Source organism: Haloferax sp. ATCC BAA-644 (genome assembly GCF_000336975.1).
Lineage (GTDB): Archaea > Halobacteriota > Halobacteria > Halobacteriales > Haloferacaceae > Haloferax > Haloferax volcanii.
Genome location: NZ_AOLF01000022.1, coordinates 111,647 through 167,964, shown reverse-complemented (window position 1 = coordinate 167,964; position 56,318 = coordinate 111,647). Strand labels below are relative to the sequence as shown.

Below are 56,318 nucleotides of genomic sequence, written 5' to 3'. Positions count from 1 at the left end.
GTCGACCGTCTCCGCGCTCCGCGACGGCGACCTCGACGTGGCACTCGAAACCGACCGCACCGACGAGTTCGGACAGGTCGTCCGCGGCATCGACAACCTCCGGGACGACCTCCGCGACCAGCGCGCCGACGCCCGCGCTTACAGCGAGGCGATGACCCGCGCGGCCGACGGCGACCTGCGCGTCCGCCTCCCGACCGATTCCGAGAGCCGCGACATGGCGACCGTCGCCGCCGCGTACAACGAGATGATGGACGACATCGAACGGACCGTCGGCACGGTCAAGACCTTCGGCGAGGACGTGGCGACGCTCGCCGACCGCGTGGCCGACCGTGCCGACGACGTGTCCGCCGCGAGCGAGGAGGTGTCGGCGTCGGTCCAGCAGATTTCCGAGGGCGCGAGCGAGCAGACCGATAGCCTCGTCGCCGCCGCCGACGAGATAAACGACCTCTCCGCGTCCATCCAGCAGATCGCCTCGTCGGCCGACGAGCTCGTCCGGCTCACCGAGGAGGCCGAGGCGCGCTCGCTCGACGGGCAGACCGCCGCCACCGACGCCCTCGACGACATCGACGCCGTGCGCGCCGAGACGGAGGCGACCGTCGACGAGGTCCGCGAACTCGACGACCGCCTCGCTCAAATCGAGGACATCGTCGGGGTCATCACCGACATCGCGGAGCAGACCGACATCCTCGCGCTCAACGCCAACATCGAGGCCGCCCGCGCGGGCGAGGCCGGCGAGGGGTTCGCCGTCGTCTCCAACGAGGTCAAACAGCTCGCACAGGAGACGAAATCCTCGGCGGGCGACATCGAGTCGCTCGTCACCGAAATCGAGGCCCAGCGCGACGCCGTCGTCTCCCGCATCGAGCGCATGCGGGCGCAGGTCGAAGAGAGCGCCACCTCGGTCGACGAGGCGCTTTCCTCGTTCGACGGCATCGTCGAGCGCGTCGAGGAGACGACCGCGAGCGTCCACGAGATTTCCGACGCCACGGGCAGTCAGGCCGACTCCTCCCAAGAGGTGCTCTCGATGACCGACGAAATCGCGGGCATCTCCGAGGAAACCGCCGCCGAGGCCGAGAACGTCTCCGCGACCGCACAAGAACAGAGCGCCGCGCTCGTCGACGTCAACGGGGACGTGCGCGAACTCTCGTCGCACATGAGTCACCTCGACGACCTCCTCGACGCGTTCGAGGTCGACGACGGCGGCGACGTGGCCGCGACCGTCGACGACGTGCTCGGCGGCGAGGCGGACGCGGAGGCGGCCACCGACTCGGACCGGGCCCGCACCGCATCCGAGCCGCGCCCCGAGCGAGAACCTTCGCCCGCGGACGACTGAGATGCGCGTCGACGACATCATGACCGAGGAGGTGGCGACCGTCGAACTGGGGTCGAGCGTCGCGGACTGCGCGAAGACCATGCTCCGCGAGGGCGCGGGGAGCGTCGTCGTGATGGCCAACGGCGGTCCCGCGGGTATCGTCACCGAATCGGACGCGCTCCGCGCCGGCGTGGCGAGCGGGAAACCGCTTTCGGCGGTCCCGACCCGCGCGGTCATGTCGAGCCCAATCAAGTGGATTCGACCGGACTCCACGACGCGCGTGGCCGCCGAGAAGATGCGCGAAACGCGGGTGAAAAAGCTCGTCGTCGTCGACGGCTCGGAGATGGTCGGCATCGTGACCGCCACGGACATCGCCTTCCACCTCTCGGACGTGGCCCGCGGCGTCGGCCAGATGATAGAACTCAAGGACAAGTGGGAGTCGGACCGCCGGTTCCGCTGACCGTCGCTGGCCGCTGTCCCGCGGTGACTGGTAGCATCGAACAGTTACCGGCGAAGCGTTGATTACGCCGTCTCGCATCTAGTCACGTCGAGTGTACGACCGTCTCGCGTCGATTCGTCCCCGCGTCAGGTCCGGCCTCGAACGAGCGTTCGCGGCGGACCACACACCTCACGAGGTGGCCGCCAGCTTCGCGTTCGGCGTCTTCTTCGTGGCCATGCCGACCGCAGGGACCGCCCTCGCGCTGTTCGCCCTCGTCGGCTACTTCGTCGAGCGGGCGAGCCGACTCGCGCTCGTCGCCACGCTCGTCGTGTTCAACCCGCCCGTCAAGTGGGCGGTCTACGGCGCGAGCTTCTGGCTCGGCTCGCATCTGCTCGGGCCGGTCTCGGGGGCCTCGGTCGCAGACGTGTCGCTCAGTTCCGGCGTCGACATCCTGTTCCGACAGCTCGTCGGCAACACGATTCTCGCCGCCGTCCTCGCCGTCGTCGGCTACGCGGTGACGCTCCAACTGGCGCGTCTGCACCACCGGCGACAGCGGTCGGCGTCGCCGGCGGGAGCCGCCGAGAGTCGAAGCGACGACGCCCGACCCGACGTGCCGTCGTGACTACCGCTGTGATTGTTCCTCTCTGCCCTCCTCGAACGCCCGGAGCGACTGGATGAGCTTGTAGCCGAGATAGACGAGCGCGAGCGGGATGAGGAGCAATAACGCCAAGATAACGAGTTCGGGGCCGCCGGGAATTTGCAGGAGGGCCATGGACGGGATTCGCGGGCGGACGGCATAGTGGTTGGGTGGTGCGGGAGGCTGTCTGTTCGGCTGGATGCCGTGGTGGGCTGTGTCGGGTGGCACGCTCGCTCCGCTCGCGTGAACCTCACTCGCTCACTGCGTCCGCTCGCTGTTCAAATCTGCCCGGAACCACGTACACGACGCCGACGCGAGAGACACAGAGGTCTCTCGCGGCCGTGGCGTCGGAGAGAAATGGGTTGGGGCAGATTTGAACTTTGGTCACTCCGCTTACTCTGTTCGCGTCGCTCCCGAGTTCAAACAACCCCAAGAAGTTCGCTCGTCTCGAACGGACACTCACACGCGAGACTCCGCCTCGGTGTTCGTTGAGTTCTCGAAGAAGCGAAATGGGTTGGGGCAGATTTGAACTGCCGGCCTCCTCCATGTCAAGGAGGTGTCATAACCAGACTAGACCACCAACCCGGTGTGTTGCGAACATCGCCGAACGCCGAAACCCGGGAAGAGGAGTGGGTTGGGGCAGATTTGAACTGCCGGCCTCCTCCATGTCAAGGAGGTGTCATAACCAGACTAGACCACCAACCCGGTTACGGTGCTTCCCGCGTCCGTTCGGACGTATCTCTCCGTTGTCCGGGGTTACAATTTAAGCTTTCGAATCGGACTACGTGCGGCGATTCGGGTCACAGCGCGGTCCCGTCGTCCGAGGCGGTCGATTCGCCCCGCGCGCCGACCGTCCGATGCCGGCGATTTTCGCCAGCCCGACACGCTTAAGCCAATGTACGAATTTGTACATCGTAACCCGAAGAAGTACATCGGTGATTACCAATGCAGGATTATATCGAACGTGTGACCGGCGGTGCGGACCTGACTGTCGAGGAGGCGCGCGACGCCGCGCGGGCGGTCTTCGAGGACGCGACCGAGGCGCAAATCGGCGCGCTCCTCGCCGCGCTCCGGGCGAAAGGCGAGACAGAGGCCGAAATCGCGGGGTTCGCGCAGGGGATGCGCGACGCCGCCCTGACCATCGAGCCCGACCGCGGCCCGCTCGTCGACACCTGCGGCACCGGCGGCGACGACTACAACACCATCAACGTCTCGACCACGAGCGCGCTCGTCGCGGCCGGCGCGGGCGCGGCGGTGGCCAAGCACGGCAACTACTCCGTCTCTTCGTCTTCTGGGAGCGCCGACGTGCTGGAGGTCGCCGGCGTGAACGTCGAGGCCGAACCCGAGTCCGTCGAGGCCTGTATCGAGGACAGCGGCGTCGGCTTCATGCTCGCGCCCGTGTTCCACCCCGCGATGAAGGCCGTCATCGGCCCGCGGAAGGAACTCGGCATGCGGACGGTCTTCAACGTCCTCGGCCCGCTGACGAACCCCGCCGGGGCCGACGCGCAGGTCCTCGGCGTCTACGACGCCGACCTCGTCCCCGTCATCGCCGAGTCGCTGTCGCATATGCCCGTCGAGCGCGCCCTCGTCGTCCACGGCTCCGGCATGGACGAAATCGCGCTCCACGACGCGACCACGGTCGCCGAAATCGACGGCGACGAAATCACCGAGTACACCCTCACGCCCGCCGATCTCGGCCTCGAACGGGCCCCCATCGAGGCGGTCGCCGGCGGCACGCCGCAGGAGAACGCCGACGACCTCGAAGGCATCCTCACCGGCGACGTGACCGGACCCAAGCGCGACCTCATCCTCGCCAACGCCGGCGCGGCAATCTACGTCGCCGGCCTCGCGGACTCGCTGGCGGAGGGCGTCGAGGTCGCCCGCGACGCCATCGACTCCGGCGCCGCGAAAGCCAAACTCGACGCGCTTCGGGAGGCGTGAGATGACCCGCGTCAAAGTGTGCGGCGTCACCGACGAAACCGACCTCGCCGCCGTCGACGCGGCCGGTGCCGACGCGGTCGGTGCCATCTGCGACGTGCCCGTGGACACGCCCCGCGAGATTTCCCGCGAGCGCGCCCGCGAACTGTTCGCCGCCGCGCCGCCGTTCCTCACGACCACCCTCGTGACGATGCCCGACTCCATCGACCACGCCCGCGACCTCGCCCGCGAGGTCGGCCCCGACGTGCTCCAACTCCACGGCGACTTCGCGGCCGACGACCTCGACTCGCTCCGCGCGACGGGCGTCGGCGTCGTCCCGGTCGTCGATGCAACCGACCTCGACCGCGCACGCGACCTCGCGCCCGTCGTGGATGCCATCCTCGTCGACACGCCCTCCGACTCGGGCGCGGGCGGCACCGGCGAGACCCACGACTGGGACGCCTCGCGCGACCTCGTCGCGGCGGTCGACGCGCCCGTGATTCTCGCGGGCGGTCTGACGCCAGACAACGTCGTCGAGGCGGTTCGAACCGTCGAACCTTACGGCGTCGACGTCGCGAGCGGCGTCGAGGCCTCCGGCGGCGTCAAGGACCACGACGCGGTTCGCGCCTTCGTCGCCGCGGCCAAAGCGGCCCGCGGAGTGTCCGACGACCACGAGGAGGTCGTCGCGTGACGGCCCCCGACACCGACCGCGAGGAGTTCGTCGAGCTCGTCGGCGACGCGGACGGACCGGTCGTGACCCACCTCGTGACCGACCTCGACGTGTCCGTCGACCCGCTGGCCGCGTACACGACGCTCGCGGACCGCAGCGACTACGGCTTCCTCTTGGAGAGCGCCGAGAAGGTCTCCTCCAGCAACCCGCAGGGCGCGTTCTCCGCGCCCGCGACGGCCGCCGACTCCCACGCGCGCTTCTCGTTCGTCGGCTACGACCCAGAAGCGGTCGTGACGGTCGGCCCCGACGGCGTCGACGTGACCGACCTCGGCGGCCCCGCCGCGGAGTTCGTCGGCGCGGGCGACGGCGACGTGCTCGACTCCCTGCGCGGCGCGCTCCCCGACCTCCCGCGGGTCAACTTCCCCGAGACGGACCGCCAGACGCTCACCGGCGGACTGGTCGGCTTCCTCGCCTACGAGGCCGTCTACGACCTCTGGCTCGACGAAGTCGGTCGCGAGCGCCCCGACACGGACGACCCGGACGCCGAGTTCGTCCTCACGACCCGGACCCTCTCGTTCGACCACCGCGAGGACGCCGTCCGCCTCGTCTGTACTCCCGTCGTCTCGCCCGACGACGACCCCGGCGAGGTGTACGACGGCGTCGTCGCCGAAGCCGAGCGCGTCGCGGAAAAGCTCCGCGCGGCGGACGACCCCGCCCCCGGCGGCTTCGAGCGGACCGGCGAGGACGCCGGCTCCCGCGAGGACTACGAGGCCGCGGTCAGACAGACGAAAGAACACGTCCGCGACGGCGACATCTATCAGGGCGTCATCTCGCGCACGCGGAAGCTCCGCGGACAGGTCGACCCCGTCGGCCTGTACGCCTCGCTCCGCGAGGTGAACCCCTCGCCGTACATGTACCTGCTCCGGCACGGCGACCGGCGCGTCGTCGGCGCGAGCCCCGAAACGCTCGTCTCGGTCAGGGGCGACCGCGTCGTCGTCAACCCCATTGCGGGGACGTGCCAGCGCGGGTCCGGCCCGGTCGAGGACCGCCGCCTCGCCGGCGAACTCCTCGCGGACGGGAAGGAGCGCGCAGAGCACACGATGCTCGTCGACCTCGGCCGCAACGACGTGCGCCGGGTCTCGACGCCCGGGAGCGTCCGCGTCGAGGACTTCATGAGCATCATCAAGTACAGCCACGTCCAGCACATCGAATCGACCGTCTCGGGGACGCTCGACCCCGACGCCGACGCCTTCGACGCCACGCGAGCGACGTTCCCCGCGGGGACGCTCACCGGCGCGCCAAAGGTCCGCGCGATGGAGATTATCGACGACCTCGAAGCCGAGTCCCGGGGCGTCTACGGCGGCGGCGTCGGCTACTACTCGTGGACCGGCGACGCCGACATGGCCATCGTCATCCGAACCGCGACGGTCGAATCCGACGGCTCGGAAGACACCATCACCGTCCGCGCGGGTGCCGGCATCGTCGCAGACTCCGACCCGACCGCGGAGTACGAGGAGACGGAACAGAAGATGGGCGGGGTGCTCGACGCCGTCCGCCGCATCGAGTACGGGACCGAGGAGGCGTCGCAATGACGGCGATTCGGCTCGTCGTCGTCGACAACTTCGATTCGTTCACGTACAACCTCGTGGAGTACTTCTCCGAGCAGACCGTCGAGGGCGAACCGCTCGACATCGAGGTGCGCAAGAACACCGCGTCGCTCGACGAGATACGCGACCTCGACCCCGACGCCATCGTCGTCTCGCCGGGGCCGGGCCACCCGAAGAACGACCGCGACGTGGGCGTGACCAACGACGTTCTCACGGAGCTGTCGACCGATATTCCGACGCTCGGCGTCTGTCTCGGCCTCGAAGCCGCGGTGTACGCTTACGGCGGGACCATCGGCCACGCGCCGGAGCCGATTCACGGGAAGGCGTTCCCCGTCGACCACGACGGCGAGGGCGTCTTCGCCGGCCTCGAAGACGGCTTCCCGGCCGGACGCTACCACTCGCTCGTCGCCACGGACGTCCCCGACTGCTTCGACGTCTCGGCGACGACCGACCACGACGGCGAGGCGCTCGTGATGGGCGTCCGCCACCGCGAGCACCCCATCGAGTGCGTCCAGTTCCACCCCGAGAGCGTGCTCACGGGGTCGGGACACGGCGTCGTCAGAAACTTCCTCACGGCGGTCGCCGGCTTCGACGTGGCCTGAGTCGGGTCGGGTCGGGTCAGACGCGCCGAGCGAGGCGTGCGCCGCGCCCGCGACCACTCCGTGTCGGCCGCGGCGACGGTCGCACGCTCGGATTACAGGACGTTGATGCCGAAAAACGAGAGCAACAGCAGCGCGCCCACGACGATGGCGGCGATAGTGACCAGTCGCCACGCGATTTTGAGGAACAGCCGGCCGACGAGGATGACGACGGCGACGGCCGCGAGCACCACGAGCATCTGACCGAGCGGCCCGGACAGCAGGCCGCCGAGCTGTAACGGGGTGAGCGCGAGGGGAGTCAGTACCATACCCCGATATGACACCCGTAGAGCGGATAAGCTTGTGGGCGGTCTCGTCGCGCGGTTCCGGTGTGATTTTCCCGCCGAAACGACCGATTTCGGCACCCCTGAGCGACTGCGAAATTCGAACATACGAATTCTGATAGTTGTGTGGCTGTCGACTGTCCGGGATTCCTTTATATCCTCTCCGGTGATGCGGGACAGTTCACCATGTGACGGTTTCAGACGCCCTGGCTCCCCCCTCACGTTCTACTGGATATCACCGCTACGTCTTGCGATTTTTGGCGTCACAATTTCACTTCCACTCCGCTCTACCTACGGTTATGTGGTGTCCGTCCGTCCTATGAATCCGTGCAGTTCGGACCCGGTCGTCGGCCGTCGTCGTAATTGAACTAATTATGATACGTTCGGCGGTCGAACCTCCGAGTTCGAAGCCCTTAACCAACCACGCAACACACACCAATATCGTTACCAATGAGCGGAATTTTCGGACACTATCGACGCGACCTCGCTCGAACGCGGCTCGGGCGGGAGGGACAGTAAGATGAGCGACGCGAACCTCTCGACGGACGAACTCGTGCTGCCGGTCAAGCGGACCGAAGGCGAGACCCTCGAAGCGCGGATGACGGGCAACGCCTACAACAACATTCTCCCCGCCCGCTACCTCCGCAAGGACGCCGACGGCGACCTCGTCGAGACGCAGGAGGACCTGTTCCCCCGCGTCGCGAAGAACATCGCGCTCGCGGAAGCCGTCTTCGAGGCCGAAAAACGCGACATCGAACTCACGGTCACGCCCGACCTCATCAAGCCGGACCACCCGCGCCGCGACGAACTCGCCGCGGAGGTCTTCGGCAAGGGCGTCACGGCCGACGACGACGAGGCCGAGACGACGCTTTCGGTCTACAACGTCAACAAGTTCGCCTACGACACCCTCGTCCCCGAACTCCCCGCGGAAGTACGCGAGGTCGTCGTCGAGAAGCGCGAGACGTTCGAGGAGCTGATGGAACAGCTCTCCTTCATGCCGAACTCGCCGACGCTCATGAACGCCGGCGACGAACTCCAACAGCTCTCGGCCTGTTTCGTCGACTCACCCGCCGACGACATCACGGACATCCACCAGACGGCCAAGGAGGCCGCCGAGGTGTTCCAGTCCGGCGGCGGCATGGGCTACGCCTTCTGGAAGCTCCGCCCCTACGGCGACGCGGTCGGTTCGACCGGCGGCATCGCCTCCGGCCCCATCACGTTCATGCGGACGTTCGACCAGATGTGCGAGACCATCGCGCAGGGCGGCGCGCGCCGCGGCGCACAGATGGGCGTCATGCGCGTCAGCCACCCCGACGTCATCCAGTTCCTCCACGCGAAGAACAAGGACGTGTCGCTCGCGCACACGCTCCGCCTGAACGACCCCGACGACTTCACTCACACCAAGTTCGTCGACGCGCTCGACGAGGCGCGCGAACTCATCGACGAGGACGGCCGCGTCCCCAAGCACCTCCGTAACGCCGTCGAGGGCCACCTCTCGAACTTCAACATCTCCGTCGGCATCACCGACGGCTTCATGGAGGCGCTGTACAACGACGAGGAGTTCGTCTTCACGAACCCCCGCACCGAAGAGCCGCACGTCGCCACGCCGCAGACGAAGGAAATCTACGACATGTTCGGTCTCGGCGAGTACGTCGAGGTCGGCGAGGTGCTTTCGGTCCCCGCGAAGGAACTCTGGGACCAGATTATCGAGGGCGCGTGGGAGAACGGCGAACCCGGCGTCGTCTACCTCGAACGCGCGAACAAGCAACACTCCTTCGACGTCGAGAAACACCCCGACCACCAGATTCTCGCCACCAACCCCTGCGGCGAACAGCCGCTGGAGGAGTACGAGGCGTGTAACCTCGGTCACATCAACCTCTCGACGCTCGTCGCGGAGGATTCGCCCGACTGGCGCGTCTGGTACGACGCCCACGGCGACGAGTACGACTCCCTCGAGGCCGCGACGGAGGCGTTCCTCGAAGACGCCGTCGACTGGGAGGAGTTCAACCACCGCATCGAAAGCGGCACGCGCTTCCTCGAAAACGTCGTCACGATGTCGGACTTCCCGGTCGAGAAAATCGAGGAGAAGGTCCGCGAACTCCGCAAAATCGGGCTCGGAATCATGGGCCTCGCTCAGCTGTACATCCAGCTCGGCGTCCGCTACGGCTCCGACGAGGGCAACGAAATCGCCCAGCAGCTCATGACCCACATCAACCACGGGTCCAAGCGGGCGTCCCACGAACTCGCCGAAGAACGCGGCCCGTTCGAAGCGTGGGAGGACTCGAAGTACGCGAACCCGACCGAGTACCGCGAGTGGTTCGAACACCACACCGGCGAGTCGGCAGATGACTGGGAAGACGGCTACCCCATCCGCAACCACAACACGACGACCATCGCCCCGACGGGCACCACGTCGATGGTGTCGAACACCACCGGCGGCTGTGAGCCCATCTACAACGTCGCCTACTACAAGAACGTCTCCGACGACGTGCAGGGCGACGAGATGCTCGTCGAGTTCGACGACTACTTCCTCCGCGTGCTGGAGGCCAACGACATCGACGTCGAGGCCGTAAAGGAGGAGGCACAGGAGCAGATGGCGAGCAACCAGTTCGACGGCCTCTCCTCGCTGTCGACGGTTCCGGACGCTATCTCCGAACTGTTCGTCGTGACCTCGGACCTCGCGGGTATCGAGCACGCGGGCGTCCAGTGCGCCCTCCAGAGCGGCGTCGACTCCGCCATCTCGAAGACCTGTAACTTCCCGAACAGCGCCTCGAAAGAGGACATGGACGAGGTCTACCGCTACATCTACGACCACGGCGGCAAGGGCGTCACCGTCTACCGCGACGGCACCCGCTCGAAGCAGGTGCTCACCACGCGCGCGAAGAACACCGAGTTCTCCGACGACGAGGAGGCCGCCGAGGCCATCGTCTCGCAGATTCGCGACGTGTTCGGCGACGTGGAGGCGTTCCTCGACTCCGAGGAGGTCTCGGACCTCATCGGCAGCGAACTCGAACTCGCCTTCGCCGACTCCCCGAGCGATGTCGGCAAGAAGCGCCCCCGTCCGGACGTGCTGTACGGCGTCACCCAGCGCATCGACACCGGCTACGGGAAGCTCTACGTCAACATCAACGAGGACGAACACGGCGAGCCGTTCGAGCTGTTCGCCAACATCGGTAACTCCGGCGGCTTCACCGCCTCCTTCACCGAGGCGCTCGCCAAGACCGTCTCGACGTCGCTCCGCTCGGGCGTCGACCCCGAGGAGATTGCCAACGAGCTGAAGGGCATCCGAAGCCCGAAGGTCGCCTGGGACAAAGGAGAGCAGATTAACTCCATCCCGGACGCCATCGGCACCGCGATGCGCCGGTATCTCGACGGCGACATCGACAAGGGCTACCCGCAACAGCAGAACCTGACCGAGGTCGAAGCCGAGGCCGCCGCGGCCGAGGACGCCAACGCGGACACCGACGGCGGCGTCGCCGTCGACGACGGCTCCGACAACGACGCCGTCGCGGACCTGCTCGCGGCGGGCGAGAGCCCCGAGTGTCCCGAGTGCGGCGAGATGGACCTCTACTACTCCGAAGGCTGTAAGACCTGCCAGAACTGCGGCTGGTCCGAGTGCTGAACGCGAGGGAGTAACTCCGCCGCCGTCGCGGTCTCGTCCCGCTCGTTCCGTTTTTTCGTTTGTGCTCTCCGCTCCGCGAGTTCGTACTATCCCGTCTCTCGTCGCCGTGTTCGACGTGTCGTGAACGGGGACAGCCGCGGTCGTGACCGACCGGTCAGAACGACGACGAACACCGGGATAGAAAAGAAATCCCCGAGAACGTGTCAGATGTTCTTTAACGTTCTCTCTCGAAGGGTATGGTTAGAGACTTAAACACAATATAAACACTATATTAATGCTCAAATCGGAGGGCGAAATTGACCATTAATCTGGTACGTAGATTTAAGTTATCCCGGGGATACGGGTCGGGTGGACACACCGCGACGGGTGCCGGGCAGGGATGCTGGTCGCGCAGCGACGACCGCGCCACCGGCGTCTTCGGCGAGCGATACCGTCCGGGTGTCGGACATAACGCATGCAACTCAAACATCTCTTCACGGAAGACCGTGCAGTCAGTCCCGTCATCGGGGTTATCCTGATGGTGGCGATTACAGTGATTCTCGCGGCCGTCATCGGGACGTTCGTCCTCGGCCTCGGCGACCAAGTCAGCGAAACGTCGCCGCAGGCGAGCTTTAGCTTCGATTACGACGGCACCGACAACCTGACCATCACCCACGAGAGCGGCGAACAGATTGCCGCGAACCAGGTGACAGTGACTGGTGACTTCGACGACTCTGGTAGTAACTGGACCGCTCTCGGCGGCTCCGATCCGATCACTGCAGGAGGCTCCGCCGTTGCAAACAAATCTGGTGGATTCGCTGACGGCGATACCGTTCGCGTCGTCTGGAACTCGCAGAGCGGCAGTACGTCCTCCACGCTCCAGCAGTGGACCTACAACGGATAGATGAATTGCAAACACCTCCTCTCCGAGGACGACGCGGTGTCGCCGGTCATCGGCGTCATCCTCATGGTCGCAATCACGGTGATTCTCGCGGCTGTCATCGGGACGTTCGTCCTCGGCCTCGGCGACCAGGTCGGCGACACTGCCCCGCAGGCGAGCTTCGGCTTCGACTACAACGGCACCGCCCTCACGGTTACCCACGAGAGCGGTTCGTCCATTGACGCCGGGCAGGTCAACATCACCTCTTCGGTTGCCCTGAACGACTCCACGGGAACTGAACTCGCCGGGTCGAGCGGGACGACCGGCACTTGGGAGTCGATATCTTCGGATTCGGAGACGGAAATCACCGCCGGGAGCCAAGTGACGGTTGTCGAGCAGAACGCCGACGACCTCTCGACCGCGACTGTTCGAGTCATCTGGACCTCCGAGAGTGGCAGTAACTCCGCCACCCTCCAGAGCTGGTCCGGCCCCGACGCCTGAACGCGACACAGCCTTCGCGGCATCGTTTTCCTCCGACTGTCCGACCCGCCGAGCCGCGGCTGACTCGACTCCTGCGGCGCGTGTCCGGCCGCGTCGCTGACACCCGATCAGACGGACAAACGACGCCGTCGCGAGAACAGGCGATTCTTCGCCGTTACAACGGGGAACGCGCCGGTCTCAGACCGGGCGGCCGTCCTCGGACGTGCCGACCATCCACGTTCCGAGGGTGAGCGCGCCGGCACCGACGACGAGTGCGTAGGACATCACCTGCGCGGAGTTCGGCAGCATTCCCGGCAGCATAGCGAGCGTCCCGACGATCATCAGCACCATCCCGATGACGGCTTTCTTCGAACTGAGCAGTCCCATGTCGGTCTCTCCGGAAGCGTCCGATATGGAACTTGCGCTTTTGATTCGCCGGGTTACTCGTAGTCCCGTTCGCCAGCAGGAACGACCACGTCGAGCCAGTTCTCCTCCGGCGGAAGCGGACATTCGAAGGCCTCGGTGAACGCGCAAAACGGGTTGTACGCGAGGTTGAAGTCGACGACGACCTCCTCCAACTCGTCGAGGGGCGCGTCGGGCGTGAGTTCCATGTACCGACCGCCGTTGTAGGTCTGCTGTCCCGTCGTCTTGTCGCGGAAGGGGACGAACAGCGTCGGCGAGTCGTCGTGTTCCTGACGATACGCGCCGAGGGTGAGGTCGGTGTCGCGGAGTGCGAAGCGGAACGTGGCGACGCGGAGATACCGGACCTCGCCGTCGGTCGAGGTGTCCATCGTCACCGGCTCGGGGTCGGCGTGCGTCTCGACCGACGCGGTCACGCGGTAGTCGGGGTCGGGGTCGAAGTAGTCGAGGCCGTCGAAGTCGTCCCGTTCCTCCGGCGGAATCGGTGACTGCGGGTGCGACCCGAAGAAGTCGTCTTTCTCCTCGCGTTTCGCCCGGAGCTCGGAGACGTAGGCGTCGGCGTCGAACGCGTCGTCGGTCATACGCGCCGATACCCACCGACGACACCTACACCTGACGGTTCGGGGTCGCTTCCGAAGCTGTTACGCGGACAAGTGACGCTTGGCGACCGAGATGCGTTCGAACTGGTCGGGCGTGAGGTCGATGTCCGCGGCCACGACGTTCTCGCCGAGCTGGTCGACCGTTCGCGCGCCGACAATCGGCGCGGTGACCTGCGGGTGATGCATGAGCCACGCGAGGCTGACCTGCGCGGGCGACGCGCCGACCGCCTCGGCGACCTCCTCGACCTGTTCGAGCGCGTCGAAGTTCGCCGGTGTGAGATACGAGTCGGCGAATCGCTGGTCGTTCGCCGCGCGAGAGTCCGCGGGCGGGCGCTCGTCGCGGGCGTACTTGCCCGTGAGGAAACCGCCGGCCAGCGGCGACCACGGGACGATGCCGATGTCGTAGTCGGCGCACATATCGAGGTAGTTCCCTTCTATCTCGCGGTTGACGGCGTTGTACCGCGGCTGGGCGACTTTGAACGGCTCGTAGCCGCGCTTGTCGGCGAGTTCGTTCGCCTTGACGACTTTCCAGGCGTTGGGTTCGAGCGTCGAGGTGCCGAGGTAGTTCACCTTCCCGTCGCGGACGAACCCGTCGAGCGTCCGCATGAACTCCTCGACCGGCGTCTCGTCGTCCCACCGATGGATGTACAGCAGGTCGACGTAGTCGGTGCCGAGCCGGTCGAGAATGCGGTCTATCTGGCGGCGGAGATGCTTCCGGTTGAGCCCGCGGCCGTTGGCGTCCTCGCGGGTGGGCCAGAAAACCTTGGACGCGACGACGAACTCCTCGCGGTCGCGCTCCCCGAGCCACTCGCCGATGTACGTCTCGCTGGCACCGTCGCCGTACATATCGGCGGTGTCGATGAAGTTCCCGCCGGCGGCGGCGTAGGCGTCGAGCAGCTCGTGGGCGCGGTCGCGTCCGACCTCGACCGCGCCGTCGTCGTTCTGCCGACCGAACCGCCACGTCCCGAACGCGAGCTCGGAGACCGTCGTTCCGGTCCGTCCCAGTGGAACCATCGAAAGCGACATACTGAGTCCGAAGACCGGACCGCGGTAAAGCAACTCGGTTCCCGATGGTCGAACGTGAGGGACATGCGGCAGTGACCGGATGGCCGCACAGACCCCGAGAGACGGGAAACGAGAGGACGGCCGCGGAGATGGAGGGAAAACGCAGTTCGTTGTCGTAAACCACGACCCGCGCCGGTGTACGACCGCGTCTACGAACGGGCGTAGTTGTGGCCAATCACGAGCGCGAGCGCGTTGAGTGCGAGAAGCGCTCCGAAGACGGTGAACTCGCTGGCTTCGAGGCCGCCGAACAGCAAGGGGAGATACAGGAACGGGAGGGCGACTGCGGCCCAGAAGCCGACGAACCGAAGCGGTGCGGCGACGAGTTCGAAGCCGAGGCGGAGCGGCCGTTCTTCCGTTACGACCTCACGGAGTTGGGAGAGGCGTTCACGGGGGACCGTGGATGGGGAGTTCGACATTGGTTGGGGGGCACCTACGACTACGACATGGAGCGGAGGGGTCATAATTAGGTGCGAGAATTCGACTCGTTTCATACTCGTTTACCCACGACTATCCGGTAAATGTGAAGTTTCATCGATAGGCGAGCGGCCGTCTAATTCTTCATAAGTTCCTCTAACTCTTTTATTCACGGAATAGTCGTGCGTTCTTGAACGGTCGTCGAACCCTGAATTTCCGCGTGGTTTCTCCGGTTCGAACGCGGCGCTCGATACGGTCGGGAGCCCGACACGTCGCCCGCGGTCCGACGGCTGGTTCGGTCGGCGTCGCCCCCGCAGGGATTTAGCCCGCGGGCGCAACTGTCGGGGTATGCCCGACCTCAATCGCGTCGCAAAGCGCATGTACAACATCCACCCGAACGCTATGCGCCTCGTCGTCGGCGAGGAGATAGCCGGCACGTTCACGCTGGAGAGCGCGGAGTTCTTCCAGACCGACTTTCAGGCCGAAGGCGGACTCGACGGCGACGACGCAGTCTATCGGTTCGCGACGACGGAGCACAACGACGCGGTCGTCGTCGGTCGACAGCGTCCCGGCGAAGACGGCTGGACGATGATCGGAGAAGTGGAGACGGTCGAGCGGGTTGACGCGACGGACGCGACGGACGCGTAGCCGCGCGCCCACTCAGTCGGTCGCGCGGGCACCGTCACCGAACCGATAGCGGAGTTCGCGCCGAATCGCCCCGCGCTTCAGGAGGACGAACCCGAGGAAGATGAGGGAGAACCCGCCGACCGTGGACGGTGTCGGAACCTCGCTCAGGAACGCCCAGCCGGAGAGCGCCGCGAAGACGGGGGCGACGTACGAGACGAGGTTGATTTCGATGGGACCGAGGCGGGCGAGCAGGTCGAAGTAGATGAGGAAGCCGAGCGCGCTCGCCGCGAGTGAGAGATACGCGAGCGCCGCGACCGATTGGACGTTAAGGACGACCGCCCCGGGGCGCTCGCCGAGGCCGGCGGACGCGACGTGCATCAGACCCGCGCCGAGGAGCATCGACCACGCCTCCATCGTCTCGATAGGCAGCTCCGAGTCGACCCGACGTGTCAGGACGGAGCCGAGGGCGAAGGCCGCGGCCGCGCCGAAGATGAGGAGTTTCGCGACCGTACCGCCGGCGAGGAGGTTGCTCGGGTCGAGTTCCGAGAGGACCGCGACGCCGACGAGTCCGAGGAGGAGTCCGACGACGCCGAGGGCGGTGAGTCGCTCGCTCGGGAGCAGGAGTCGCGCGAATCCGGTCGTGAGCACCGGACTGAGGCTCACGATGACGGCGGCGGCGGCGCTCGTCACGGTGGGGTCGGTCTCGCCGATAAACAGGAGCGCGTGGTACGCGGCGATAAGGAACACCGCGCCGATGGCGACTTCGGTCCACTCGGCTCTGTCGCGCGGGAGCGGCGAGTCGGTGGCGTACAGCGCGTAGGCGAGCATCACGACCCCCGCCACGTCGTACCGGAGCGCCGCGAACAGCACCGGCGGGAAGAACTCCAGCCCGGCTTTGATCGCCATGAACGCGGACCCCCAGACGGCGGCGAGGACGACGAACAGACCGACGTTTCGATACCGTGTCACAGCGATGGTGCGCCCGGTAGGGGCCTGAACGTTTCGTTACGGGGCGGTTTCGCCGGTGCCGCGAGGGTGGCGTCGGCCGAGGCCAGCACTCGTCGCCCGCTGGACCCGTGTCAGTCGTCGGCCTCGGCGGCCGTGCCGGCGTTCGTCTCGACGACTATCACCTCGTCCGAACCCTCGTAGAGGTGGCAGGCCGCGGGATGCGGCACGTCACCGACGCCGGGGCGTCGCGTCTCACAGGGGCTCTCGAAGCGGTCCCGAAGCGTCTCGCCGGCGCGGTCGACCTCGCCCTCCGCGAGGTGGCCGAGCGCCGTGTCGACGACGCTCGCGACCTCGTCGCGGAGTTCGTCGTCGACGTGTCGCGCGCGGGCCTCCTCGATGAACGCCTCCGTGTCCTCCCGGTCGGGGTCGGCGGCGTCCCAGATATGGTCTTGGTTCACGTCACCGACCGCGAGAGCGTCCCGAAGGTCCATCACGGCGCGGTAACTCCCCTGTTCGATGGCGAGGTCGTCCGGGGGGATGACCTCCGGACACCGAGTCCGGAAGCGACAGCCGGACGGCGGGTTTCGCGGCGACGGCACGTCACCCGGCAGCGCCTCGACCCGTCGGCCGTGTTCGGCCGTGGAGGGTCGGGGAACGCTCTCCAACAGCGCCTTCGTGTAGGGGTGTTTCGGCGACTCGAACAGGTCGTCGGTCGGACCGAGTTCGACGATGTTGCCGAGGTACATCACGGCGACGCGGTCGCAGATGTGGCGGACGACGGAGAGGTCGTGAGCGATAAACAGATACGTCAGCCCGAACTCCTCCTGCAAATCGTCGAGCAGGTTCAACACCTGCGCCTGCACGGACACGTCGAGCGCCGACACCGGCTCGTCGAGGACGATGAACTCCGGTTCGAGCGCGAGCGCGCGAGCGATGCCGACGCGCTGGCGCTGGCCGCCGGAGAACTCGTGGGGGTAGCGGTCGAAGTGGTTCGCTGAGAGGCCGACCCGCTCTAACAGGTCCGTGACCCTGTCGCGCCGCCACTCGCGTTTGGACTCGTCGGCGGCGGACTCGGGAATCCCGTGAATCTTCAGCGGTTCGGCGACGATATCGCCGACGGTCATCCGCGGGTCGAGACTCGAAAACGGGTCCTGGAAGACGATTTGGGCGTCCCGGCGGAACGTCTTGAGTTCGTCGTCGTCCATCTCGAAGACGTTCTTTCCGTCGAACGTGACCGCGCCGCCGGTCGCCTCGCGGAGTCGGAGCAGCGTCTCTCCGGTCGTGGACTTCCCGCAGCCGGACTCGCCGACGAGGCCGAGCGTCTCGCCGCGTTCGACCTCGAAGGAGATGCCGTCGACGGCCTTGACGCTCGTCGGGTCGCGCCCGAGGAGGCTGTCGACGAACGAGTCCTGTTCGAAGTAGTACTTCTGGAGGTCCCGAACCGCGAGGAGCGGCTCAGTCATCGGCGCTCACCTCCCCGGCCGCCTCGCCCCCGTCGACCGAATCGACGGCGTCGGCGGGGTCGTACTCCTGTTCGGCGAGGACGCACCGGACGCTGTGTCGGCCGTCCAGTTCGTACTCTGGGATGCGGGTCAGACAGTCGGTCATGGCTTTGGGACACCGGTCGGCGAAGTAACACGCGTCGGGCATCTCCGAGTCGAGCAGGCTCGGGACGTTGCCCGAGATGGGTTCGAGGCGGCCCGAGGGGTCGTCAACGTCCGGAATCGACCCCAACAGTCCCTGCGTGTACGGGTGGACGGGGTCGTCGAAGATGTCGGCGAGGGGGCCGCGCTCGACGACCTCGCCGGCGTACATGACGCCGACGCGGTCGCACATCCGGGCGATGACGCCGAGGTCGTGGGTTATCATCAGGATGCTCATCCCCTCCTGTTCCTGCAAGTCGCGCAGGAGGTTGAGAATCTGCGCCTGAATTGTCACGTCGAGCGCGGTGGTCGGTTCGTCGGCGATGAGTACGTCCGGTTCGCCGGCGAGCGCCTGCGCGATCATCGCGCGCTGGAGCATCCCGCCGGAGAACTGGTGGGGGTACTCCTCGGCGCGGTCCTCGGGGTCGGGGATACCGACCTGGTCGAGCAGTTCGACCGCGCGGTCCATGCTCTCGTCGTCGACGTAGCTCTTCGAGGGGAGAAGCGAGTCCCTGATGAGCGACGCGAGCCCGTAGCCCTGGGTGCGCGAGCGCGTGCTCCGCGGGTTCGACCGGGCGCGGCGCTGGACCTCGACCGCCTCGGCTATCTGCTCGCCGACGGTTATCGAGGGGTTGAAGCTGCTCATCGGGTCCTGAAACACCATGCTGAACGACGGGCCGCGGAGCGACCGGCGGACGCCCTCCGGGAGCCGTCGGATGTCCACGAGGTCGCCGTCGACGGCGTCCGGTTTCGACTCGCGGAACTCCTCGGCGAGGTCGGCGTTGCGGTACCATAGCTCGCCTTGCGTCACGCGGCCGGGCGACTCGATGAGGTCGATGACCGACAGCGCGGTCACGGACTTGCCGGACCCCGACTCGCCGACGATGCCGAATATCTCGCCGTCTTCGACGTCGAACGAGACGTTTTCGACCGCGTTGACCTGCCCCTCCTCGGTGAAAAACCGGGTGGAGAGGTCGCGGACGCTGAGAATCGTGTCGGCCATCTCAGACGCCCCCCTCCCCTTCGATGCCGGGGTCGAGCGCGTCTCTGAGCCAGTCGCCGACGAGGTTCAGCCCGATGACCGTCACCACGATAGCGAGGCCGGGCATCGTCGAAATCCACCACGCGGTTGACTGGTACTGCCGGCCGAGGGCGATGTCGAAGCCCCACGACACGTCGGCCCCGGAGAAGCCGAGGAACGACAGCGCCGATTCGAGCAGGATGATGGCGGCCACCTGAATCGTCGCCAACACGAGGATGGGCGTGATGGCGTTGGGGAGGACGTGTCTGAGCACCGTCCGCCCGTCGCTCGCGCCGAGCGCCTTCGCGGCCTTCACGTACTCCTCCTCGCGGATGGAGAGCGCCTCGCCGCGGGCGACGCGGGCGAACCACACCCAGTTGACGAGCGCGACGACGACGATGACCGTCCCCGGGAGGACGACCGTTCCCGGCATTCCCGTCGGTAACCCGACCGCCGAGCGGAACGCCGGGGCGAGCCCGGTGGCGACGAACGGGTCGGGGATTGGCGCTTGCGCCTGCCCCCAGACGCCGACGAGGGCGATTGCGAGGACGAGCGAGGGGAACGCGAGCATGATGTCCGCGCTCCGCATCAGCACGTCGTCCACGCGGCCGCGATAGAACCCCGCCGACAGCCCGACGAGGACGCCGATGAGCGCCGCGAGCGACGTGCCGAACAGGCCGACGAGGATGGACGTTCTCGCCCCGTAGATGATGCGCGAGAGGATGTCCCGCCCGTTGCCGTCGGTGCCGAGCGGGTGGGCGAGCGTCGCGTTCGTGTAGACGGTCTGCGTCTCGGTGACGACCTGCCCGTCTTCGATGACGACGCTCCCGTTTTCCATCTGCGTCACCTCTCTGGTCTCCGTCGTGCTGAATCCGAGCGGCGGTTGCCGGGCGTTGTCGAGGTCCTGTTGGGACGGGCTATACGGCGAGATAAACGGGGCAAAGATGGCCATCGCCACCATGAGGACGACGACGACGATGCCGAGCTTCGCGAGGAGACTCCGTCTGAGTTCCCGGCGAAGGTTTCTGCGTGTGCGTTCCGATATCATAGAGCGTTAATCGTAGGCCACCTGCGGGTTGACGTAGGCGTACAGGGCGTCAACGAGGATGTTCACGAGGACGAACCCGACCGCGACGACGATGAGCGAGCCCTGTAAGACCGGCCAGTCGCGGGCGTTGATGCTGTTGATGATGAGCGAGCCGAGTCCCGGCCACGCGAAGACGGCCTCCGTGATGACGGCCCCACCGATGAGGGTGCCGAGCTGGAGTCCGATGACGGTGATGACCGGGATGAGCGTGTTCCGAAGCGCGTGCTTGTATCGGACCAGCGTCTCCGGGAGCCCCTTCGCCCGCGTCGCGCGGACGTAGGTCTGTCCGAGTTGGTCGAGCATTCCGCTGCGGGTGAGCCGCGTGATGAGCGCGGTGAAGTACGTCCCGAGCGTGATTGCGGGGAGCGTGATATGCCACAGCCACGTCCCGAAGCCGCGTATCGCCGCGCCCACGTCGCCGCCGGCGAGAAGCACCGCGATGCCGTCGAGGCCGATGGGGCGCTGACTGGTCGGGAACGCGTCCAACTGCACCGCGAGCACGAGGATGAGCATCACGCCCAGCCAGAAGTTTGGCGTGCTGATGCCGACCAGCGAGAACACGGTCGCGCCGTAGTCCGCCGGCTCGTGACGCCGCGTGGCAGAGAGGACGCCGAGCGGAATCGCGATGACGACGGCGACGACTGTCGCCGCGATGGCGAGTTCCAGCGTCGCCGGGAGCCTCGCCACGACGCGGGCCGAGACCGGCGTCCGGGTGACGAGCGACAGGCCGAGGTCACCGAACGGGATGCCCGAGATGAACTCCCAATACTGCACGTACAGGGGCTCGTTCAGCCCGAGTTCGGCGATGACCTGCGCTCTGACCTCCGGGTCGACGTCGGGCGGCAACAGCACGTTCGCCGGGTCCCCCGGCGAGATGAACCGGAGGCCGAAGACGACCGTGATGACCCCCCAGATGACGAACAGCCCCTGGAGCGAGCGTTTGATGAGGAACCTCGACAGCGACATCGACTACTGCTGGCTCATCGCGTACGCGTCGATGCGCTCGTCGGAGCGGGCCTCCCACGCGATGGCGTCGTTGACGCCGTAGACGCTGTACTGCTGGTTCAGGAATATCCACGGGCACTGCTCGTGGGCCATCGCGTTCGCCTCCTGGAGCGTCGCTTCGCGCTCCTCGCCGGACTGGTTGCCGGCCTGTTCGAGCAGCGCGTCGAACTCCTCGTTTTGCCACGTCGTGAGCGTCCCGTCGGAGGAGAGAAGCGCCTCCATGACGAGGCCGCCGTCGAACGTCGCCTCGCCCCAGCCGATGAGGAACCACGGTGGACGGGCCTCGATACTGCCCGCGAGCAGTTCGTCGACGAGCGAGCCGAAGTCGCGCTGGCGGACCGTCGCCGTGACGTTCGGGAGTTCGTCGATGTAGCCCGCGACCGCCTGCGCCACTTCGAGGTCCTTCAGGTAGCGGCCGACCGGCGTGTGAAGCTCGATTTCCGCGCCGGCGTAGCCGGAGTCTTCGACCAACTGCTCGGCTTGGTCCGGGTCGTACGGGTAGGGGTCGAGGTCGGGGTTGTGCCCGACGAACTCGGGGAGGGTGGGCTGGCCCGTCTGCGTGCCGAAGCCCTCAAGGACGTTCTGGACGATACTTTCGAGGTCGATTGCGTAGTTCATCGCCTGCCGGAACTCCATCGAGTCGAACGGTTCGACGTCGTAGCGCATCCCGTTGTAGATGATGCGGGTCGACGGGGACGCGGCGACGCGGGCGTTGTCGGAGTTAGTGACGCGCTGGACCTCCTGCGGCGGGACGTTGACGATGAGGTCCGTCTCGCCCTGCAAGAGTTGGTTGACGCGCGTGCTGGCCTCGGACGCGGCGCGGAAGGTGAGCGTGTCGACCGCCGCGGGCTCCCGCCAGTAGTCCTCGTACGCCGTGAGGACGACCTCCTCGTCTTCGGTGTACGAGTCGAGTTGGAACGGCCCCGTACCGTTCATGTGCTGACTGATGTACGCCTTGTCGTTCTCCTCGACCCACGACCGCTGCATCACGTCGAGGTAGGTCGCGAACTCGGAGAACACGATGGGGTTGAGAGACGCGTTGGTGACCCTGACGGCGTTCTCGCCCTCGATGACCTCCGCGCTGGAGACGCCGGCGAGTTGGTCGCTCTGCGGGCTGGCGAAGCCGACCTCCTCGTCGACGACGCGGTTGATGCTGTACGCGACGTCCTCGGGGGTGAGTTCGTCGCCGTTGTGGAACGTGACGCCCTCGCGGAGGTCGAAGCGGACCGCGTTCTCCCCGTCGATGCGCTCGTAGTTCGTCGCGAGCGCGGTCTGAATCGACCCCGCCGCGTCGCGGGTCAACACGCCCTCGTACGCGTGGAGGACGACGATATCCGTCGACGTCTCGCGGTGGTCTTGGGGGTCGAGACCGGAGGGCATCTGGCCCTGCGTGATAGTCACGTCGAACGAACCGCTGTCCTCGGTCGTCGCCTCGGCGGTCTCCGTCTCGTCTCCGCCGGTCGTCGTCTCGGTGGTCTCCGACTCTTCTCCGCCGTTACCGGTACAGCCCGCGAGCGCCGCTGCCGCCGCCGCGCTGCCTGCCAACTTAATGTATGAACGCCGACTAGTATGCGAAGTGTTGTCAGCCATCGAAGGCACATTGAGTTGCCCGTTCTTATATCCATTGCCTGTCCCCCGACTTCGTATAGCGTTCTGGGAATATATTACAGATAGTTATCCCGCTGAGGCATCGACTTCTGACACGGGTGCATCGCCCCCAGATACGGGGTACGTTTATTACGACCCATCTCCGAAACGTTCGTATGGCCGTGACCGGCCGTCCCACACTTCGGGACTTGTTCGACGAGTCGCCGACGCCTCACATCGCACCCCCGCCGCGCACGCATCAACGGCACTTCTACGTCGCGACGGACGGGTCGTATCGCCCGAACGGCGGTGGACTCGGTGCGGTGATAGAGACCCGCGACGGCGAGCGAGTCGCCCGTATCGCACTCCCCGACGTGCCGCCGGACAACAACGTCTCGGAGTATCGCGCACTTCACCTCGGACTGGACGTGCTCGCCCATCGCGCGCCGCCCGGCGCTCGGGTCGGCGTCCTCGTCGACCACGACGACCTCGCCGCGAACGTCAACAATGCCGTCCTCGCCGGCGACCACCCCGACTGGAAATCACCGAAGCGAATCGTCGTCCCCGCCGGCAGCGAACACCACTGGCGGGGGATTCAGGCCCGTATCGCCGGCTTCGGAGAGCTTCGCGCCGCGCGAATCGACAGCCGAGAGAACCCCGCACACCCGCTGGCGAACGCGCCGAACGAGTACGAACACGTCAACCGGCGGGCAGACCGCTGCGTGCTTCCCGACCCCCCGGAGTTCGAAGCCGACTCCGGCACCGACGTGAGCTACCTCCCGCCCTCGCGGTTCGAAGGGCGCGCGAGCGACTGAACGCAGGCCGTCGCCGACGCCCCCCCCGTTCGCCCCGTCCATCGAGTGGGCCGCCGAGCGCGAGCAGTCCCACCGGGGCGTCGCCGTTCCGGGCCGCCATCGTCGGGCGACCGTCCCGTCGCCGGCCGGTCACTCCTCCATCAAAAAGTTGACAACACGGAGCGACGACGCCGGACGTATGGACCCCGCGGAGACCGTCGGCGCGTTCGACCCTCGGAGACGCGGGCTCTCGCCGCTCGGTGCGACCGCGCGCCGCCACGCGCGCCGACTGGTCATCACCGCACTCTTGACGGCCGTCGTCGTCGTCGCCGCCGTCCGTGACCCGGGGCTCCTCTCACCGACCGCCGGTGTTTCGACAACTGTCGTCGGCGTCGACGGCCCGAACTTTCTCGTCCGGCTCGAACTGGGCGCGCTCGCCGGCGCTCTGGCCGCCGGCGTCTCGCTCGTCGCCCTCGTCGACCGTGACCCGGCGGTCGACCTCCGCGCCGCCTCGGGGTGGCTCGCACTCGCCGCCGCGGGCTTCCTCGTCGGAACCGTCGCCGCGCGGCAGTTCGCGCCGGGCCTCGTCGACGTGCTGGTCGGCTGGGGCCGCGTCGCGGCCGACTCCCGCCAGTCGGCGCTCGAACTCGAACTGTTCTTCCCGGTCGCGGTCGGCGGCGGCGCGGCCATCGCCCCGCTTCTGCTCGGGTTACGCCGCGCCGGCGCGCTCTCGCGGCGACTCGCCGGGCGGACGAGAGGGCTGTCGCTCCTCTGTCTCGTCGCCTTCGCCGCGTGCTTCTCGCCGCCGGATTCGACGACGTTCGCGCTCTACGCGACCCCGCCGGCGGTCGGGCTGGGCGTCGCCGTCGCGTGGGCCGAGTTCGGGTAGGGATTCGAAGAAAAACCGACGGCGAACTTCGCGTTACTCTTCCTGCGCGTCCACGACCGCCGTCGCCGCCAGATCGAACGACCACCTTTTTCCGATTCGGGTTCGCTCCGCTCACCCTCTCCGCAAAAAGCTGGACCAAAAACCCCTCGCTCCGTTCGGGTCCGTTACTCTTCCTGCGCGTCCACGACCGCCGTCGCCGCCAGATTGACGATGTCTTTGACCTCGTCGCCGCGCTGGAGGACGTGGACGGGTTTGTCCATGCCGACGAGCATCGGGCCGATGGCCTCCGCGCCGCCGAGCCGCTGGAGGAGCTTGTAGCCGATGTTCCCCGCTTCGAGGTTCGGGAACACGAGGACGTTCGCGGGGCCGTCNGCCTCCGCGCCGCCGAGCCGCTGGAGGAGCTTGTAGCCGATGTTCCCCGCTTCGAGGTTCGGGAACACGAGGACGTTCGCGGGGCCGTCGAGCTCAGCGAAGTCGTAGGTTCCTTCGAGGATGTCCTCGACGAGGGCGGTGTCGGCCTGCATCTCGCCGTCGACCGGGAAGTCGACCTCGGGGTCGTCCTGCAGGAGCGCCGCGGCGTCGCGGGGTTTGCGGGTCCCCTCGTTCGTGACGCTCCCGAAGTTGGAGTACGAGAGCAGCGCCGCGCGCGGTTCTACGTTGAACTGACGGGCGAGGTCCGCGGTGTGCTTCGTAATCTCCGCGAGAACCTCCTCGTCGGGGTCGAGGTTGACCGTCGTGTCGGCGCAGAAGACGACTCGGTTCTTGAACGTCATCATGTAGACGCCGGCGGCGTAGTCGGCGTCGTCGGCCGTGCCGATAATCTGGAGCGGCGGGCGCAGCGCCGACGGGTAGTGGTGCGTGAGGCCGGTCAGCATCGCGTCCGCGTCACCGACTTCGACCATCACGCTGGCGAAGTAGTTCGAGTCGCGGCGGACGAGCTCCTCGGCTTCGGAGTTCGTGACGCCCTTCCGCTGTCGAAGCTCGTAGAGACGGTCGACGTAGTGGTCCCACTCGCCGTCGCGGGGGTTGGCGATAGTCGGGTCGAAGTCGAGACCCAGCTCTTCGGCCTTGCGCAGAATCGTCGTCGTCTCTCCGACGAGGATGGGTTCGGCGATGCCCTCCTCCTGCATCTGGTAGGCGGCGCGAATCATCTTCTCGTCTTCGCCCTCCGCGAGGGCGACCCGCTTGGGGTTCGACTTCGCCTTGTTGAGGACGACGCGCATCATCTCGCGGGACTTCCCGAGACGGGCTTCGAGGCGCTCGCGGTACGCGTTCATGTCGAGGCGCTCGCGGGCCGCGCCGGAGGTCATCGCCGCCTGCGCGACCGCGGGGGCGACTTCGAACAGCACGCGGGGGTCCAACGGTTTGGGAATGACGTAGTCGGCACCGAACTGGAGCGGGTGGTCGCCGTAGGCCTTGACGACCGCGTCGGGTACGTCCTGTCGCGCGAGTTCAGCGAGCGCCTCGGCGGCCGCGCGCTTCATCGCCTCGTTGATTTCGGTCGCGCGCACGTCGAGCGCGCCGCGGAAGATGAAGGGGAACCCGAGCACGTTGTTCACCTGATTCGGGTAGTCAGAGCGGCCCGTGGCCATGATGACGGTGTCCTCGCGGGCCTCCTTCGCGTCCTCGTAGGTGATTTCGGGGTCCGGGTTCGCCATGGCGAAGATGACCGGGTTGTCGGCCATCGACCGCACCATCTCCTGGCTGACGATGCCGCCGACCGAGAGCCCCGCGAGCACGTCCGCACCCTCCATCGCGTCCGACAGCGAGCCCTCGTCGACCGGCTTGGCGAACTCGGCTTTGTACTTGTTCACGTCGCCGTCCTCGACGCGCGACTCGGTGATGATGCCCGAGGAGTCGCACATCGTGATGTTCTCCTTTTTCGCGCCGAGGGAAACGTAGAACCGCGCCGTCGCGAGCGCGGACGCGCCCGCCCCCGAAAAGACGATGTCGAGTTCGTCGAGGTCCTTGTCCACGATGTCGGCGGCGTTCAGAAGCGCCGCCCCGGAGATGATGGCCGTGCCGTGCTGGTCGTCGTGGAACACGGGGATATCCATCTGCTCGCGGAGCTGTCGTTCGATTTCGAAGCACTCCGGGGCCTTGATGTCCTCCAAGTTGATGCCGCCGAACGTCGGCTCCATCGCCTTCGTCGCCGCCACGAAGTCGTCCACGTCGGCGATGTCGAGTTCGACGTCGAACACGTCGATGTCGGCAAAGCGCTTGAACAGCACGCCCTTGCCTTCCATCACCGGCTTCGACGCCTGCGCCCCGATGTCCCCCAGCCCGAGGACGGCGGAGCCGTTGGAAACGACGCCGACGAGGTTGCCCTTCGCGGTGTACTCGTAGGCGGCGTCTTCGTCCTCCGCGATGTCGAGACACGGCGCGGCCACGCCCGGCGAGTACGCCAGACTCAGGTCGCGCTGGGNTCCTCCGCGATGTCGAGACACGGCGCGGCCACGCCCGGCGAGTACGCCAGACTCAGGTCGCGCTGGGTGTTCGTCGGCTTCGTCGTCGCAATCTCGATTTTTCCGGGCGGGTCCTGTCTGTGATATTCCCGTGAGTCGTCGTCCAGTCCCATGACCCACACGTCCTCACGCAGGGGGCAAAAAGCTATTCAACAACGTCGAATTTTGACTTCGACAATAGTCGAACTCTCGACTGACGGCGGCGGGGTCGCGGCGACGAATCGACGCCGCGTCGCTCGAAAAATTACTCCGGTTCGATGTGAAGAATTTCCGGGCGTTCGAGTTCGACGGTCTCGTCGGCGTCGGTCACGGTCCGGGTCGGCCAGCGGCCGGTCGCGGTCAGCGGTTCGACGCCGTCTTCGGTGACGAGCGCGGTGCCCTCGCTTTTCGCGCCCTGAATGGTCGGGTTGTAGGCGTAGCCCATCGGCGCGCGGACTTCGTCGTCGGCGTCGGGCGTGGCGAACCACTCGCGGCCCGCGAACCCGGCCGCGCCGCCCTGATGGTGGTTCAGCCACTCCTCGGACTCCCCGACCGCGTCGTAGGCGTCGCGGATGGCGTCGAACACGTCGCCCGCGGTGCCGCCCTCGACGGCCGCTTTTCGGGTCGCCGCCAGCGCCTCCGTCTCGACCTGCATCGCCCCCTCGTGGCGGTTTTCGAGCCACTCGGGCGCGTCGAACGCGACGGTCCGCGTGCAACTCGCGTAGAGGCCGCCGCGCTGAGCCGTCACCGAGATGAGCGCGTAGTCACCGAGTTCCTCCTGTTTGGGCGTGTAGTGGCGGTAGTTCTGGGCGCGTCGTCCGCCCCCGACGAGCACGACCGGCGCTTCGATGCCCATCGCGCTGAGCGTGACTTTCAGACCGGAGGCGACCTCGTGTTCGGTGTCGCCCGGCGCGAGTTCGCGACAGACCCGCTCGACCGCGCTCGCCGCGTCGCGGCCGAGTTCGCGGTAGGCCTCGATGTCGGCGTCGGAAAGCGGCTGGCGGACCGCCGAGGCATCCACGTCAGCGAAGCCGGGCACGTCGAAGTCGGCGGCGGCGGGGGTCGGTGAGACCGACTCGACGCCGGACGCCAGCGACCCCTCGTACCACTGGAAGCGGTGGACGCGAACGTCCTCGTGGGGCAGTTCCTCGTGGAGCAGGCGGGTCGCTTCGATGTTGTCAGTCACGACGTGGAACTCGTCGCCGTCGTAGCCCGCGGCGGCGACGCCCAACGGCGAGTCGCGGTCGACGACGTTGTCGCCGCCGAGGAGCCACGCGAAGGAGTTCGGTCGGGCGAACCAGACCGCTTCGAGGTCCCGGTCTGCGAGATACGCGTCGAGTCGGTCCGCTCGGGAGTCGAGTCGCTCGTCCATGTTCGCGCGTCCAACCGAATCGACTTGAATGGGACGGCTCGGACGACCCGAGCGGACCGGTCCAACGCGACCGAGGCGAACTGGTCCGATACGAGCCGAGCGGCCGGGCCTGTCGTGCGAGGAGGTAGCACGGAGACTTCTTCGAGGACCATACCGACGAGATATAAGTTCGCGCGGTCCTGACCCACGCGTATGACACCTCGGCTTCGCCGCCTCCTCGCGGGGGCCGCCGCGATGACCGGCGTCCTGATGGTCCTCGGCGTGTACACCGCCGCCGCGGGCGCGGGTCTCACCTGCGCCGGGCGCTGGCCGTTCTGCGACGGCTTCCTCGGCCTGTTCCCGGCCAACTGGGGCAGCTTCCTCGAATGGTTCCACCGCCTCGTCGCCATGCTCACCGGCTTCCTCATCCTCGGGACGACCGTACAGGCGTGGCGCGAGGGCGTCGCGAAAGGCGTCCGCTACGCGCTCGTCGTCGCCACGGTCATCCTCCCGTTCCAAATCGTCCTCGGGGCGCTCACCGTCACCGAGTACGAGTGGGTCATCCTCACCGCCCACTACGTGGTCGCGACCTCTATCTTCACCGCCGTCGTCGCCGCCGCCGCGTGGGGACTCGTCGACCGCGGCGTCCCCCGCATCGCCGACGCGGTCAGGCTCGCGCTCGTCGGCGCGCCCGTCATGCTCGTCCTCGCGCCCCACGCGTTCGTCTCCTTCGGCCCGACGACGCAGGCCGTCTACTACGTCGTCGGCCTCGCCACCTACGCCGCGCTCGTCGCTGTCACGCTCTGGGCGAACGCCGCCCACGGCCCGCGGGCGGACGCCTACGGCCGGCTCAGGTTCGTCACCGCGCCCGCGAGCGTCGTGGTCGTCGCGCTCCTCATCGCCGGCCGGCAGGTGTACGGGCCGGTGCTCGAACTCGCCCACCTCGGCGGAACCGTCCTCGCGCTCGTCCTCGTCGTCGGCGCGGCGGTCCTCGTCCGCGGCGGCCTCCCCGTGCCGCAGGCTGGCGAGCTGAACGACGCCGACTGACGACGGGTATCGGCGCGCCTCACTGCTCCTCGCGGCTCCTCGCGGTCACTCTTTGGGCAGCTCGGTTGGTTCCGTCGGCAACGATTCCGCCGTCGACCCCAGCAGAGACAACATCACACGTAATAGTTGTAGATTAATCCGAGAAGACGACAGTGTAGTGAAGATTTTTCAGTTAGATATATATCTCACCTATCCACACAATTTCCGGATATTTTTCGTCAATATCGACACGAATTGAGGAGCGGACCGAAGAAGTGTTATATGGTGCTGTGCTACCTGAGGGCTGTTATGGAACGTCGCACCTTTCTGAAGGGCTCCGCCGGAGCCGCGGCCGCGTTCACGCTGGCCGGCTGTCTCGGCGGCGGTGGCGGCAGCGGTAGCGAGACGATTACCATCGGCTCGGACATCCCGTACCGGCCGTTCGAGTACGAGACGACTGAGGGCGAACTCGTCGGCTTCGACGTCGACATCGCCGAGGCGGTCTTCGGGGAACTCGGCTACGAACACGAGTTCCAGAAGACGAGCTTCGACAGCATCATCCCCTCGCTCAACAACGGGAACTTCCGCGTCATCATGTCCGCGATGACCATCACCGAGGACCGCGCGGAGCAGATCGATTTCTCGGACCCGTACTTCACCGCGTACCAGACGGTCATCGTGCTCAACAGTAGCGACATCTCCTCGAAGGAGGACCTTCAGGGCGTCACCGTGGGTGTCCAGAAGGGGACGACCGGCGAGAGCGCCGCGACCAGCCTCAAAGAGGAGTTCGGCGGCGACCTGACGATTCAGAGCTACGACCAAGTGACCGGCGCGTTCGACGCGCTCCGGAACAACCAGGTCAGCGCGGTCGTCAACGACAACACCGTCAACGCCGCCTTCGTCGACCAGAGCGACAACGTCCGGTTCCTCGAAGGTCCCGGGGCCGCCGAAGAACAGGGCAAGGAGAACGCCCCGCCGTACCTCACCCTCACCGTCGAGGAGTACGGTATCGGCTTCCGGCAGGACGACGACGAACTCCGCGAAGAGGTCAACGGCGCACTCCAGACCATCCGCGACAACGGGACGTACGACGAGATTTACTCGGAGTACTTCTCCGGGTAACTCGACCAGGACGCGTTTTTTATCCCACTACTGTGAGAACTACTACCAATGGCTGATTCCTACTCTGAGGGACGCACCGGAGACGGTGAGTACCAAGAGCAGTTTTTGAACGACAAAACGCTCAGGCGACTGGGTGCGGCCATCGCGGGGCTATTCACGCTCGGGGTCGGCGGCTTCATCGCGGCGATTATCTTCACGCAGGTCGATTTCGAACTCCTCGTCGAGATTATCCACCCCCAGTTCGTCAACGCGTTCTTCCGGGTGCTCGGCATCGTCCTCGTGGGGAGTCTGTTGTCCGTCACCGCGGGCGTCTTCGTCGGCCTCGGTCGGGTGTCGAACACGAAGTTCACGAACGCGGTCGCGACCGCCTACGTCGAGTTCTTCCGGGGCACGCCGCTTCTGTTCCAGTTGCTCGTTATCTACGTCGGGATTCCGGCGTTCTGGCCGCCGGGGCAGTTCCCCATCTCCAACTGGGCGATTCCGACCGCGATTATCGGGCTGACGCTCAACCACGCCGCCTACGTCGGCGAGGCCGTCCGCGGCGGCATCGACGCCGTCCCGGAAGGCCAGATGGAAGCCGCCCGCTCGCTCGGGATGTCCTACGTGCAGGGTATGCGCGAGGTCGTCCTCCCGCAGGCGTGGCGCAACGCGCTCGCCGCCATCGGCAACGACCAGGTCATCCTCGTGAAGGACACCTCGCTCCTCACGGTCATCGCCATCCCGGAACTCATCAGCGCGTTCCGCAACGTCAACTCGACCACGTTCGACCCGTGGACGCCGATTATTCTCGTCGCCATCGCTTATCTCATGATTACGATTCCGCTCGGCAAAATCGTCAGTTACCTCGAAGCCCGCTCCGACTGGGGAGGTGACCGCCGATGAGTCTCCTCGAATTCGACGGGGTTGACAAGTACTTCGGCGAGACGCACGTCCTGAAGGACGTCGACCTGAACGTCGAAGAGGGCGAAGTCTGCGTCGTCATCGGTCCCTCGGGGTCCGGGAAGTCGACGCTCCTCCGCTGTGCGAACCGCCTCGAAGAGATTCAGGGCGGCGAGATTCGACTCGAAGGCCAGTCTATCTCCGCGGCCGACGCGGACATCAACCGCCTGCGCCAGCGCATCGGCATGGTGTTCCAGAGTTTCAACCTCTTTCCCCACAAGACGGCGCAGGAGAACGTGACGCTTGCGCCGACGAAGGTGAAAGGGCTCAAAAAAGGAGACGCCACGCGCCGCGCCGACGACCTACTCGACCGCGTCGGTCTCGGCGCGCAGTCGAACTCCTACCCGAACCAACTGTCCGGCGGCCAGCAACAGCGCGTCGCCATCGCTCGCGCGCTCGCCATGGACCCGCACGTGATGCTGTTCGACGAGGTCACGAGCGCGCTCGACCCCGAACTCGTCGGGGAGGTGCTCGACGTGATGCACGACCTCGCCGACGAGGGCATGACGATGCTCGTCGTCACCCACGAGATGGGGTTCGCCCGCGAGGTCGGGGACCGCATCGTCCTCATGGCCGACGGCGAGGTCGTCGAGGACTCGCCGCCCGAGGTGTTCTTCGAGAACCCGAAGACCGACCGCGGCAAGCAGTTCCTCTCGAAGCTGCTCTGAGCCGGGGTAGCCGGGCACACACCCGGAATCATCCAACAAGCTTATCCCCCGAAACGCCGCTCCCTGCGGCATGAACTGCGCTCCCCGCGAATTCAGTCACGAACCGCCCGACAGCGAACGCACCAAAGCCGTCCTCTTCTGTCAGACCTGCGGCCGCGCCGCCGGCATCGACGCGTGGCCCGAACGGACGCGCGGCGGCCGCGCGGTCCGACTCGACTGCCCGGACTGCGGCGCGGTCGTCTGGCGCGGGCTGGACGATGAGGCCTCTGAAGAGCGTCGAGCACCGACGCCGACGCCCTGACCCGGTACCGAGCCGAGTCAACGAGCGCGAACCCCCCAACCCCGATTTTACGGGACCATCACTTCGACGCCGACGGTGTCGTAGTCGGTCATCGCGGCCAGTCGCTCGGGCACCTCGTCGAGCGAGACGGTCTTCGTCACCAGCGAGCCGGGGTCGACCGCGTCCGACGCGAGCAGCGAGAGCAGGTCGTCGGCGTTCGTCGGCGGCATCCCGCGCGCGCCGAGGAACGACACCTCGTGTCTCGTCATCCAGTCGGTCGGCAGCGACACGGTCCCCTTTTCCGCCTCGGTCGTCAGGCCGACCTGTACGTGCGAGCCCCGCGGCCGGACCGACCGGACCGAGTTCCGGCAGGTCTCCGCGACGCCGAGCGCGTCGAGCGAGACGTGCGCCCCGCCGTCGGTCAGCCCGCGAATGGCTTCGACCGGGTCCTCCGCGGAGCCGTCGACGACCGCGTCAGCGCCGAGGTCGGCCGCGGCGTCGAGCGCGGACTCGCGCACGTCGACCGCGACGACGCGCGCGCCGAGGACGTTCGCCACCTGAATCGCCGAGAGGCCGACGCCGCCGCAGCCGTGGACGGCGACCCACTGGCCGGCGCGGAGGCCGGCGCGGGCGTCGAGGGCGTTGTAGGCCGTCATGAACCGACAGCCGAGCGCGGCCACGTCGGTCGGAGAGACGCTCTCGGGGAGTCGAATCGCGTTGTAATCGGCAGACGGGAGATGTACCAACTCCGCGAACGCGCCCTGCGCGGCCGGTTCGAAGCCGAGGGCGTGGGGGTGGTCGCCCGTACAGACGTTGCCGTGGCCGGTCCGGCAGTAGCCGCACGAACCGCAGGCGAGGTTGAACGGCAAGGCGACGCGGTCGCCCTCCCGAATCGTCTCGACGCGGTCGCCGGCCTCGACGACGCGGCCGGCGGGCTCGTGGCCGAGAATCTGCCCGGACGGGACCGCGTCGTCGGCCCACTCGCCGTGGCCCATCCACGAGTGCCAGTCGCTCCGGCAGATACCGCAGGCCTCGACCTCGACGACGACGCCGTCGGCGTCACACGTCGGGTCGGGTACTTCCGTCACGTCGAGCGGTTCACCGTGTTCGCGGAGGACTGCGGCTCTCATACGCGCGGTTCGTCGGGCGGCCTCAAAAACCCCCGCGTGGCGTCAATCGCGGCTGTCGTGCAGCGGACAAAAGGCGGCGCAGTCCCGCTCAGAAGAAGTCGTCGAGACCGGACTGCCCGTCGTCGGTCGAGGCGTCGTCCTCGTCGCTGTCGGCCGACTCGTCGGCGTCGGTGTCCCGGTCGAGCACGTCGTCGGAGCCGCCACCGTCGCCGTCGGCGGCCGCGGCGTCGCCCTCGGCGGAGACGCCCTCCATCCCGGCGAACGCGCCGCCGGCGTGTTCCTCGACCAGTTCCTCGCGGAGTTCCCCGGCGTCCTCGACGATGGACTGGACCTTGTTGGTCGTCTCGCCGCTCCCGGTGACGAAGGAGACGTGCGACTCGTCGAACTCGTAGTAGGCGGCCATGGCGACGGTCAGTTCGCGGGGCTTGCAGTGGTGGGTGATGGCTGAGAGGTACGGCAGGACCTCGCGACGGGCGGTCGCCATGCTGAAGCCGCCGTGCTGCGCGATTTTTCGGACGACCGTGTCGCGGGTCTTGTCGCGGGTCGAGCGGTAGGGCGCGCCGCCGTAGCGGGTCCACCCGCCGCGGGTCCGGTCGCGGGAGGCCGCGACGCCGGCGGCGAGGTTGTCGGTCGCGTAGCGCCAGTAGGAGTAGTTCTGCGTGGCGCGCACGCGGCCGAGCCAGCGGTCGGCGTTGGCGAGGAAGTCGTAGGCGCGGGCGAGTTCGTCGGGTTCGTAGACGAGCGACACCTTGTCCTCGACCCACTTCGTGAGGTCGTCGGGCGTCTCGTCCACGTCGTAGGCGGTGTACAGCGCGTCCTGTGCGGACTCCTCTTTGAGGACGGCGTCGAGGAACTCGAACAAGCCCACGGAGCGGTCGCGGTCGCCCATGACCACGTCCTCCTCGGTGATTTCCTCGCGCCCCTCGGCGATGGCCTGGAGGTCGTTGACGGCCGACCGAAGGTCGCCGCTGTTCATCTCGGCGATGCGGTCGAGCGCGTCGGACTCGAACGCCAGCCCCTCCTTGCGGCAGATGTCGCGGAGGACGGGGACGATAGAGCGGGCGGACACGTCGCGGAACTCGATTTCCTGACAGGCGTTCCGGAGCCCGCGGCTCATGTCGTAGAACTCGTTGGCGATGAGGACGATGGGCTGGCTCGACGACTTGACGAGGCGGGTGACGGCGCTGGCCCCGCCGCGGTCGTAGTTGCCGTGGATGTTGTCGGCCTCGTCGAGGATGACCAACTGCCGGGTGGACGTGCCCGTCGAGGAGCCGGCGAGCGTCGCGTTCTTCGCGGCGCGGCCGGCGAAGCGTTCGATGACGTCGCCGGTCCGCTGGTCCGACGCGTTCAACTCGACCGTCTCCCAGCCCATGTCGGCGGCGAGCGCGTGGGCCGCGGAGGTCTTTCCGATGCCCGGGCTCCCGTGGACGACGACGGCCTCCCGGTGGTCGTCCCACGCCTCGGCCCACTCCGCGAGGGCGTCGCGGGCCTTGTTGTTGCCGCGGACCTCGGAGAGCGTCGATGGGCGGTACTTCTCCGTCCAGTCTACCATTACCGGAAGGAGGACCGAGGCGCGTTTAGTGGTTGCGGAGCGCCGCGCGCCGGCAGTTCACGACTCACCACGCCGCCCGCCGCGCCCGGTTTCGGGCGTCGACGAGCGACCAGCCGAGCGCCGCCAGCGTGGCGAGGCAGACGACGAACAGCGCCACGACGACGCCGACCCGCCCGACGCCGGCGTAGTAGCCGGCGCTGTCGATGACGCCGGCGAAAAGCAGGCCGAAGGCGACGAGGCTGAGCGGCCGCGCCCACAACTGTCTCCGAACGAGACCCATGCCCGTCGCCAGAAGCGACACCCCGGTCAGCCCCCCCAACACGAGCGACGCGAACAGCGAAAACGGGTCGGTCCGCGGTTCCATCACCGGACCGCCGTCGACGGTCAACACCCAGATGGCCAGCGTCACGGCTCCCATGACGAGCGCGTAGCCGCCCACCGTTCGCTCCCAGTCCATCTCGTTGCACTCCGTTCCGTCCTCGCTAGACGCGCTCCCGCCACAAATACGCATCTCCGAGTTCTCGCGCGGGAGAACGTGTGTGCGCCCGGAACGTGTTCGAATCCGACGGGTTCGAGAGCGGCGACCGCCCCGGACGCGTTCCACGCAACCATGTATCAATATTCAGAAAGCTTATGAGCGCCCTCCGAGTGGGCTCCGTTCCATGTTCCCCGACGAAATCGTCACCCCGCGGCTCAGGCTCCGCGCCCTGTCGCGGGCGGTCGTCGACCCGTTGGACGCCTACGACCACTTCGCCGCCTCGCGGTCTGACACCATCGAGGAGGAGACCGAGTTCGTCACGTGGAGCCCCCACGAGACGCCCAAGGAGACGCAGGAGTTCCTCGAACAGGCCGAGGAGGGCCACGAATCCGCGGAAAACGCTATCTACGCCGTCTTCCCGCGCGAGGGCGAGGACGGCGCGGGCGAGTTCGCCGGCACCGCCGGCTTCAACCCCGAGTGGGACAAGCGCCGGGCCGTCTTCGGGATGTGGCTCCGCAAGGAGTTCTGGGGCCGCGGCTACTCCGGCGAGCGCGCGGCCGCGTTCTTCGCCGCGGTCTTCGACGTGTTCGACCTCGACGTGGCGCTCGCGTACGCCATGCCCGAAAACGAGGCGTCCTGCCGCGCCATCCAGAAGTACACCGACCGCTTCGGCGGGCAGGAAGACGGCCTGTTCCCCAACGAGACCGTCGGCGGCGACGGAACCCCGCGCGACGTTCGCGGCTGGTCCGTGACCCGCGAGCAGTGGGAAGACGCGACGGGTGGCGACTACGACGCCGAGTTCCGCTGGGAAGACGGCGAGTGAGCGACCTCTTTCCCGAAGTCGTCGAGACGCCGCGGCTCAGGCTGGTTTCCCGCCGCCCGAAGCACGTCGGCGTTCACGAGGCCTACGACCTCTGTTCGGCCCCCGAGATGGACGACGTGACCCGGTACATGCCGTGGTCGCGCCACGAGACGCCGAACGTGACGAAGGACTTTCTCGACCGCGGGGGGTCGAGTTGGACCGACGCGGAGAGCGCCGACTACGCGATTATCCCGCGCGAGGGCGAAACTGGCGCGGGCGAGATTGCGGGGTTCGGCGGCCTCCACACCGAGTGGGACCGCCGCGTCGGAGAGCTCGGCCTGTGGCTCCGCCCGCGCTACTGGGGCCGCGGCTACTCCGGCGAGCGCGCCGCGGCGCTGGCGGCGCTCGCGTTCGACGTACTCGATCTCGATGTCGTCGCCGTCTCGCACGTCGCGGCGAACGAGAAGTCCCAGCGCGCTATCGAGAAGTACATGGCGGCGCTCGGCGGCGGCCGCGACGGCCGCGAGCGAAACAGCATCGTCATCGACGGCGAGCCGGCCGACGAACTCCGCTACAGCGTCTCCCGCAGGGATTGGCTGGCGACGACCGGCGGCGACTACGACGCCGAGTTCCGCTGGGAACTCGACCCCGACGACGTTCGCTGAGTCGCGCTCTTCCGCACCGCTGCTCGTCGGGACGACTCGCGGCCTCCCTCGCCACATCGTACCGCGAGACACCCACGCACGGCGGCCACGAGACATTTACGGGAGAACGACAATCGGTTCCGACACGATGTCAACGACACCCGAATCGACGCCCGGTTCCACACCATCGACGCTTCGGTCGGTCGGCAGCGGCGGCGTCGCCGGTCTCGGGGCGGCCCTGTTCGGCTACCTCGTGACCTACCTGCTTTCCTCCTCGACCATCGAGAACTCGACGGCCAGTCAGGTGCTCGAAGCCCTCGGCTCCGACATCTCGACGTGGAAGGTCGTCGGTTGGGTGTTCATGAGCGCCCACGGCGTGACGACCCGGTTCCCCGGCCTGTTCGGAACGACCTCCAGCGCGAACCTCATCGAAGGCGTCGAGGCGTTTTCGCCGGTGCTCTACGTCGTGCCCGTGGTCGCGCTGCTCGCTGCGGGCGCGCTCGCGGCCGTCGTCAGCGGCGCGTCCTCGACGCGGGATGGCGCGCTGGCCGGCGCGGGAACCACGGTCGGCTACCTCGTCTTCGCGCTCGCCGGTATCGCGCTTTTCACCGTCTCCGTCGGCGACGCGGCCGTCAGCCCCGACCCGGTCACGTCAGCGCTCCTCGCGGGCGTCGCCTACCCCGCCGTTCTCGGTACCGTCGGCGGCGTCGCAGCCACGGCGCTCCGGTAGTCACGGACCTCCGCTCGCTCGGTTCCCCGGTTGCTCGTTTTCCCGACCTCAGAGATCGCGCGCGACGAGTTCGCCCCAGTGGTCGAAGCCGTAGCGCTCGTAGAACGCCCGCGCCCGACCGTTCGCCTCGTCCACGTCGAGAACGATTCGGTCCAAGGGCAGGTCCTGCGAGCGCGCGTGGTCCAACACAGCGTCCATGAGTTCGTCGGCGGCGCCCGTGCCGCGGTAGTCGGCGTCGAGAAACAGTTCGTTGAGCACGGCCGCGTCCCAGATGAACGTCATCTCCTCGGGGAGCGCGAAGGCGTAGCCGACCAGATCAGCGTCGTCGTCGCCCGACACCGCCTCGGCGACGACGACGCATCCGGGGTCGTCGGTCGCACAGCGCTCGACCCACGAGAGATATCGCTCGCGGTAGTCGTCCGTGAGTTTCGCCTCGTACGTGGAAAGCTTGTCGTCGCCGCCGGTCCCCGCGCCGAGACCGAGTTCGAACCCGCGTTTCAGTTCCCAGAACGCGGCCGCATCGCCCGGTTCGTACGGTCGCACCTCGACGCCGTCCGGTGTCTCGCTCATGCACGCGGATGGGTCGCCGTCGGTTATGAACGCTCGGAGTCGCGGCCGCGTTCCCGGTTCACCTCAATTCGGTCGTCGGCTCACCCCGTCACTCAGCCGGTTCGCCCGCCGGCCCGCGAAGCCGCTCCGATAGGAGCCGTCCGCCGACTACGCCCGCCCCGAGCACGACGAGCATCAGTTCCGTCCCCGACGAAGCGAGCGGGGCGACCCGCTCGACGTTCTCGGGTTCCGCGCCCGGCGACGGGTCGACCACGGTGCTGTAATGGAGCGTCTCCGTCGTCGGCGGCGGCGACGCGGGCCGCGGCTCGACGAACGTCTGGACGAACCCGCGCGTGCTCGACCACTCGGCGCGCCCGCTAATCGAGTAGAACGCGTCGTGAAGCGGGTAGAAGGCGTTGACGCCGTTGGTGAACAGGTCGGGGAAGATGCCGCCGCAGAGGAGCGCGGCGACGCCGACCCACGCGACTGCGACCCCCCGAGCGCCCCAGCGACCGCGAATCGCGGAGCGCTCGGGGTCCCGCATCCGCGTGTCGTAGGCCACGGCGGCGGCGAGCGCGAGCGGAAGCAACAGCGTGTGGAGGAGCGCGCGGTGGCTCCCGGGCAGGAGCGTGCTGGTGAACGAATCGAGGTCGGGAACCGCGGCGGCGACGAGCGCGACGCCGACCGACCGGGCGTCGAACCAGCGACCGAGGAGGGCGGCACCGACGAGTCCGCCGACGGCGACGTGGACGAGGGTCGATGGCATACCGCGTAGTGGTCGGCCGACGACCTTCAGAGTTCCCACGGGGTTCGTCACGCGACGACTACCACTTTCGACATCCTTTTGCGGGATACTCACGCAGGTTGTCCCATGACTCACTCGTCGGTCGGGCCGAGGTGTTCGCGATGACCGCGGCACCGCGCGACGACCTCGCCCGCCGCATCGCGGGCGAGATTACCCTCTCGGACGACCCCGGCGCGACGCTCCGGAAGTGGCGGACCGACTTCGACATCTCCCAGACGGCGCTCGCCGAGCAGTTGGACGTGTCGTCGTCGGTCGTCTCCGACTACGAGAGCGGCCGCCGCGAGAGCCCCGGCATCGGCGTCATCCGCCGGATGGTCGAAGCGCTCCTCGATATCGACGAGGCCCGCGGCGGCAGTCGCATCCGGCAGTACGCCCGCGTCCTCTCGGCCGGCTTCGAGAGCGACATCGTCCAGGACCTCCGGGAGTACCCCACGTCGATTCCGCTCGATAGCTTCTACGACGCCATCGGCGCGACCCCCATCGTCGACGGCGACCAAGACCGCATCAGCGGCCACACCGTCATCAACAGCATTCAGGCAATCACGCGGCTCTCCTCCGAGGAGTTCTACCGGCTCTACGGGCAGTCGACGAGTCGGGCGCTCGTGTTCACCGGCGTCACCCGCGGCGAGTCGCCGCTTGTCGCCATGCGCGTCGTCACGCCGACGCCGAACGCCGTCGTCCTCCACGGCCTCTCGGAGGACGACCTCTGGGAGCACGCGCCCGCGCTCGCCACCATCGACGGCTTCGCCCTCGCCGTGACCGACCGCGATTTAGACGAGATGCTCGAAGACCTGCGGAAGCTTCCCTGAGAACGCCGTAGTACCCGCTTCGGTCCGTCTGACTCGATTCGTTCGATTCGTTTCGCTCCCTTCGATTCGCATTTCCAGAGTGTCCGCCTGAGGGCGAAAAAAGCCGAAGGGCGGCCGCGACCATGTCCGACCATGGACATTCGCGCCCTCCAATCGCACCTCGAAACGGCGTTCGAGTACCCGGTCACGACCGAGCGTGTGCTGGAACGCGCCGGCGACGTCGAGGTGACCGCGCCGAACGTCGACGACGCGGAGACCGTCGAGACCATCCTCGCCCCGCTCGGAACCGAGACCTACGAGTCGGCCGCCGACCTGTACAACACGATACTCGGCAGCGTGAGCGACGACTACATCGGCAGAAAGTTCTACGACGACCGGGGCTCGGACCCGGCGGACTCGTGGTCGATACTGCCCGACCAGGCCCGCTCGTTCTGACGACCCAGCGCGAACGCGGGCGCTCGCCCGTCGCTCGGCCGTGCGGTCGGTCTGTTATTCGACGTATTCGTAGCGGCGCTCGTTCATCCGCCCCCAGCCCGTGAAGACGAACTCGGCTTCGGGTTGGGTGAACTCCTCGACCTCGATTTCCTTTTCGTGGTTGTGCACGTCGTGGATGAGTTCGTAGTCGTCGAAGGAAATCTCGGTGCGGGCCGCGAGCTGGTCGTCCACGTCCACAGCCTCGATTTCGTCGAGCCACGTCTCTTGGACCCGTTCGGCGTGAATCTCGGCCTGCGCGCCGGAGCCGTAGGAGCCGACGAGCAGCTGCTTGCCGGTCATGTCTTTCCCCTCGTCTGCGGCGGCCTTCAGGGCCGACAGTCGGGCGATGTGGACCGAGCCGGTGTACCAGTTGCCGACGCGGCTGGAGATGTCGAGCGTCGGCTCGATGACGCGACCGTACCAGTCGCGGTACTGCTCGGTCGTCTTCAGTTCGTCCATGTAGCCGCGGATGGCCTCCTCGTAGTCGTCCCACGTCTCGAAGTCCTCCTCGCGGGGCTGGCGGCCGATTTCGCTTTCGAGGTCGTCTTCGATGTCGGTGTCGCGGGTCATGTGGCGGAAGCCCAGAAGCGCCGCCTTCCGGACCATGCCGGGGAACGGCGTGTGGAACGGGATGTACTCGAACAGGTCGGGGTGGGTGCGACCCGCGACGCTCTCGTAATCTTCGAGCGCCTCGCGCATCCGAGCGAGATACACCTGCATGGAGCGCTTGCCGTCCACCGAGGGGAACTGCTGGTTCGGCTTGAGGAAGTCCGTCTCGTCCATGCTGCCGTAGCCCTGCTCGGTCGAGAGTTCGACGAGGTCCGGGTCCTCGTCGATGAGCATCGCGACCGCGCCCGCGCCCTGCGTCGCCTCGCCGGGGTCGCCCCGCTCGTAGAGGGCGGTGTCGGTGGCGATGACGAGCGCCGCGCGCCCGCGGTTGCGACCCGCCTTAATCCAGTTGTAGGCGTCGTCGAGGCTCTGGGTGCCGGCGATGCAGGCGAACTTGCGCTCGCCCTTGTTGGCGTGGCGGAAGTCGCCGTCGTACACCTGCTCGAGACAGCCGGCGATGTACGTCGACACCGGTTTGGAGTTGTCGAACGCGGACTCGGTCGCCACGTCGATGCGACCGATGTCCGCGGGCGTGAGCCCTTTTCGGTCCATCAGCTTCTTGGCGGCGTTCGCCCCCATCGTGACGATGTCCTCGTACACGTCCGGGAACGACGACGTGTGGAGACCCAGCCCCTTCGTGTACTTCTCCGGGTCTTCGCCCTTCACCGGCGCGAAGGTGTTGGGGAGGTCTAACACGAGTTTGCCCGTCCAAATCTCCATGGCGTCGATGCCGACGGAAGTCATGGTCGATGTTACAGAACCGAGGGATAAGGTTTTGTCGATGGGGAGTTACGTCGGTTGTCGAACTACGGGCCGTTCCCGTCCGCGACGTCGTCGACGGTCTGGATATCGACGACGGCACCGGTGTCGTCGTACACCAGTATTCCGACCCGATAGTCGGTCTGTGCGCCGTCCCGCCGCTCGATGATGTCGACGTTGTTACGGCTCCGGTCGGTACGTTGGGTCGTGGTCGTCGCCCCGTTGCCGTTGAGATTGAGCGCCACCAGTTCGACCCGACCGAAGTCGCCGGACGACACGGCGTAGTCGGCGCGGTACCAGACCGCGTTCGTCCCGGTGTTGGTCCGGTCTTCGACGTCGAACGCGTCGATGGATGCGCTACTTCCGAGCGACAGGTCGGCGTTTCCGTTCCGGTTCCGCGCGTCGGCCACGTCGGTCACGGTCTGTGAGCTCTCGACGTACTCCCCGTTCGGCCCGTCGTAAATCACGTCAATCGTGACCTCGAACGTCTGTCTGACTCCGTATCCGGGCTGGAACCGAACGCTGCCGCGCGATGTCGACTGCTGTGCGAAGCCCGAAGCGGAACCCTCCGTCGAATCGGCCCTGACCTCGACGCGCTCGAACGACGCGTTCGTGTCCCCGATGTCGTAGGAGACGACGAAGTCGGGATTGTTCGTTTGGATATCCGTGAGGTCGTCGACACGCATCGAGACAGAGGGGGACGGCGTGCCGTCCGTATCCGTGACGGTCACGGTCGTCGTTCTCCTACTCGTCGCCCCGTCGTCGTCGGTCACCGTTAGTTCGACGGTCACGTCGGTGTCGCCCGAGACGCTGTCGGGCGCGTTGAACGTCGGCTGGGCGGAACTGGGGTTCGAAAGGCTCGCCTGTCCCGTCGGGTCGTCGGTGATGGACCAACTGTAACTGGTAATCGACCCGTCGCTGTCCGAACTCCCGGAGCCGTCGAGCTGTATCGACTCGCCTTCGGGGACGCTGTACGGCCCCGTCGTCCGGGGAGTCGGCGGGGCGTTCACGCCGCCTTCCGGCTGGGCGTTGGCTTCGAACGAGAACGTCTTGGCGTCGACGAGGCCCGACGGGAGGCGGTAGGTCACGCGAACGGAGAGCCACTCGCCGGTCATGTCGACGTTCGTGCCGCCGAATCCACCCGTGTCGTAGAACTCGTAGACGTAGAACCGCGCGGATTCGCCGCTGCCGACGACGGGATTGGACCCGCCAATATCGCCGTCCTCGTCGATATCGATCGCGAGTCCGTCTTCTGGCACGGCCACGAACTCGTTCTGCGTAATCTGGTAGTCGACGAGGGCGTCACCGCTCGGCGACTCGACGTACAGCTCCGTCTCGCCGGGGTCGTCGTCCCCGGCGTCGACCCTGTCGGAGAGCCCATCGATGCTGTCGTCGTGCGGGTTCACCACGACGTTCAACAGCTCGACGGAGTCGGAACCGACGTTCCGCAGCGAGAACTCAACGCCGCCGGGCGTCGAGAAGTCGTCGTCGCCGTCGCGGGCGACCGCGTCGTTCTCGTAGAGGAGTCCGGCGACGCCGCCCTCGGCGGCCTCCCCGCTCGACACGCTGACTTCGACGTCCGCGTCCTGCCGCGTACTCGGGGTGAACGTCTCGTCGTCGAAGCTGCCGAGCACCTCGGCGGTTCCCGCCGACTCACCCGTCACTGTCACGCGGATTCGACCCTCGGAATCGGTCGTCGGTCCCTCCGGGTCGATTGAGACCGAACCACCGCTCGCAGAGAAGTTCACCGAGACTCCGGAGACGGGGTTGTTGTATCGGTCCCGAACTTCGAAGGTGAGCGTCTCGGTGTCCCCCGACCCGACGCTTCGAGGCGAGGCTCCGTCGACGACCGTCAGGTAATACGCGGCCGGTTCGTCGACGCCCGACCCCACTTCGACCGCTCCGACGCGGAGGTCGTACGTCACGCTGTCGCCATCTTCCTCCCCTTGCATCTCGATTTCGACCCTGTCGCCGGAACGGTCCACGCTGTGGACGTAGTCGTCGTTCCCCTCTGCGAGAAGCTCGCGCCACGCGTCCTCGGACAGCTCCGTCGGCACGGAGATGGTCACGTTCCCCGACGCGTCCCCGGTCACCGGAACGGTCCGCGTCGCGGGGCTGACCGCCTGCGCGTCGACGGTCGCGGAGCCGACGCCGTTTTCGGAGTAGTTGCCTTGGAGGAGAACGAGCGAAATCGTCCGGCCGTTGATGAGTGATTGCCTGTCGTTGAGCGTCCCCTCGTACCCGGTGTCGAACCGATTGTACGAGACGGTGTTTTCGTACACGGTCGTCGGGGCCGACTGCAAAACGTTGTAGTCCGGCCGGTATTCGAGCGATTTGGTCTCGTACGAGAGGCCGCCGTTGACGTAGTCGCTCGTCTCGGCTTCCGTCGTCTCGACGTTCGTGACGGTGAGACTGCCGAGTTCACGCGTCTGCAACGTCCCCGAGACGGGGCCGGGGTTGACGAACAGCGTCCGACTCGGATACCGCGTTCCGAGAGAGACCGTCGACGGACGGGGGGTCGTCTCCGACGAGCTTTCGATGATGGCACCGCGAAGCGATTCGAACTGGTCGTGAACCTCCTGGTTGTGTAGGAACTCGACCTGTTCGTTCTGATTCGGGACGACGGTCGCTTGGTACATCGACATCGAGATGATGATGATACCGAACAGCAGCACTGCGCCGATTTGGACAGTGACCGCTCTCTCGTCCCCCCGAAAGTCCATATGACGTGAAGATATCCGAAACGGGAAAAAGACTCCTACAAGAGCGAGAGGCCGGATTCAGTCTTCTTCTTCGACGACTTCGGGCTCCGAGAGGCCGCTCTGGAGGCTGTCGAGACCGTTGACCCACTCGGTGACGAGTCCGAATTCGAGTTCGTCGAGCACCTCGATGTCGAGGTCCTCGCCGTCGATGACGCGGGTGCCGACCTGGACGATGTAGCCGAGCGCGCTGTCGAGGTCGTCGGCGGCCTCGGCGTCCGCGGCGGCGCGGATGTAGGCGTCCGTGTCGTCTTCGAGTTCGGCGGGGCCGGCGACGATGAACTCCTCGGCGGCGAAGAAGGCGCACGAGAGGCTCGTCTGGACGCTCCCGACGAGGATTTCGGCCTCCTCGTTCTCCGTCTCGAACTCGGGTTCGGCCATGACGATGTCGTGGACGGTCGACAGCTCGTCGAGCGCCTCTTCTTCGCCCAGCGTGTCGTCGTCGTAGGCGGTCAGAATCTTGGCGATGGCGATGGCCGCGTCGTTCTGGATGTTCATCAGGAGACGGCCGGTCTCCTCGCTTTCGAGGTCCAGGTCCTCTTCTTCGACGCGCGTCAACCAGTTCTGCCAGCGTTCCGGCGAGTAGTATCGTTCCTCGGCCTCGGTCATACCTACAACCTCCCGTGCCGGACTCAAATGCCTTTCTTATCCTGCCTGTAACCGTGCGAGACGACGACGTGGAAGGAGACGGCGCGATTCGGCTCGTGCGTCGGTCTCGGCGGCCGGTCCGGCTCACCCGTCGACTGTTCCGCCTCACCCAGCTATCGGTCGAGCGTCGCTTCGGTGTCGATGCCGTAGACCAGCGCGGGCGTCTCGACGTGGGCGTTCCTGACGGCGTCGTCGCGGCCCGCGTCGAGGAGCCAGTCGACGCGCCGGGGGACGGTCTTCGGCCCCATCACCGCGCCGGGGCGGTCGGGGTCGTCGATGAAGTCGGTCTCCATGAGGAACGGGTCGCCCCGCTCGGCGGCGTCTTCGAGGCGGTCCTTGTCGCTCATGACGCTCGGCGTGCCGCCGGTCAGGTGGCCCTGCGCGTAGTGTTTGACCACGCGCTCTTCGGGCACGCCGCGCTCGTCGGCCCACTCGGCCACGTCCGAGAGGTCGGTCGTCGACTCCGTGTGGAGTTGGAGCGCGCAGTCGCAGTCGGCGGCGAGGTCGAGACCGTGTCTGAGGACGGCGTTCGAGGCCTCCCAGACGGCGTCGGTGACCTCGTAGTGCGGGCGGCCGGACTTGAGCGCGAGCGCGTCGCCCTCGCGAACGAACTCGGCGGCGGTGTCGAGACCGGCGCACATCAGGTCGCGGGCGGCCTCGGCGTCGTAGCCGCGGTCGTCGACGAGCTTCGAGACGAGACCGGGGTGGACGCCGAGGACCGGCCACGCGCGCCCGGGGAGAAGCTCGGAGGCCTCGCGGACGACCTCGACCGTCGTCTCGAACACCGGGCGGAAGTCCTCGCCGGTCTCGACCTCGTGGCCGAGGAGCCACGAGGGCTTGTTGACGACGAGGAGGTGCGTGCCGCCGCTCCGGGCGAAATCCTTCACCGCCTCCAGCCCGCGCCCGCGGTCCGGGTCGAGGTGGAGGTGGTCGTCCACGACCGGCGTGTCGAACTCCTGCATGGACGACTGGTCGGTCGGGGGAGGAAAAAGCGAACCGTTCGCGGTCGGTTCGGCGTCGGGTTGGGGCGGAGAGGGCAGGTCGCCGCCGACTCAGTCGCCGCCCGGTTCAGTCGTCTCCCGACTCAGTTGTCGTCGGCGGCGGACTCGTCGAGCGTCATCGCGTGGGTCGCCGCGTTCTGAAGCGCGTCCGAGCGGCCGTAGCTCCCCGGCGCGATGGCGACCGTCCGCAGGCCGTAGGCGTTGGCCGTCTCCAAGGCGGGCTTGAAGTCGGTGTCCCGCGAGGCGACCGCGATAACGTCGGCGCGGTCCTCGACGGCGTAGCGCGTGAGGTCGACCGCGAGCTTCACGTCCACGTCGCCGCTCGTGACGACGACCTCGAACCCGCGCGCTTCCGCGGCCTGAATCAGCCCCGGCGTGGCGTGCTCGTCGAGGTAGAGCCGCGCCGCGCTCAACTGCCCGCCGAGCGAGCGACCCGCCGTCCGGATGTCGTCTAAGTCCACGTCGAACTCGTCGCGGAGGACGTTCGGCCCGTCCACGAAGAGCGCCACTCGGCCCGAGGGAAGCCCGTCGGGGCCGACCAACCGTCGCAGGAGGTCCATACACCACCTCGCCCGGTTTCGGGTTTATAAATTTCGAGGGAGGTGCGACCGAAGTACGAACGAGGATTCGAGAATCTGTCGAAGATTTATTTTGGTTTTCGTAATTCTACTGAACTGTCGTTGAAGAACAGGCTGAAATTGAAATTTCAGTCAAGATAACAAATATTGCCACTGCCTCCCGAGACATGTGTGCCTATGACAGGCACGCTAAACTTCGACAGACGAACCTTCCTGAAACTCGCCGCGGCCGCCGGACTGACCGGCGCGGCCGGCGTGACCTCCGCGACGCCCGGACGGTCCCCCGGTCCGAAGAAAGACGAGATTCTCGTCGGCGTCTCGAAGACCGCCGACAGCCCGCGCAAGGCCGTCGAGAAACACGTCCCCGGCAACGCAAGGGTCGTCCACGAGAACAAGACCCTCAGTTACGTGGCGGTCAAGTTCCCGTCGGTCGCCGCCGACCGCGCCCGCGAGAACTTCATTTCGGCGGTCACGAAGCGCGACGAGGTGAAGTACGCGGAGAAGAACGTCACCCACCAGGCGCTCTACACGACGAACGACCCGCAGTACGGCAGTCAGTACGCGCCACAGCAGGTGAACGCCGACACCGCGTGGGACACCACGCTCGGCAGTTCCGACGTGACCGTCGCCGTGGTCGACCAGGGGGTCAAGTACGACCACCCCGACCTCTCGGCGCAGTTCGGCTCCGACGAGGGCCAAGACTTCGTCGACGCCGACGGCGACCCGTATCCGGACGTGCTCGCCGACGAGTACCACGGCACCCACGTCGCCGGCATCGCGGCCGGCTCCACCGACAACAGCGAGGGTATCGGCGGTATCAGCGACTCCTCGCTCCTCTCGGGGCGCGCGCTCTCCGAGTCCGGCAGCGGTTCGACGAGCGACATCGCCGACGCTATCGAGTGGGCCGCGGACCAGGGCGCGGACGTCATCAATCTCTCGCTCGGCGGGGGCGGCTACACGTCCACGATGAAAAACGCCGTGTCGTACGCGACCCAGCAGGGGAGCCTCGTCGTCGCCGCCGCCGGCAACGACGGGAGCGGGAGCGTGTCGTACCCCGCCGCCTACGGCGAATGCGTCGCCGTCTCCGCGCTCGACCCCGACGAGACGCTGGCGTCGTACTCCAACTACGGCCCCGACATCGACCTCGCTGCGCCGGGGACGAACGTGCTGTCGTGTTGGACGACCGACACCGAGTACAAGGAGCTATCCGGCACGTCGATGGCGACGCCGGTCGTCTCGGGCGTCGCCGGACTCGCGCTCGCCGTCTACGACCTCTCCCCGACCGACCTTCGGAGCCAACTCAAAGATACCGCGGTCGATATCGGCCTCTCCGAGAACGAACAAGGCGCGGGCCGCGTGGACGCCGCGAACGCCGTCACGACCGAGCCGGGAAGCGGCGGTGGCGGTGACGGCGGCGACTCGACCACTTCGACCATCGACGACTCGCTGTCGTCGTCGGCCGACTCCGACTGCTGGAGCTACGCGTGGGAGTACGGGTCGCCGTCGCAGGTCGTCGTCGACCTCAGCGGGCCGTCGAGCGCCGACTTCGACCTCTACGTCAACGAGGGCTCGGGGACGTGCCCCACGACCGGGTCGTACGACTACCGCTCGTGGACCACGGACAGCCAAGAGCAGATCGTCATCGACGACCCCGACACGTCGGCCGACCTCTCGGTGCTGGTCGACAGCTACTCCGGCAGTGGCAGTTACACCGTGACCGTCACGGAAAAGGAGTAACCGCGACCGCCGACTCGGTGGCGGGACCGAACCGATAGCCGACTTCATGAGCAGGTGACCGCCGCGCCCGCGACGCGTCGCGCGGCGTCACATTCCGGTTCTGCGGAACCTCGCGATGCGCTGATTCGACCGGAACGCGTAGTCTCACCTATGGGTGGGGACGAACCGACGGTCACGGTGAGGGATTCCGCGACGACGGCGAGACGAAGGCCATCAGCAACGCAGTCACGGCGCTCGGCCACGAGGCCCTCTGGCCCCACGAGGGGGCGACGGCATCGAGGTGTTGGCGTCGAGCGTCGCGCCCGACCCCAAACCCGCGAAGTGTCCTCTCCACCGTCCACAAGCACGCGACGGCGAGCAGGCTGGCCGCCGCGGGCCACTAATGAGCCGGATATATCAAGCCATTCGGTTAATTGGCTCCACCGCCTAGGGTGACTGCGCCCCGTCCCCGATTCGAGAGGCCGTACTTACGCGATGCAGTTCGTTTCGACGACCCAACCGCGCTCGACAGCGTGGCCGCGTCGCGTCACGTCCCACGCCGGACGCAACCCAACCGCCGGCGCACGGCGCGTCGAATCGACCACCGGACGCGGGCCATTCTCGGAAAACCGATAGACGGCGAGCGGACAGTCCCGCCCGAGTGACAATCCCGGAATAGTTTATAATGATTTACTAAACGCGATGGCAGGTTTTATGTGTCTCATTAACATATAATCGAGTATGTCTCAGACGGCGTCCAGAAATAGCCCGGATACGTTTACAATCGTAAATGAGGTGAACGACCACGGTGCGGCGACGCTCCGCGGCGACAACGGCTCGACGTACCACGTCACTTCCTACGAGAACAGCAGCTTCCGCGACTACCTCGCGAACCACCACGCCGGCGACCGCGTCCGGATGGATATCGTCAGGGCGGGCGTCCGCGCGAACGTCTGGCAGGTGTCGGCGCTCTACCCCGGCGCTGACGAGTGACGCCGGACGCGACGAACGCTCGCGCGCCGTGTGCGACCGTCGGTCGCGCCGACCGTCCCCGAGGACGGCGCGGTCGCTGTCGCGGCGGCGACGTGGAAAATCCGAGGTCGGGACCGGGCGCTACTCGTTGACTTCGAGCACTTTGCCGGCCGCGATCGTCTGTCCCATGTCGCGGATGGCGAAGCTCCCGAGTTCGGCGATTTCTGAGGACGGCTCGATGCTGAGCGGCTTCTGCGGACGCAGCGTGACGACGGCGGCGTCGCCGGCCTTGATGAAGTCCGGCTCCTCTTCTGCGACCTCGCCCGACGCGGGGTCGAGCTTCTGGTCGAGCGACTCGAACGTGCAGGCGACCTGTGCGGTGTGGGCGTGGATGACCGGCGTGTAGCCCGCCGTGATGACCGAGGGGTGTTGCATCACGACGATTTGCGCCGTGAACGTCTTGGCGACCGACGGCGGGTCGTCGGCCGGGCCGCAGACGTCGCCGCGGCGGATGTCGTCTTTGCCGACGCCGCGGACGTTGAAGCCGACGTTGTCGCCGGGACCGGCTTCCGGAACCTCCTCGTGGTGCATCTCGATGGTCTTCACTTCGCCACCGGCGTCAGAGGGCATGAACCGGACGTTGTCGCCCGTCCTGAGCATCCCCGTCTCGACGCGGCCGACCGGGACCGTCCCGATGCCGGAGATGGTGTACACGTCCTGAATCGGGACGCGAAGCGGGGCGTCGGTCGGCGGCGACGGCTCCGGGAGATTGTTCAGCGACTCCAGGACCGTCGGCCCGTCGAACCACGTCATGTTCTCCGAGGGTTCGGCGATGTTGTCGCCCTCGAACGCCGAGATGGGGATGAAGCCCGCGTCGTCGGAGTTGAACCGCACCTGCTGGAGGAGCTGTTGGACCTCCTCTTTGACCTGTTTGTAGGAGTCTTCGCTGTAATCGACGACGTCCATCTTGTTGACCGCGATGATGAGTTCCTCGATGCCGAGCGTTCGGGCGAGGAAGACGTGCTCGCGGGTCTGCGGCGCGACGCCGTCGTCGGCGGCGACGACGAGAATCGCGTGGTCGGCCTGCGACGCGCCCGTAATCATGTTCTTCACGAAGTCGCGGTGGCCGGGCGTGTCCACGATGGTGAAGTAGTACTTCTCCGTGTCGAAGCGCTGGTGGGCGATGTCGATGGTGACGCCGCGTTCGCGCTCCTCGGCGAGATTGTCCATCACGTAGGCGAACTCGAAGCCCGACTTCCCCTTGGACGCCGCCTCCTCGCGGTGCTGTTCGATGATGTGTTCCGGGACGCTACCTGTCTCGAACAGGAGCCGGCCGACGAGCGTGGATTTCCCGTGGTCGACGTGTCCGATGATGGCTAGGTTCTGGTGTGGTTTGTCTGCCATGGCTATCAGGGCGGTGTCGCCCAGTTTGGTAAAATATGACACCCAAAGGTAAATCCGTTTTCCCGGCGAGAAACGCGTCTCGTGCCGGTTCGGACGGGTCGCTGAAACGGGTTGTCGGGAAACACGAAAACTCAGGAACGCCGTCACGTTACGACGCCGTCGGGCGAATCGAGCGGAGAATCGAAGCGGGAGCAGACGGCTCAGAACCCGCGCATCGTCGCGGCCATGTCGGCGTAGGTGGCCGTGCGGCGAACGGACTGCTCGTGAGCGACGGACGTATCGGCGTTAGATTTTACAACAATCATAGTAACTAATTCCTTCGTTTGGGTAATAAACCTGCCGCAGAGGGCGAGCCGCGAGCGGGTGTCGCGCGATATCAAAGGCTAAAGTGTCCTCCTCGCGGAGGGAGTGGTATGTCCGGCGAGGATATCGACGACGTCGACAGGGCGATTCTGTACGCACTCCAGGAGGACGCCCGGAACATGTCGTCCGGCGACATCGCAAAGCGAACGGGAACCTCGGACAGCACCGTCCGCAAGCGCATCCAGCGGCTCGAATCCGAGGGCGTGGTCAAGGGATACAGCGCGAGCGTCGACTATCAGAAGTCGGGCTATCCGCTCCGAATGCTGCTGTACTGCACCGCCTCGATTCCCAAGCGGGGCGAACTCGTCCCCGAGATTCTGAAGATGGATGGCGTCGTGGCGGTCCAGGAGTTAGTCACCGGCGAACAGAACCTTCTCGTGACCGCCGTCTGCGAGACGGACGACGACATCACGGCCATCGCACAGGAACTCCTCGACATGGGCGTCACCGTCGCCGACGAGGTTCTCGTCCGCACGCACGAGACGACACCGTTCGGCGAGTTTGATGCCGAGAGGCACACCGAAAACAACTCCTGAACGGGCGCGCGCTCGATATCCTCCGACGAACGGAGCGTTCACGAACCGCTCACTGAGACCGACGAGCGACCGCAGTCGCCGGTCGCCGCAGCGAGGCGACACCGACCGGGCCGGCGCACGGATTCGGTCGCTCACGCCACGTTGTCGGGCGTCAGACCTCGAACGAGCTGTTCGACGCGGATACGACCGTTCAGAGTCGACAGTCTCCGCCGCCCCGTACCCGCGAAACCATAATGTTCTATAATGGCTAATTTGCGAACGATTTGTGAATGTAGGTAGATTTAATAGACAATCTGTTCTCGGATGGGCGTAAGGACGACCAGTATCGGACGCCGAGCGCGTCTCGGTGACCGGTCTGGTCAACGACGAACCGAACGATGTCAGGACACAGCCCGAAACCGACGGTCGGAGCACTCCCGGACGCGACGGCGGATTCGCCGTTCGCGCCCGTCGCACTAACACGGCTCGTGTGGACGCTGTTCGCCGCGAGCGTCGCCGTGCTCTTCGCTCGACTCCGACTCGGCGGCGCGTGGGAGGTCCCCGGCATCGTCGCCGTCGACGGCCTGACCGTGCTGCTGTGGGTGGTCGTGACGTTCTTCAGCGGTATCGTCCACAGCTACTCGCGCCGCTACATGGCAGGCTCCGTCCACGAGACGAAGTTCTTCGCCACCGTGTTCGGTTTCACGGTCGCCGTGATGGCCCTCGTCGCGGCCGACCACGTCGCGCTGTTCTGGCTGTGCTGGCTGGCGATGGGGCTCGCGATGGCGAAGCTCATCGGCATCATCGACGGCTGGCCGCAGGCGCGGGCCGCCGCGAGCGTCGCTCGCCGGTACTTCCTCGCAAGCAGCGCGTTCCTCGGCGTCGCGCTCGCGGCCCTCTGGTGGTCGACCGGCGCGACGACGGTCTCCGGCATCGCCGCGAGCGCCAACGGGCTCGGTGGCCCGGTGTGGCTTCTCGCCTGTGTGGCGCTCGTCCTCGCGGCGATGATGCAGTCCGCGCTCGTCCCGTTCCACGGCTGGCTCCTCTCGTCGATGACCGCGCCGACGCCCGCCTCGGCGCTGATGCACGCCGGGTTCGTCAACGCCGGCGGCATCCTGCTGCTCCGGTTCGCGCCGGCCGTGACCCTCGACGCCACGCTCATGCTCGGTATCGTGACCGTCGGCGCGACGAGCGCCCTCGTCGGAAAACTGCTCAAGAACGTCCAGTCGGACGTCAAGAGCGAACTCGGCTGCTCGACCATCGGCCAGATGGGCTTCATGATTATGCAGGCCGGCCTCGGCTTCTTCGGGGCCGCCATCACGCATCTCATCCTGCACGGCTTCTACAAGGCGTACCACTTCCTCGGCGCGGGCGGCGCGGTCGAACGGACCGCCCCGACCGACCACGACGACCACGAGACCGGGGCCGTTGGTTCCGCGGTCATCGTGGCGACCGGACTGGCCGGCGGCGCGCTGTTCGCGGCGCTCACGGGGAAGGGAACGCACCTCGACAGCGGGCTCCTGCTCGTGGCGTTCGTCGTGCTCACCACGCTGCACGCGGCCCGCAACGTCGTCGCACACGCCGCGCTCCCGGCGACGGCCCGCTACGGCGCGGTGCCGCTGGTCTTCCTCCCCGCCATCGCCGTGTACGCCCTCGTCTATCAGGGGATTTCGAGCGTGCTGTCCGGGCTGCCGGTCGTCGAGGCACCCGCCGAGCTGAGCGCGCTCCACGCGCTCGTCGCCGGCGTCTTCCTCGTGACTTACGTCGCGATAGAACTCGGCGTCCACGAACGCAGCCGGCGTCTCTACGTCGCGCTGTTGAACGCGAGCCAGCCCGCGTCCAGCACCATGCTGACCGCCACGGAGGACTACAATGAGTACTGAACACGCCATCGAAGACAGTATCGACAAAGCGGCGACGACCGTCGGCTCGGTCTGGCCGGTTCACTCGTTCGTCACGGCCAACCCGCTTTCGGGGTTCGAAGACATGCCGTTCGGCGAGGCGGTCACGCAGGCCGCGGACCTCGTCGGCGGCCGCGGCTACCCGAGTCCCGAGACGTTCGAAGCGGCCCTCGAAGGGGGGCAAATCGACCCCGCGGTGCTCGACGCGGAACTGGCCGACCGCGGCTACGACGGCGACCCCGAGACCCTGCTGGAGCGCATGGACGCCGGCGTCGAGTCCGCGGGCGCGGGCGACGACGCCGAGACTGACGCCGCCGACACGGACGCCGCGCGGGTCGACCGCGCGCTGACGAAGTGGCTGTCGGCGTTCCTCGACGAGGGTCAAGCCCACTGGCCGATGCCGGACCGCGAAGACGGGTTCTACAACGCCTTCCGGTCGATGGCCGCGTACGACGGCCAAATCCCCGACGACGGCATTGTCTCCGACCTGCCCGAGTCGCCGGTCGAGACCATCGAGGCCGCGGTCGCGCCGTACCCCGAAAGCCAGTGGGTGCCGATATTCGAGGAGCAGCTCGCCGCGCTCCCCGGCTGGACGGGCTTCATCAAGCAACGCGCCGTCGACGGCGGCGAGTGGCAGTCCGCGCACCCGATTTCGCTCGACGGCTATCTCGCGGCCCGTCTCGCGCTCCTCGACGCGTTCGGCGTCGACATCGCGCCGTCGAACGGGTCGAAGAGCGACGAGGCCGAGGCGGCCGACGAACTCGCCGAGGCGTTCCTGAGCGCGTGGGAGGCGAGCTACCGCGACGAGGTGGTCGACCGCGTCGCCGCCGAGAGCGAGGCGCTCGACACCAGCGATACCACTGGCCGCCCGGACGCGCAACTGGTGTTCTGTATCGACACGCGCTCGGAGGTCATCCGCCGGCACATCGAGGCGACCGGCGACTACGAGACCCACGGCTACGCCGGCTTCTTCGGCATCCCGATGGAGTATCGGGGGTACGACGCCGAGGTAGCGGTCGACGCCTGCCCGCCGATCGTCGACCCGCAGCACCGCGTCACCGAGGTCCCGACCGACAGGGACACCGAGGCGACCCACGACCGTTGGTCGCGCCTCCGCGAGGCCGCGGGCGAGGCCATCGAGTCGCTGAAGACCAACCCCGCGACCGCCTTCGGCTTCGTCGAGAGTGCGGGGAGCGGATACGGGCTAGCTCTCGCGGCCCGCACGCTCGTCCCCGGTCGCGTCTCCGACCTGCTCGGAACCGCCGACGACGCGGTTCCCGACAACCGCGAGTTCTGCGACCAAGTCATCCACCACCAGCACTCGTACGCGGGCGACCTCCCGGTGGGGCTGACCGACGACGAGAAAGTCGAGTACGCGGCGAACGCCTTCGAACTGATGGGCTGGGAGGAGTTCGGCCGCCTCGTCGTGTTCACCGGCCACGCCAGCGAGACGGCCAACAACCCCTACGATTCGAGTCTGGACTGCGGGGCCTGCGCCGGCCACCCCGGCGGCCCGAACGCCCGCGTCCTCGCGGCCATCTGCAACGACGAGACGGTCAAGGTCGAACTCCGCGACCGCGGGTTCGACATCCCCGAAGACACGGTGTTCGTCGCCGGCGAGCACAACACGACGACCGACGAAATCGAACTGTACGACGGCGACGTGCCCGAGAGCCACGCGGACGACCTCGACCGGTTGCGCGCGGACCTCGCGGTCGCCCGCGAGCACGCGGCCGCCGAACGCGCCGAGACGATGGGCGCCGGCGGCTCCGCGGCCGTCAACGAGACCGAGCGCCGCGCCGCCGACTGGGCCGAGACGCGTCCCGAATGGGGGCTGGCCGGCAACGCCGGCTTCGTCATCGGTCCCCGCGAACTGACGAGCGGCCTCGACCTCGACGGCCGCGCGTTCCTCCACTCGTACAACCACGCGACGGACCCCGACGGCGACGCGCTCGAAGCCATCCTCACGGGGCCGATGGTCGTCACCCAGTGGATTAACGCCCAGTACTACTTCTCGACGGTCGACAACGCCGTCTACGGCAGCGGGTCGAAGGTGACCCAGAACCCCGTCGGCAACGTCGGCGTCTATCAGGGCAACGGCGGCGACCTGATGACCGGCCTCCCGCTCCAGTCGCTGATGGCCGCCGACGACAGGCCGTACCACCAGCCGCTCCGCCTCTCGACGATTATCCACGCGCCGGTCGACCGCGTCACCGACGTGCTGGCCGACCACGCGGAACTGACCGAACTGCTCGACAACGACTGGCTCTCGCTGACGGTCGTCGACCCGACGCAGGACCACCGCGCGTTCCACTACGAGGAGGAACTGACGTGGACGCCGGCGTCCGAACGGGTCGAAGCGAACCCCGAACCGGAGGCGCCGCCCGCGCCCGTCACCGCGGACGACTGAGCGCTCCGCACTCGTCCCAAACGCGCTCTCGGTCGGGCGCTGGTGGCTGGTGAGTGCGTCACCCGAAGCTCCTTGGAAGGCCGTCAAAAACCGCTCACGGCTCGTCCGCTACCGGTCCGCTTCGACGACGGCGAGTTTGACCTGATGGACGCCCTTCAGCGGCCGAATTCGGGAGAGCAACTCTTCGATGCGCTCGCCCGTGCCGTCGACGGCGATGGACTCCAGACAGAGGTGGTCGTCGAGGTGGACGTGATGGACCGCGATGATGGTCTCGGTGAAGTCGTGTTGCAGTTCGGTCATCTCGTCGCTCACGCCGCTG

General features: G+C 67.0%; 53 protein-coding genes, 2 tRNA genes and 1 pseudogene (2 of these 56 running past the window's edge). 28 read left to right on the top strand and 28 right to left on the bottom strand.

What is annotated here, in order from left to right:
• From C458_RS10915 to C458_RS10905, 3 genes are all read left to right on the top strand, one after another.
• Positions 1–1,330, top strand: the 3' portion of a protein-coding gene (locus tag C458_RS10915; RefSeq protein ID WP_008575687.1) for a methyl-accepting chemotaxis protein. Its footprint begins 974 nt before the window's first position; only the last 1,330 of its 2,304 coding nucleotides appear in the window; its start codon lies beyond the left edge, outside the window; the stop codon is at positions 1,328–1,330.
• Position 1,331: 1 nt separating this feature from the next.
• Positions 1,332–1,769 carry a CBS domain-containing protein gene (locus C458_RS10910; protein WP_008575685.1) on the top strand — a complete coding sequence of 146 codons (438 nt, stop codon included), beginning with the start codon at positions 1,332–1,334 and terminating at the stop codon, positions 1,767–1,769.
• 91 nt (positions 1,770–1,860) lie between these two features.
• Entirely contained in the window at positions 1,861–2,370 is a 510-nt protein-coding gene (locus tag C458_RS10905) for a DUF2062 domain-containing protein (protein ID WP_008575683.1), read from the top strand.
• Here C458_RS10905 and C458_RS18480 read toward each other — a convergent pair whose 3' ends face one another.
• From C458_RS18480 to C458_RS10895, 3 genes are all read right to left on the bottom strand, one after another.
• On the bottom strand, positions 2,371–2,520 hold the full coding sequence (locus C458_RS18480) for a hypothetical protein (protein ID WP_008575682.1): 150 nt from the start codon (positions 2,518–2,520) through the stop codon (positions 2,371–2,373).
• A gap of 375 nt (positions 2,521–2,895) precedes the next feature.
• Positions 2,896–2,970 (bottom strand) — tRNA-Val (locus C458_RS10900).
• 45 nt (positions 2,971–3,015) lie between these two features.
• Positions 3,016–3,090 (bottom strand) — tRNA-Val (locus tag C458_RS10895).
• Between the two features lie 240 nt (positions 3,091–3,330).
• Here C458_RS10895 and trpD point away from each other — a divergent pair.
• From trpD to trpG, 4 genes are read left to right on the top strand one after another with little or no spacing between them, the layout of a single operon-like run.
• Positions 3,331–4,326 carry an anthranilate phosphoribosyltransferase gene (gene trpD, locus C458_RS10890; protein ID WP_008575679.1) on the top strand — a complete coding sequence of 332 codons (996 nt, stop codon included), beginning with the start codon at positions 3,331–3,333 and terminating at the stop codon, positions 4,324–4,326.
• Position 4,327: 1 nt separating this feature from the next.
• Positions 4,328–4,993 (top strand): phosphoribosylanthranilate isomerase, encoded by a 666-nt coding sequence (gene trpF / locus C458_RS10885; RefSeq protein ID WP_008575677.1) that lies wholly within the window; start codon positions 4,328–4,330, stop codon positions 4,991–4,993.
• Complete coding sequence (gene trpE / locus C458_RS10880) at positions 4,990–6,564, top strand: anthranilate synthase component I (RefSeq protein WP_008575675.1); 1,575 nt, start codon at positions 4,990–4,992, stop codon at positions 6,562–6,564. Before trpF ends, trpE begins: the two co-directional genes overlap by 4 nt.
• A complete protein-coding gene (gene trpG / locus C458_RS10875; RefSeq protein WP_008575673.1) occupies positions 6,561–7,181 on the top strand; it encodes an anthranilate synthase component II in 621 nt (206 codons plus the stop codon). The genes trpE and trpG overlap by 4 nt, the downstream gene beginning before the upstream one ends.
• Before the next feature lie 92 nt (positions 7,182–7,273).
• Here the strand turns inward: trpG and C458_RS10870 are convergent, their stop codons facing one another.
• Positions 7,274–7,486: a hypothetical protein gene (locus tag C458_RS10870; RefSeq protein WP_004042362.1), complete on the bottom strand. Its 213-nt coding sequence runs from the start codon at positions 7,484–7,486 to the stop codon at positions 7,274–7,276.
• Positions 7,487–8,021: 535 nt separating this feature from the next.
• Between C458_RS10870 and C458_RS10865 the strand changes: the two genes are divergently transcribed.
• From C458_RS10865 to C458_RS10855, 3 genes are all read left to right on the top strand, one after another.
• Positions 8,022–11,123: an adenosylcobalamin-dependent ribonucleoside-diphosphate reductase gene (locus C458_RS10865; protein WP_008575671.1), complete on the top strand. Its 3,102-nt coding sequence runs from the start codon at positions 8,022–8,024 to the stop codon at positions 11,121–11,123.
• A 454-nt stretch (positions 11,124–11,577) separates the two neighbouring features.
• Complete coding sequence (locus C458_RS10860; protein ID WP_008575669.1) at positions 11,578–12,006, top strand: type IV pilin; 429 nt, start codon at positions 11,578–11,580, stop codon at positions 12,004–12,006.
• Positions 12,007–12,483: a type IV pilin gene (locus tag C458_RS10855; RefSeq protein WP_008575668.1), complete on the top strand. Its 477-nt coding sequence runs from the start codon at positions 12,007–12,009 to the stop codon at positions 12,481–12,483. It begins immediately after the preceding gene.
• A gap of 177 nt (positions 12,484–12,660) precedes the next feature.
• Here C458_RS10855 and C458_RS10850 read toward each other — a convergent pair whose 3' ends face one another.
• From C458_RS10850 to C458_RS10835, 4 genes are all read right to left on the bottom strand, one after another.
• Positions 12,661–12,849 (bottom strand): hypothetical protein, encoded by a 189-nt coding sequence (locus C458_RS10850; RefSeq protein WP_004042355.1) that lies wholly within the window; start codon positions 12,847–12,849, stop codon positions 12,661–12,663.
• 53 nt (positions 12,850–12,902) lie between these two features.
• Positions 12,903–13,463, bottom strand: a complete 561-nt coding sequence (locus C458_RS10845; protein WP_004062529.1) for a DUF1684 domain-containing protein — start codon at positions 13,461–13,463, stop codon at positions 12,903–12,905.
• Between the two features lie 60 nt (positions 13,464–13,523).
• Positions 13,524–14,507 (bottom strand): aldo/keto reductase, encoded by a 984-nt coding sequence (locus C458_RS10840; protein ID WP_004042350.1) that lies wholly within the window; start codon positions 14,505–14,507, stop codon positions 13,524–13,526.
• Between the two features lie 188 nt (positions 14,508–14,695).
• Positions 14,696–14,962: a hypothetical protein gene (locus C458_RS10835; protein ID WP_008575661.1), complete on the bottom strand. Its 267-nt coding sequence runs from the start codon at positions 14,960–14,962 to the stop codon at positions 14,696–14,698.
• Between the two features lie 346 nt (positions 14,963–15,308).
• Between C458_RS10835 and C458_RS10830 the strand changes: the two genes are divergently transcribed.
• Positions 15,309–15,608, top strand: a complete 300-nt coding sequence (locus C458_RS10830) for a hypothetical protein (RefSeq protein ID WP_008575658.1) — start codon at positions 15,309–15,311, stop codon at positions 15,606–15,608.
• Between the two features lie 12 nt (positions 15,609–15,620).
• Here C458_RS10830 and C458_RS10825 read toward each other — a convergent pair whose 3' ends face one another.
• From C458_RS10825 to C458_RS10800, 6 genes are all read right to left on the bottom strand, one after another.
• A complete protein-coding gene (locus tag C458_RS10825; RefSeq protein ID WP_008575656.1) occupies positions 15,621–16,556 on the bottom strand; it encodes a DMT family transporter in 936 nt (311 codons plus the stop codon).
• A gap of 110 nt (positions 16,557–16,666) precedes the next feature.
• A complete protein-coding gene (locus tag C458_RS10820; RefSeq protein ID WP_008575654.1) occupies positions 16,667–17,998 on the bottom strand; it encodes an ABC transporter ATP-binding protein in 1,332 nt (443 codons plus the stop codon).
• Positions 17,991–19,181: an ABC transporter ATP-binding protein gene (locus C458_RS10815; RefSeq protein ID WP_008575653.1), complete on the bottom strand. Its 1,191-nt coding sequence runs from the start codon at positions 19,179–19,181 to the stop codon at positions 17,991–17,993. Before C458_RS10815 ends, C458_RS10820 begins: the two co-directional genes overlap by 8 nt.
• A gap of 1 nt (position 19,182) precedes the next feature.
• The gene (locus C458_RS10810; protein WP_008575652.1) at positions 19,183–20,247 is read right to left on the bottom strand and encodes an ABC transporter permease; all 1,065 of its coding nucleotides are present in this window, start codon (positions 20,245–20,247) and stop codon (positions 19,183–19,185) included.
• Positions 20,248–20,253: 6 nt separating this feature from the next.
• Positions 20,254–21,252, bottom strand: coding sequence for an ABC transporter permease (locus tag C458_RS10805; RefSeq protein WP_004062536.1), 999 nt, complete (start codon positions 21,250–21,252; stop codon positions 20,254–20,256).
• A 3-nt stretch (positions 21,253–21,255) separates the two neighbouring features.
• Complete coding sequence (locus C458_RS10800; RefSeq protein ID WP_008575651.1) at positions 21,256–22,836, bottom strand: ABC transporter substrate-binding protein; 1,581 nt, start codon at positions 22,834–22,836, stop codon at positions 21,256–21,258.
• Between the two features lie 218 nt (positions 22,837–23,054).
• Here C458_RS10800 and C458_RS10795 point away from each other — a divergent pair, with 218 nt between their 5' ends.
• Both C458_RS10795 and C458_RS10790 read left to right on the top strand, forming a co-directional pair.
• Positions 23,055–23,693 carry a ribonuclease HI gene (locus C458_RS10795; protein WP_008575650.1) on the top strand — a complete coding sequence of 213 codons (639 nt, stop codon included), beginning with the start codon at positions 23,055–23,057 and terminating at the stop codon, positions 23,691–23,693.
• A 178-nt stretch (positions 23,694–23,871) separates the two neighbouring features.
• Positions 23,872–24,561, top strand: coding sequence for a hypothetical protein (locus C458_RS10790; RefSeq protein ID WP_008575649.1), 690 nt, complete (start codon positions 23,872–23,874; stop codon positions 24,559–24,561).
• A 164-nt stretch (positions 24,562–24,725) separates the two neighbouring features.
• On the opposite strand, the pseudogene C458_RS10785 reads toward C458_RS10790, so the two are convergent.
• Both C458_RS10785 and C458_RS10780 read right to left on the bottom strand, forming a co-directional pair.
• Positions 24,726–27,139 (bottom strand): annotated as a pseudogene (locus C458_RS10785) (NADP-dependent malic enzyme).
• A gap of 131 nt (positions 27,140–27,270) precedes the next feature.
• Positions 27,271–28,377, bottom strand: coding sequence for a Xaa-Pro peptidase family protein (locus tag C458_RS10780; protein WP_008575645.1), 1,107 nt, complete (start codon positions 28,375–28,377; stop codon positions 27,271–27,273).
• Between the two features lie 234 nt (positions 28,378–28,611).
• Between C458_RS10780 and C458_RS10775 the strand changes: the two genes are divergently transcribed.
• The 5 genes from C458_RS10775 (at position 28,612) to C458_RS10755 (ending at position 32,412) form a co-directional block, all read left to right on the top strand.
• The gene (locus C458_RS10775; protein WP_008575643.1) at positions 28,612–29,403 is read left to right on the top strand and encodes a COX15/CtaA family protein; all 792 of its coding nucleotides are present in this window, start codon (positions 28,612–28,614) and stop codon (positions 29,401–29,403) included.
• 288 nt (positions 29,404–29,691) lie between these two features.
• Positions 29,692–30,504 carry a basic amino acid ABC transporter substrate-binding protein gene (locus C458_RS10770; protein WP_008575641.1) on the top strand — a complete coding sequence of 271 codons (813 nt, stop codon included), beginning with the start codon at positions 29,692–29,694 and terminating at the stop codon, positions 30,502–30,504.
• A 48-nt stretch (positions 30,505–30,552) separates the two neighbouring features.
• Positions 30,553–31,386 carry an amino acid ABC transporter permease gene (locus tag C458_RS10765; protein ID WP_008575640.1) on the top strand — a complete coding sequence of 278 codons (834 nt, stop codon included), beginning with the start codon at positions 30,553–30,555 and terminating at the stop codon, positions 31,384–31,386.
• Positions 31,383–32,111, top strand: a complete 729-nt coding sequence (locus C458_RS10760; RefSeq protein ID WP_008575639.1) for an amino acid ABC transporter ATP-binding protein — start codon at positions 31,383–31,385, stop codon at positions 32,109–32,111. The genes C458_RS10765 and C458_RS10760 overlap by 4 nt, the downstream gene beginning before the upstream one ends.
• A 70-nt stretch (positions 32,112–32,181) precedes the next feature.
• A complete protein-coding gene (locus tag C458_RS10755) occupies positions 32,182–32,412 on the top strand; it encodes a hypothetical protein (RefSeq protein ID WP_008575638.1) in 231 nt (76 codons plus the stop codon).
• Between the two features lie 47 nt (positions 32,413–32,459).
• Here C458_RS10755 and C458_RS10750 read toward each other — a convergent pair whose 3' ends face one another.
• From C458_RS10750 to C458_RS10740, 3 genes are all read right to left on the bottom strand, one after another.
• Positions 32,460–33,521, bottom strand: a complete 1,062-nt coding sequence (locus C458_RS10750; protein ID WP_008575637.1) for a zinc-binding dehydrogenase — start codon at positions 33,519–33,521, stop codon at positions 32,460–32,462.
• A gap of 88 nt (positions 33,522–33,609) precedes the next feature.
• Positions 33,610–35,073, bottom strand: a complete 1,464-nt coding sequence (locus C458_RS10745) for a replication factor C large subunit (protein WP_008575636.1) — start codon at positions 35,071–35,073, stop codon at positions 33,610–33,612.
• 64 nt (positions 35,074–35,137) lie between these two features.
• Positions 35,138–35,530 carry a hypothetical protein gene (locus tag C458_RS10740; protein ID WP_008575634.1) on the bottom strand — a complete coding sequence of 131 codons (393 nt, stop codon included), beginning with the start codon at positions 35,528–35,530 and terminating at the stop codon, positions 35,138–35,140.
• A 205-nt stretch (positions 35,531–35,735) separates the two neighbouring features.
• Between C458_RS10740 and C458_RS10735 the strand changes: the two genes are divergently transcribed.
• The 3 genes from C458_RS10735 (at position 35,736) to C458_RS10725 (ending at position 37,727) form a co-directional block, all read left to right on the top strand.
• Positions 35,736–36,374, top strand: a complete 639-nt coding sequence (locus C458_RS10735; protein ID WP_008575631.1) for a GNAT family N-acetyltransferase — start codon at positions 35,736–35,738, stop codon at positions 36,372–36,374.
• Positions 36,371–37,018, top strand: a complete 648-nt coding sequence (locus C458_RS10730; protein WP_008575630.1) for a GNAT family N-acetyltransferase — start codon at positions 36,371–36,373, stop codon at positions 37,016–37,018. Before C458_RS10735 ends, C458_RS10730 begins: the two co-directional genes overlap by 4 nt.
• Positions 37,019–37,145: 127 nt before the next feature.
• Entirely contained in the window at positions 37,146–37,727 is a 582-nt protein-coding gene (locus C458_RS10725; protein ID WP_008575628.1) for a hypothetical protein, read from the top strand.
• A 48-nt stretch (positions 37,728–37,775) separates the two neighbouring features.
• Here C458_RS10725 and C458_RS10720 read toward each other — a convergent pair whose 3' ends face one another.
• Complete coding sequence (locus tag C458_RS10720; RefSeq protein ID WP_008575626.1) at positions 37,776–38,297, bottom strand: GNAT family N-acetyltransferase; 522 nt, start codon at positions 38,295–38,297, stop codon at positions 37,776–37,778.
• A gap of 88 nt (positions 38,298–38,385) precedes the next feature.
• Positions 38,386–39,042, bottom strand: a complete 657-nt coding sequence (locus tag C458_RS10715; RefSeq protein WP_008575624.1) for a metal-dependent hydrolase — start codon at positions 39,040–39,042, stop codon at positions 38,386–38,388.
• A 140-nt stretch (positions 39,043–39,182) separates the two neighbouring features.
• On the opposite strand from C458_RS10715, the gene C458_RS10710 reads away from it, so the two are divergent.
• Entirely contained in the window at positions 39,183–39,890 is a 708-nt protein-coding gene (locus C458_RS10710; protein WP_004062555.1) for a helix-turn-helix domain-containing protein, read from the top strand.
• A 132-nt stretch (positions 39,891–40,022) separates the two neighbouring features.
• Positions 40,023–40,325, top strand: coding sequence for a hypothetical protein (locus C458_RS10705; RefSeq protein WP_008575622.1), 303 nt, complete (start codon positions 40,023–40,025; stop codon positions 40,323–40,325).
• 54 nt (positions 40,326–40,379) lie between these two features.
• Here C458_RS10705 and hmgB read toward each other — a convergent pair whose 3' ends face one another.
• From hmgB to C458_RS10680, 5 genes are all read right to left on the bottom strand, one after another.
• Positions 40,380–41,717: a hydroxymethylglutaryl-CoA synthase gene (gene hmgB / locus C458_RS10700; RefSeq protein ID WP_004042308.1), complete on the bottom strand. Its 1,338-nt coding sequence runs from the start codon at positions 41,715–41,717 to the stop codon at positions 40,380–40,382.
• A gap of 62 nt (positions 41,718–41,779) precedes the next feature.
• The gene (locus tag C458_RS10695; protein WP_008575619.1) at positions 41,780–44,455 is read right to left on the bottom strand and encodes an Ig-like domain-containing protein; all 2,676 of its coding nucleotides are present in this window, start codon (positions 44,453–44,455) and stop codon (positions 41,780–41,782) included.
• Between the two features lie 57 nt (positions 44,456–44,512).
• Complete coding sequence (locus tag C458_RS10690; RefSeq protein WP_008575618.1) at positions 44,513–45,100, bottom strand: DUF2150 family protein; 588 nt, start codon at positions 45,098–45,100, stop codon at positions 44,513–44,515.
• A 152-nt stretch (positions 45,101–45,252) separates the two neighbouring features.
• Positions 45,253–46,101 carry a TatD family hydrolase gene (locus C458_RS10685; protein WP_008575615.1) on the bottom strand — a complete coding sequence of 283 codons (849 nt, stop codon included), beginning with the start codon at positions 46,099–46,101 and terminating at the stop codon, positions 45,253–45,255.
• Positions 46,102–46,223: 122 nt separating this feature from the next.
• The gene (locus C458_RS10680; RefSeq protein ID WP_008575613.1) at positions 46,224–46,700 is read right to left on the bottom strand and encodes an NYN domain-containing protein; all 477 of its coding nucleotides are present in this window, start codon (positions 46,698–46,700) and stop codon (positions 46,224–46,226) included.
• Positions 46,701–46,895: 195 nt separating this feature from the next.
• Between C458_RS10680 and C458_RS10675 the strand changes: the two genes are divergently transcribed.
• Both C458_RS10675 and C458_RS10670 read left to right on the top strand, forming a co-directional pair.
• Complete coding sequence (locus C458_RS10675; protein ID WP_008575611.1) at positions 46,896–48,455, top strand: S8 family serine peptidase; 1,560 nt, start codon at positions 46,896–46,898, stop codon at positions 48,453–48,455.
• A gap of 720 nt (positions 48,456–49,175) precedes the next feature.
• Positions 49,176–49,427 (top strand): hypothetical protein, encoded by a 252-nt coding sequence (locus C458_RS10670; RefSeq protein WP_049896782.1) that lies wholly within the window; start codon positions 49,176–49,178, stop codon positions 49,425–49,427.
• A gap of 120 nt (positions 49,428–49,547) precedes the next feature.
• On the opposite strand, the gene tuf is transcribed toward C458_RS10670, so the two are convergent.
• Positions 49,548–50,810 (bottom strand): translation elongation factor EF-1 subunit alpha, encoded by a 1,263-nt coding sequence (gene tuf, locus C458_RS10665; RefSeq protein WP_004042302.1) that lies wholly within the window; start codon positions 50,808–50,810, stop codon positions 49,548–49,550.
• A 413-nt stretch (positions 50,811–51,223) separates the two neighbouring features.
• Here tuf and C458_RS10660 point away from each other — a divergent pair, with 413 nt between their 5' ends.
• The 3 genes from C458_RS10660 to C458_RS10650 all read left to right on the top strand — a co-directional run bounded on the left by C458_RS10660 (position 51,224) and on the right by C458_RS10650 (position 55,999).
• A complete protein-coding gene (locus C458_RS10660; protein WP_008575609.1) occupies positions 51,224–51,709 on the top strand; it encodes an Lrp/AsnC family transcriptional regulator in 486 nt (161 codons plus the stop codon).
• 377 nt (positions 51,710–52,086) lie between these two features.
• Positions 52,087–53,571, top strand: coding sequence for a proton-conducting transporter membrane subunit (locus C458_RS10655; protein WP_008575608.1), 1,485 nt, complete (start codon positions 52,087–52,089; stop codon positions 53,569–53,571).
• The gene (locus C458_RS10650; protein ID WP_008575607.1) at positions 53,561–55,999 is read left to right on the top strand and encodes a DUF2309 domain-containing protein; all 2,439 of its coding nucleotides are present in this window, start codon (positions 53,561–53,563) and stop codon (positions 55,997–55,999) included. The genes C458_RS10655 and C458_RS10650 overlap by 11 nt, the downstream gene beginning before the upstream one ends.
• A gap of 108 nt (positions 56,000–56,107) precedes the next feature.
• Here C458_RS10650 and C458_RS10645 read toward each other — a convergent pair whose 3' ends face one another.
• On the bottom strand, positions 56,108–56,318 hold the 3' portion of the coding sequence (locus C458_RS10645; protein ID WP_008575606.1) for a CopG family ribbon-helix-helix protein. 206 nt of this gene lie beyond the right edge of the window; the window shows 211 of its 417 coding nt (coding positions 207–417); its start codon lies beyond the right edge, outside the window; the stop codon is at positions 56,108–56,110.

What these genes read in the sequence shown, in the direction of transcription:
- C458_RS10910 (WP_008575685.1), top strand. Translation starts at nt 1,332, where the DNA reads ATGCGCGTCGACGACATCATGACCGAGGAGGTGGCGACCGTCGAACTG.
- C458_RS18480 (WP_008575682.1), bottom strand. Translation starts at nt 2,520, where the DNA reads ATGGCCCTCCTGCAAATTCCCGGCGGCCCCGAACTCGTTATCTTGGCG.
- trpD (WP_008575679.1), top strand. Translation starts at nt 3,331, where the DNA reads ATGCAGGATTATATCGAACGTGTGACCGGCGGTGCGGACCTGACTGTC.
- trpF (WP_008575677.1), top strand. Translation starts at nt 4,328, where the DNA reads ATGACCCGCGTCAAAGTGTGCGGCGTCACCGACGAAACCGACCTCGCC.
- trpG (WP_008575673.1), top strand. Translation starts at nt 6,561, where the DNA reads ATGACGGCGATTCGGCTCGTCGTCGTCGACAACTTCGATTCGTTCACG.
- C458_RS10870 (WP_004042362.1), bottom strand. Translation starts at nt 7,486, where the DNA reads ATGGTACTGACTCCCCTCGCGCTCACCCCGTTACAGCTCGGCGGCCTG.
- C458_RS10865 (WP_008575671.1), top strand. Translation starts at nt 8,022, where the DNA reads ATGAGCGACGCGAACCTCTCGACGGACGAACTCGTGCTGCCGGTCAAG.
- C458_RS10860 (WP_008575669.1), top strand. Translation starts at nt 11,578, where the DNA reads ATGCAACTCAAACATCTCTTCACGGAAGACCGTGCAGTCAGTCCCGTC.
- C458_RS10855 (WP_008575668.1), top strand. Translation starts at nt 12,007, where the DNA reads ATGAATTGCAAACACCTCCTCTCCGAGGACGACGCGGTGTCGCCGGTC.
- C458_RS10850 (WP_004042355.1), bottom strand. Translation starts at nt 12,849, where the DNA reads ATGGGACTGCTCAGTTCGAAGAAAGCCGTCATCGGGATGGTGCTGATG.
- C458_RS10845 (WP_004062529.1), bottom strand. Translation starts at nt 13,463, where the DNA reads ATGACCGACGACGCGTTCGACGCCGACGCCTACGTCTCCGAGCTCCGG.
- C458_RS10840 (WP_004042350.1), bottom strand. Translation starts at nt 14,507, where the DNA reads ATGTCGCTTTCGATGGTTCCACTGGGACGGACCGGAACGACGGTCTCC.
- C458_RS10835 (WP_008575661.1), bottom strand. Translation starts at nt 14,962, where the DNA reads ATGTCGAACTCCCCATCCACGGTCCCCCGTGAACGCCTCTCCCAACTC.
- C458_RS10830 (WP_008575658.1), top strand. Translation starts at nt 15,309, where the DNA reads ATGCCCGACCTCAATCGCGTCGCAAAGCGCATGTACAACATCCACCCG.
- C458_RS10820 (WP_008575654.1), bottom strand. Translation starts at nt 17,998, where the DNA reads ATGACTGAGCCGCTCCTCGCGGTTCGGGACCTCCAGAAGTACTACTTC.
- C458_RS10815 (WP_008575653.1), bottom strand. Translation starts at nt 19,181, where the DNA reads ATGGCCGACACGATTCTCAGCGTCCGCGACCTCTCCACCCGGTTTTTC.
- C458_RS10810 (WP_008575652.1), bottom strand. Translation starts at nt 20,247, where the DNA reads ATGATATCGGAACGCACACGCAGAAACCTTCGCCGGGAACTCAGACGG.
- C458_RS10805 (WP_004062536.1), bottom strand. Translation starts at nt 21,252, where the DNA reads ATGTCGCTGTCGAGGTTCCTCATCAAACGCTCGCTCCAGGGGCTGTTC.
- C458_RS10795 (WP_008575650.1), top strand. Translation starts at nt 23,055, where the DNA reads ATGGCCGTGACCGGCCGTCCCACACTTCGGGACTTGTTCGACGAGTCG.
- C458_RS10790 (WP_008575649.1), top strand. Translation starts at nt 23,872, where the DNA reads ATGGACCCCGCGGAGACCGTCGGCGCGTTCGACCCTCGGAGACGCGGG.
- C458_RS10780 (WP_008575645.1), bottom strand. Translation starts at nt 28,377, where the DNA reads ATGGACGAGCGACTCGACTCCCGAGCGGACCGACTCGACGCGTATCTC.
- C458_RS10775 (WP_008575643.1), top strand. Translation starts at nt 28,612, where the DNA reads ATGACCGGCGTCCTGATGGTCCTCGGCGTGTACACCGCCGCCGCGGGC.
- C458_RS10770 (WP_008575641.1), top strand. Translation starts at nt 29,692, where the DNA reads ATGGAACGTCGCACCTTTCTGAAGGGCTCCGCCGGAGCCGCGGCCGCG.
- C458_RS10765 (WP_008575640.1), top strand. Translation starts at nt 30,553, where the DNA reads ATGGCTGATTCCTACTCTGAGGGACGCACCGGAGACGGTGAGTACCAA.
- C458_RS10760 (WP_008575639.1), top strand. Translation starts at nt 31,383, where the DNA reads ATGAGTCTCCTCGAATTCGACGGGGTTGACAAGTACTTCGGCGAGACG.
- C458_RS10755 (WP_008575638.1), top strand. Translation starts at nt 32,182, where the DNA reads ATGAACTGCGCTCCCCGCGAATTCAGTCACGAACCGCCCGACAGCGAA.
- C458_RS10750 (WP_008575637.1), bottom strand. Translation starts at nt 33,521, where the DNA reads ATGAGAGCCGCAGTCCTCCGCGAACACGGTGAACCGCTCGACGTGACG.
- C458_RS10745 (WP_008575636.1), bottom strand. Translation starts at nt 35,073, where the DNA reads ATGGTAGACTGGACGGAGAAGTACCGCCCATCGACGCTCTCCGAGGTC.
- C458_RS10740 (WP_008575634.1), bottom strand. Translation starts at nt 35,530, where the DNA reads ATGGACTGGGAGCGAACGGTGGGCGGCTACGCGCTCGTCATGGGAGCC.
- C458_RS10735 (WP_008575631.1), top strand. Translation starts at nt 35,736, where the DNA reads ATGTTCCCCGACGAAATCGTCACCCCGCGGCTCAGGCTCCGCGCCCTG.
- C458_RS10725 (WP_008575628.1), top strand. Translation starts at nt 37,146, where the DNA reads ATGTCAACGACACCCGAATCGACGCCCGGTTCCACACCATCGACGCTT.
- C458_RS10720 (WP_008575626.1), bottom strand. Translation starts at nt 38,297, where the DNA reads ATGAGCGAGACACCGGACGGCGTCGAGGTGCGACCGTACGAACCGGGC.
- C458_RS10715 (WP_008575624.1), bottom strand. Translation starts at nt 39,042, where the DNA reads ATGCCATCGACCCTCGTCCACGTCGCCGTCGGCGGACTCGTCGGTGCC.
- C458_RS10710 (WP_004062555.1), top strand. Translation starts at nt 39,183, where the DNA reads ATGACCGCGGCACCGCGCGACGACCTCGCCCGCCGCATCGCGGGCGAG.
- C458_RS10705 (WP_008575622.1), top strand. Translation starts at nt 40,023, where the DNA reads ATGGACATTCGCGCCCTCCAATCGCACCTCGAAACGGCGTTCGAGTAC.
- hmgB (WP_004042308.1), bottom strand. Translation starts at nt 41,717, where the DNA reads ATGACTTCCGTCGGCATCGACGCCATGGAGATTTGGACGGGCAAACTC.
- C458_RS10695 (WP_008575619.1), bottom strand. Translation starts at nt 44,455, where the DNA reads ATGGACTTTCGGGGGGACGAGAGAGCGGTCACTGTCCAAATCGGCGCA.
- C458_RS10690 (WP_008575618.1), bottom strand. Translation starts at nt 45,100, where the DNA reads ATGACCGAGGCCGAGGAACGATACTACTCGCCGGAACGCTGGCAGAAC.
- C458_RS10685 (WP_008575615.1), bottom strand. Translation starts at nt 46,101, where the DNA reads ATGCAGGAGTTCGACACGCCGGTCGTGGACGACCACCTCCACCTCGAC.
- C458_RS10680 (WP_008575613.1), bottom strand. Translation starts at nt 46,700, where the DNA reads ATGGACCTCCTGCGACGGTTGGTCGGCCCCGACGGGCTTCCCTCGGGC.
- C458_RS10675 (WP_008575611.1), top strand. Translation starts at nt 46,896, where the DNA reads ATGACAGGCACGCTAAACTTCGACAGACGAACCTTCCTGAAACTCGCC.
- C458_RS10670 (WP_049896782.1), top strand. Translation starts at nt 49,176, where the DNA reads ATGTCTCAGACGGCGTCCAGAAATAGCCCGGATACGTTTACAATCGTA.
- tuf (WP_004042302.1), bottom strand. Translation starts at nt 50,810, where the DNA reads ATGGCAGACAAACCACACCAGAACCTAGCCATCATCGGACACGTCGAC.
- C458_RS10660 (WP_008575609.1), top strand. Translation starts at nt 51,224, where the DNA reads ATGTCCGGCGAGGATATCGACGACGTCGACAGGGCGATTCTGTACGCA.
- C458_RS10655 (WP_008575608.1), top strand. Translation starts at nt 52,087, where the DNA reads ATGTCAGGACACAGCCCGAAACCGACGGTCGGAGCACTCCCGGACGCG.
- C458_RS10650 (WP_008575607.1), top strand. Translation starts at nt 53,561, where the DNA reads ATGAGTACTGAACACGCCATCGAAGACAGTATCGACAAAGCGGCGACG.